This is a genomic window from Stenotrophomonas sp. DR822 (assembly GCF_019793815.1).
GTDB lineage: Bacteria > Pseudomonadota > Gammaproteobacteria > Xanthomonadales > Xanthomonadaceae > Stenotrophomonas > Stenotrophomonas indicatrix.
Map to the genome: position 1 here is coordinate 4357356 of NZ_CP081826.1, position 57671 is coordinate 4415026.

At 66.0% G+C, this 57671-nt stretch carries 49 protein-coding genes (2 of these 49 cut by a window edge); 20 read left to right on the forward strand and 29 right to left on the reverse strand.

Annotated elements, in window-relative coordinates; genetic code table 11:
* The 4 genes from K5K93_RS19760 to purB all read right to left on the reverse strand — a co-directional run.
* Positions 1-124 carry the beginning of a 2-oxoglutarate dehydrogenase E1 component gene (locus K5K93_RS19760; protein ID WP_222388869.1) on the reverse strand. It extends 2708 nt beyond the left edge of the window, so the window shows 124 of its 2832 coding nt (coding positions 1-124); its start codon is at positions 122-124; its stop codon lies beyond the left edge, outside the window.
* 186 nt (positions 125-310) lie between these two features.
* Positions 311-1213: a GNAT family N-acetyltransferase gene (locus tag K5K93_RS19765; protein ID WP_222388872.1), complete on the reverse strand. Its 903-nt coding sequence runs from the start codon at positions 1211-1213 to the stop codon at positions 311-313.
* A gap of 3 nt (positions 1214-1216) precedes the next feature.
* Positions 1217-2614 (reverse strand): cupin domain-containing protein, encoded by a 1398-nt coding sequence (locus tag K5K93_RS19770; RefSeq protein ID WP_222388875.1) that lies wholly within the window; start codon positions 2612-2614, stop codon positions 1217-1219.
* Between the two features lie 664 nt (positions 2615-3278).
* A complete protein-coding gene (gene purB, locus K5K93_RS19775; RefSeq protein ID WP_222388878.1) occupies positions 3279-4646 on the reverse strand; it encodes an adenylosuccinate lyase in 1368 nt (455 codons plus the stop codon).
* 300 nt (positions 4647-4946) lie between these two features.
* On the opposite strand from purB, the gene K5K93_RS19780 reads away from it, so the two are divergent.
* The gene (locus K5K93_RS19780) at positions 4947-6386 is read left to right on the forward strand and encodes a class II fumarate hydratase (RefSeq protein ID WP_222388880.1); all 1440 of its coding nucleotides are present in this window, start codon (positions 4947-4949) and stop codon (positions 6384-6386) included.
* An 81-nt stretch (positions 6387-6467) separates the two neighbouring features.
* Here the strand turns inward: K5K93_RS19780 and K5K93_RS19785 are convergent, their stop codons facing one another.
* The 6 genes from K5K93_RS19785 to K5K93_RS19810 form a co-directional block, all read right to left on the reverse strand.
* The gene (locus K5K93_RS19785) at positions 6468-6893 is read right to left on the reverse strand and encodes a hypothetical protein (RefSeq protein WP_093819044.1); all 426 of its coding nucleotides are present in this window, start codon (positions 6891-6893) and stop codon (positions 6468-6470) included.
* A 107-nt stretch (positions 6894-7000) separates the two neighbouring features.
* Complete coding sequence (locus K5K93_RS19790; RefSeq protein WP_222388882.1) at positions 7001-7603, reverse strand: YggN family protein; 603 nt, start codon at positions 7601-7603, stop codon at positions 7001-7003.
* Positions 7604-7633: 30 nt separating this feature from the next.
* The gene (locus tag K5K93_RS19795) at positions 7634-8518 is read right to left on the reverse strand and encodes a DUF2807 domain-containing protein (RefSeq protein ID WP_222388884.1); all 885 of its coding nucleotides are present in this window, start codon (positions 8516-8518) and stop codon (positions 7634-7636) included.
* A gap of 23 nt (positions 8519-8541) precedes the next feature.
* Positions 8542-9567 (reverse strand): hypothetical protein, encoded by a 1026-nt coding sequence (locus tag K5K93_RS19800; protein ID WP_093819047.1) that lies wholly within the window; start codon positions 9565-9567, stop codon positions 8542-8544.
* Complete coding sequence (locus K5K93_RS19805) at positions 9564-10454, reverse strand: ABC transporter ATP-binding protein (RefSeq protein ID WP_222388885.1); 891 nt, start codon at positions 10452-10454, stop codon at positions 9564-9566. The genes K5K93_RS19800 and K5K93_RS19805 overlap by 4 nt, the downstream gene beginning before the upstream one ends.
* Positions 10454-10813, reverse strand: a complete 360-nt coding sequence (locus K5K93_RS19810; RefSeq protein ID WP_012511573.1) for a GntR family transcriptional regulator — start codon at positions 10811-10813, stop codon at positions 10454-10456. Before K5K93_RS19810 ends, K5K93_RS19805 begins: the two co-directional genes overlap by 1 nt.
* Positions 10814-11435: 622 nt before the next feature.
* Here K5K93_RS19810 and K5K93_RS19815 point away from each other — a divergent pair.
* From K5K93_RS19815 to K5K93_RS19840, 6 genes are all read left to right on the forward strand, one after another.
* Positions 11436-12023, forward strand: a complete 588-nt coding sequence (locus K5K93_RS19815; protein ID WP_025876823.1) for a glutathione peroxidase — start codon at positions 11436-11438, stop codon at positions 12021-12023.
* A gap of 96 nt (positions 12024-12119) precedes the next feature.
* Positions 12120-13097: an FKBP-type peptidyl-prolyl cis-trans isomerase gene (locus K5K93_RS19820; RefSeq protein ID WP_049464138.1), complete on the forward strand. Its 978-nt coding sequence runs from the start codon at positions 12120-12122 to the stop codon at positions 13095-13097.
* Between the two features lie 23 nt (positions 13098-13120).
* Positions 13121-14470, forward strand: coding sequence for a UDP-glucose/GDP-mannose dehydrogenase family protein (locus tag K5K93_RS19825; protein WP_093819050.1), 1350 nt, complete (start codon positions 13121-13123; stop codon positions 14468-14470).
* Complete coding sequence (locus tag K5K93_RS19830; RefSeq protein WP_025876828.1) at positions 14463-14702, forward strand: SlyX family protein; 240 nt, start codon at positions 14463-14465, stop codon at positions 14700-14702. Before K5K93_RS19825 ends, K5K93_RS19830 begins: the two co-directional genes overlap by 8 nt.
* Before the next feature lie 10 nt (positions 14703-14712).
* Positions 14713-15396, forward strand: coding sequence for a DUF2058 family protein (locus K5K93_RS19835; RefSeq protein ID WP_093819051.1), 684 nt, complete (start codon positions 14713-14715; stop codon positions 15394-15396).
* A gap of 68 nt (positions 15397-15464) precedes the next feature.
* Positions 15465-17549: an acyltransferase family protein gene (locus tag K5K93_RS19840; RefSeq protein WP_222388886.1), complete on the forward strand. Its 2085-nt coding sequence runs from the start codon at positions 15465-15467 to the stop codon at positions 17547-17549.
* 110 nt (positions 17550-17659) lie between these two features.
* Here the strand turns inward: K5K93_RS19840 and metH are convergent, their stop codons facing one another.
* Genes metH through K5K93_RS19855 form a run of 3 tightly spaced genes read right to left on the reverse strand, consistent with a single transcriptional unit; the run spans position 17660 to position 22430 of the window.
* Positions 17660-20344, reverse strand: a complete 2685-nt coding sequence (gene metH, locus K5K93_RS19845; RefSeq protein ID WP_222388887.1) for a methionine synthase — start codon at positions 20342-20344, stop codon at positions 17660-17662.
* A 54-nt stretch (positions 20345-20398) separates the two neighbouring features.
* Positions 20399-21493, reverse strand: a complete 1095-nt coding sequence (locus K5K93_RS19850; RefSeq protein ID WP_222388889.1) for a homocysteine S-methyltransferase family protein — start codon at positions 21491-21493, stop codon at positions 20399-20401.
* A gap of 7 nt (positions 21494-21500) precedes the next feature.
* Entirely contained in the window at positions 21501-22430 is a 930-nt protein-coding gene (locus tag K5K93_RS19855) for a metalloregulator ArsR/SmtB family transcription factor (protein WP_025876836.1), read from the reverse strand.
* A gap of 134 nt (positions 22431-22564) precedes the next feature.
* Here K5K93_RS19855 and K5K93_RS19860 point away from each other — a divergent pair, with 134 nt between their 5' ends.
* Together K5K93_RS19860 and K5K93_RS19865 are read left to right on the forward strand one after the other, a co-directional pair.
* Positions 22565-23713 (forward strand): acyl-CoA dehydrogenase family protein, encoded by a 1149-nt coding sequence (locus K5K93_RS19860; protein WP_032976311.1) that lies wholly within the window; start codon positions 22565-22567, stop codon positions 23711-23713.
* Positions 23714-23859: 146 nt separating this feature from the next.
* Entirely contained in the window at positions 23860-24147 is a 288-nt protein-coding gene (locus K5K93_RS19865) for a hypothetical protein (RefSeq protein ID WP_093819056.1), read from the forward strand.
* A 99-nt stretch (positions 24148-24246) separates the two neighbouring features.
* Here the strand turns inward: K5K93_RS19865 and K5K93_RS19870 are convergent, their stop codons facing one another.
* From K5K93_RS19870 to K5K93_RS19885, 4 genes are all read right to left on the reverse strand, one after another.
* On the reverse strand, positions 24247-25131 hold the full coding sequence (locus K5K93_RS19870) for a hypothetical protein (protein ID WP_261311879.1): 885 nt from the start codon (positions 25129-25131) through the stop codon (positions 24247-24249).
* A 326-nt stretch (positions 25132-25457) separates the two neighbouring features.
* Positions 25458-28631: a multidrug efflux RND transporter permease subunit gene (locus K5K93_RS19875; protein WP_025876842.1), complete on the reverse strand. Its 3174-nt coding sequence runs from the start codon at positions 28629-28631 to the stop codon at positions 25458-25460.
* 14 nt (positions 28632-28645) lie between these two features.
* The gene (locus K5K93_RS19880; protein ID WP_093819058.1) at positions 28646-29911 is read right to left on the reverse strand and encodes an efflux RND transporter periplasmic adaptor subunit; all 1266 of its coding nucleotides are present in this window, start codon (positions 29909-29911) and stop codon (positions 28646-28648) included.
* The gene (locus tag K5K93_RS19885) at positions 29911-30567 is read right to left on the reverse strand and encodes a TetR/AcrR family transcriptional regulator (RefSeq protein ID WP_093819059.1); all 657 of its coding nucleotides are present in this window, start codon (positions 30565-30567) and stop codon (positions 29911-29913) included. The genes K5K93_RS19880 and K5K93_RS19885 overlap by 1 nt, the downstream gene beginning before the upstream one ends.
* Positions 30568-30817: 250 nt before the next feature.
* Here K5K93_RS19885 and K5K93_RS19890 point away from each other — a divergent pair, with 250 nt between their 5' ends.
* The 3 genes from K5K93_RS19890 (at position 30818) to K5K93_RS19900 (ending at position 37758) form a co-directional block, all read left to right on the forward strand.
* Positions 30818-35794, forward strand: a complete 4977-nt coding sequence (locus K5K93_RS19890) for an NAD-glutamate dehydrogenase domain-containing protein (RefSeq protein WP_222388891.1) — start codon at positions 30818-30820, stop codon at positions 35792-35794.
* Positions 35795-35993: 199 nt separating this feature from the next.
* Complete coding sequence (locus K5K93_RS19895; RefSeq protein ID WP_025876850.1) at positions 35994-36767, forward strand: NAD kinase; 774 nt, start codon at positions 35994-35996, stop codon at positions 36765-36767.
* A gap of 46 nt (positions 36768-36813) precedes the next feature.
* Positions 36814-37758: a 5'-nucleotidase gene (locus K5K93_RS19900; RefSeq protein ID WP_033831508.1), complete on the forward strand. Its 945-nt coding sequence runs from the start codon at positions 36814-36816 to the stop codon at positions 37756-37758.
* A gap of 30 nt (positions 37759-37788) precedes the next feature.
* Here K5K93_RS19900 and K5K93_RS19905 read toward each other — a convergent pair whose 3' ends face one another.
* The 11 genes from K5K93_RS19905 to asnS all read right to left on the reverse strand — a co-directional run bounded on the left by K5K93_RS19905 (position 37789) and on the right by asnS (position 47319).
* Positions 37789-38340: a DUF2939 domain-containing protein gene (locus K5K93_RS19905; protein WP_093819061.1), complete on the reverse strand. Its 552-nt coding sequence runs from the start codon at positions 38338-38340 to the stop codon at positions 37789-37791.
* Between the two features lie 73 nt (positions 38341-38413).
* Entirely contained in the window at positions 38414-39100 is a 687-nt protein-coding gene (locus tag K5K93_RS19910; protein ID WP_025876858.1) for a DUF2461 domain-containing protein, read from the reverse strand.
* A complete protein-coding gene (gene sbcB, locus K5K93_RS19915; RefSeq protein ID WP_222388893.1) occupies positions 39097-40536 on the reverse strand; it encodes an exodeoxyribonuclease I in 1440 nt (479 codons plus the stop codon). The genes K5K93_RS19910 and sbcB overlap by 4 nt, the downstream gene beginning before the upstream one ends.
* Positions 40536-41903 (reverse strand): NAD(P)/FAD-dependent oxidoreductase, encoded by a 1368-nt coding sequence (locus K5K93_RS19920; RefSeq protein WP_222388896.1) that lies wholly within the window; start codon positions 41901-41903, stop codon positions 40536-40538. Before K5K93_RS19920 ends, sbcB begins: the two co-directional genes overlap by 1 nt.
* A 29-nt stretch (positions 41904-41932) precedes the next feature.
* Entirely contained in the window at positions 41933-43207 is a 1275-nt protein-coding gene (gene kynU, locus K5K93_RS19925; RefSeq protein WP_222388898.1) for a kynureninase, read from the reverse strand.
* 141 nt (positions 43208-43348) lie between these two features.
* Complete coding sequence (locus tag K5K93_RS19930) at positions 43349-43867, reverse strand: 3-hydroxyanthranilate 3,4-dioxygenase (protein WP_093819066.1); 519 nt, start codon at positions 43865-43867, stop codon at positions 43349-43351.
* A gap of 18 nt (positions 43868-43885) precedes the next feature.
* The gene (can, locus tag K5K93_RS19935; RefSeq protein WP_093819067.1) at positions 43886-44548 is read right to left on the reverse strand and encodes a carbonate dehydratase; all 663 of its coding nucleotides are present in this window, start codon (positions 44546-44548) and stop codon (positions 43886-43888) included.
* Positions 44549-44621: 73 nt separating this feature from the next.
* Entirely contained in the window at positions 44622-45260 is a 639-nt protein-coding gene (locus tag K5K93_RS19940; RefSeq protein ID WP_222388900.1) for an FMN-binding negative transcriptional regulator, read from the reverse strand.
* Positions 45261-45269: 9 nt separating this feature from the next.
* Positions 45270-45584, reverse strand: a complete 315-nt coding sequence (locus K5K93_RS19945) for a hypothetical protein (RefSeq protein ID WP_006376526.1) — start codon at positions 45582-45584, stop codon at positions 45270-45272.
* Between the two features lie 7 nt (positions 45585-45591).
* Positions 45592-45891: a hypothetical protein gene (locus K5K93_RS19950; protein WP_006376524.1), complete on the reverse strand. Its 300-nt coding sequence runs from the start codon at positions 45889-45891 to the stop codon at positions 45592-45594.
* A 33-nt stretch (positions 45892-45924) separates the two neighbouring features.
* Positions 45925-47319, reverse strand: a complete 1395-nt coding sequence (gene asnS / locus K5K93_RS19955; protein ID WP_132824745.1) for an asparagine--tRNA ligase — start codon at positions 47317-47319, stop codon at positions 45925-45927.
* 129 nt (positions 47320-47448) lie between these two features.
* On the opposite strand from asnS, the gene K5K93_RS19960 reads away from it, so the two are divergent.
* From K5K93_RS19960 to zipA, 7 genes are all read left to right on the forward strand, one after another.
* Entirely contained in the window at positions 47449-47787 is a 339-nt protein-coding gene (locus K5K93_RS19960; RefSeq protein ID WP_033831500.1) for an iron-sulfur cluster assembly accessory protein, read from the forward strand.
* Positions 47788-47880: 93 nt separating this feature from the next.
* Positions 47881-48423, forward strand: coding sequence for a CbrC family protein (locus K5K93_RS19965; protein ID WP_099784732.1), 543 nt, complete (start codon positions 47881-47883; stop codon positions 48421-48423).
* Between the two features lie 201 nt (positions 48424-48624).
* Complete coding sequence (rpsF, locus tag K5K93_RS19970; protein WP_025876882.1) at positions 48625-49062, forward strand: 30S ribosomal protein S6; 438 nt, start codon at positions 48625-48627, stop codon at positions 49060-49062.
* A gap of 11 nt (positions 49063-49073) precedes the next feature.
* The gene (rpsR, locus tag K5K93_RS19975; protein WP_002804494.1) at positions 49074-49304 is read left to right on the forward strand and encodes a 30S ribosomal protein S18; all 231 of its coding nucleotides are present in this window, start codon (positions 49074-49076) and stop codon (positions 49302-49304) included.
* 105 nt (positions 49305-49409) lie between these two features.
* The gene (gene rplI / locus K5K93_RS19980) at positions 49410-49862 is read left to right on the forward strand and encodes a 50S ribosomal protein L9 (protein WP_049469063.1); all 453 of its coding nucleotides are present in this window, start codon (positions 49410-49412) and stop codon (positions 49860-49862) included.
* 400 nt (positions 49863-50262) lie between these two features.
* The gene (gene smc, locus K5K93_RS19985) at positions 50263-53766 is read left to right on the forward strand and encodes a chromosome segregation protein SMC (RefSeq protein ID WP_222388902.1); all 3504 of its coding nucleotides are present in this window, start codon (positions 50263-50265) and stop codon (positions 53764-53766) included.
* Positions 53767-53812: 46 nt separating this feature from the next.
* Positions 53813-54550: a cell division protein ZipA gene (gene zipA, locus K5K93_RS19990; protein WP_093819073.1), complete on the forward strand. Its 738-nt coding sequence runs from the start codon at positions 53813-53815 to the stop codon at positions 54548-54550.
* Positions 54551-54623: 73 nt separating this feature from the next.
* Here zipA and K5K93_RS19995 read toward each other — a convergent pair whose 3' ends face one another.
* Positions 54624-55748: a pyridoxal phosphate-dependent aminotransferase gene (locus K5K93_RS19995; RefSeq protein ID WP_222388904.1), complete on the reverse strand. Its 1125-nt coding sequence runs from the start codon at positions 55746-55748 to the stop codon at positions 54624-54626.
* 180 nt (positions 55749-55928) lie between these two features.
* Here K5K93_RS19995 and ligA point away from each other — a divergent pair, with 180 nt between their 5' ends.
* Positions 55929-57671: the 5' portion of an NAD-dependent DNA ligase LigA gene (gene ligA / locus K5K93_RS20000; RefSeq protein WP_222391138.1), read on the forward strand. 729 nt of this gene lie beyond the right edge of the window; only the first 1743 of its 2472 coding nucleotides appear in the window; its start codon is at positions 55929-55931; its stop codon lies beyond the right edge, outside the window.

The window sequence follows — 57671 nt, forward strand, 5'->3', positions numbered from 1 at the left end:
TTTTCCATTTGGGATCGACACTATCCGGGGAGACCAGGTACTGCTCGTACAGGTCCTCGACATAGGAGGCGTTGCCGCCGGCGAGTTGCGAAGATTGCGCAAACTGCTTCAGTTGATTGTCCACGATGGAGGGTGCTGATTCGCTTTGTGGGGTATGGCTTCAGAAGGACCCGGCACGAAGATGAATAGCCATGCACGGGCGCGTTCAAACGGCCAAATTGTACCCCCATCCGGACACGAAGGGGCAGCGACGAGGGCATCGGGCGTCCCCCGGTGTCGGTCCCAGACAGGTTGAGCGCACCGGTCGCAGTCAGATGCCGAGTGCGCGCAGTTCGCTGCATTCGCGCGAACGGTCCCAGACACGCTGCAATTGCTGCTCGAACGGCTGCGAACGTGCCGGCAGCGCGATTGCCGATTCGCCGTCGAGGCGATGGCCGATGAGACGAAAGTAGAAGTCGCCTGCATCGTTGAGCAGGCAGGCCGAGGCCAGGGCGCGATCGATCGGATCGGCGACCTCGCGGAACTGGATCACACTGGGAAGGCGCTGGAACAGCGCCAGCAGCGGCGCACCGGCGCTGGCGATGGCTGCGGCGTCATGCACGATCACCCGCAGCTGCTTGTCGTGACGGGCGGTGACGAAGCGGCGCAGGGCTGCCTGTACCGGTGGCGCGTCCAGCAGGCCGGGGTCCAGCTGCCGGCTGTGCAGCCACAACCGGCGGCGGGCGCGATGGATGATCGCCGTGGTGATCGCCACCGCTTCGGCGCGGCTGTCGATGGCGGAAACGGCCTGCAGCCGGCGCCGCATCTGCTGGTGGCCGATGCCGGCTTCTTCGAATTCGGGGCCATCAGGAAGGAACCCCTGGCGGGCGTAGAAGTCGCGTGCCGGCAGCTGCGCATGCAGGTGCAGCTCGGCCAGGCCGAGCTCGCGCCCGGCCTGCACCAGTGCCTCAAGCAGGGCCTCGCCAATGCCGTGGCCGCGATACGCCGCCAGCACCGCCATGCGGCCGATGCGGCCATCCGGCGCCAGCCGCCCGGTGCCGACCGGCTGCCCGTCGGCATCCAGTGCCAGCACGTGGGCACAGACCGGGTCCAGGGCATCGCGTTCGAGGGCGGCGTCGATGCCCTGTTCCTGCACGAACACCCGCTGGCGCACGTCGTGGATGGCGACGTGGGCCTCGGCGTGACGGACCTGCTGGACCCGCAGCGGGCTCATGGCTCAGCCGCGGTCAGCGTCGCTGTCGTCCTCGTCGTGGTCATCGAAGTTGACGATCACTTCAATGCCGTCGTCGTGCACGGTCACCAGATGGACGTCATCGGACATCGAGTCAGCCTCGATCACCTCGACCTGCTCGTGGCCCTCGATCACTTCACCCAGCACCTCTTCCTCCTCGTCGGCGTACACCTCGTTCGGATCGATCAGCTGGAACACGCCGCCGACCAGCAACTGCTGGACCACCGCACGGCCCTTGTCGGACAGGCCGCGGTAGGCGGCGGCGTCGAGCTGCTCGGCACCTGCCAGGCGCTGCGCGTCCTTGACCGGCAGGGCGAAGTCCTGGCCACTGACATACAGGCTGGCACCGCGCTTGGCCCGGCGCCAGGCCAGGCGCGCCCACGGGTGGCGCTGCAGCAGCAGGCCCGACTGCAGGGCCTCCAGCACTTCTTCCTGCGGCGGCGCGGCCTGGTGGGCCATCACCTCGCCGGCGGCGCGGTAGGTGGTGATGAAGCGGCCGAACCAGTCACCCAGCTTGTCCGGATCGTTCATGCGGATGGCGTTGAGCGCGGTGATCACCCGCGCCATCGCCACGGTGTCGATTTCGTTCGGGTCGGCCGGCGCCTTCAGGTCGGCGTCCTGGTAGCGGATGTTCTCGTCGGCGTCGGCGATCAACGTGTCCAGGTAGTCACTGATCAGCTCGGCCGAAGACGGTGCGCGCATGCCGAACGAGAACGTCAGGCACGGGTCTTCGGCAACGCCGTGATGCGGCACGTTCGGCGGCAGGTACAGCATGTCGCCCGGCGCCAGCACCCAGTCATGGGTCGGCTTGAACACTTCCAGCAGCTTCAGTTCCACGTCGGGGCGGAAGCCCAGCGGCGGGCGCTTGCCCTTGATCGATTCACTGGCATCGATCTGCCAGCGGCGGTGGCCGTGGGCCTGCAGCAGGAACACGTCGTACTGGTCGACATGGGCACCGACCGAGCCCCCGGTAGCGGCGAAGCTGATCATCACATCGTCCATGCGCCAGCGCGGCAGGAAGCTGAAGTGTTCGATCAGGGCGCGCACATCCTTGTCCCATTTGTCCACGTCCTGCACCAGCAGGGTCCAGTCGTGGTCGGGCAGGGCGGGGAAGATCTCTTCCTGGAACGGGCCGCTGCGCACGCGCCAGCTGTCCTGGGCCTTGTCGTGCTCGATCAGGCGGGCCAGCACGCCCTCTTCGCAGGCCAGGCCGGCCAGGTCTTCCGGCTGTACCGGGGTCTGGAAATCCGGGAAGGCATTGCGGATCAGCAGCGGGCGTTTCTGCCAGAAGTCACGCAGGAAGGTGGCCGGTGCCATGCCCAGCGGCTGGCCGCGGCGGGCGGTGACTTCGATCAGGGGAGAGGAGGACTTGCGGGCGGCCATGGGGGAGTTCCTTGCAGCGGAAAGCGGGAGGGGCGGCGTGGCGGGCCGCCAAGGGCTCCATTGTCCGACGTTCGATGGGATTGCGCACGTGTGCTGGTTTGTCGCGGGGTGTCCGGCCAACGGCGGAGCCCCTCGTGGCGGTCAGGCTCACAAGCAAAAGCCGAGCTTGGCCGGGCGGGTGGGCCATGCAGGGGACGCTGCAAGTACGTCCCTGTAAGCTCGATGGCGCCATCCATGGCGCCAACGCCCCTGCATGGCCCACCCGCCCGGCCCCTGACAGTTTCCTGCGGGGTCCGCCACGGAATGGAAGAAGAAAATCAAAGGCAACAGCGGGTCGCGCGCTGCGCTTGCTTCGCCCTGCCTGCGCCATAAACAAAGAGGGACGCGGCGAAGCCGCGTCCCTCTCTCAATTCCGTCCCGACAACCCAACGCTCTTCGATCCGTCACCGGGAATCTGTCAGAGGTGGGGCGGGTTGGGTTCGCGGGACCGTTGGCGCCATGGATGGCGCCATCGAGCCCCCAGGGACGGGTTTACGGCGTGTCCCGCGAACCCAGCCCGCCCCGCCAAACACGGCAAAAACCCAGAGCCGCTTTTGACGTTGCTTTTGACGTTGCTGTTGCCTGCCGCAGGCAGCGCCCGCGGCCGCCGCCGCAAGGAAAACCCTTAAATCTTCTTCGCCAGCGACTCGGCCAGGCCGGTGTAGCTGCCCGGGGTCATCTCCAGCAGACGCTGCTTGGCATCGGCCGGCAGCTCCAGCCCCTGCACGAAGGTGCGCATCGACTCGGCCGTGATGCCCTGGCCACGGGTGAGCGCCTTCAGCTGCTCGTACGGGTTCGGCAGCCCATGGCGGCGCATCACCGTCTGCACGGCTTCGGCCAGCACTTCCCACGCCGCATCCAGATCGGCGTCCAGGCGCTGCGGGTTCACTTCCAGCTTGCCCAGGCCCTTGGCCAGCGAATCCAGCGCCACCTGGCTGTGACCGAACGCGGTGCCCAGCGCGCGCAGCACGGTCGAATCGGTCAGGTCACGCTGCCAGCGGCTGATCGGCAGCTTCGCGCTGAAATGCTCGAACAGCGCGTTGGCGATGCCGAAGTTGCCTTCGGCGTTCTCGAAATCGATCGGGTTGACCTTGTGTGGCATCGTCGACGAACCGACTTCGCCTTCCTTCAGGCGCTGCTTGAAATAGCCCAGTGAGACGTAGCCCCAGATGTCACGGGCCAGGTCGATCAGGATGATGTTGGCGCGGCGGGCGGCATCACCGATCTCGGCGATGTTGTCGTGCGGCTCGATCTGGGTGGTGTACGGGTTGAACACCAGGCCCAGCCCGGTCACGAAGCGCTCGGCGAAGGCCGGCCAGTCCACATCCGGGTAGCTGGCGATGTGCGCGTTGTAGTTGCCGACGGCGCCGTTGATCTTGCCGGTCAGTTCCACCGCGGCGATCTGCCGGCGCTGGCGCTCCAGGCGGGCGACCACGTTGGCCAGCTCCTTGCCCAGCGTGGTCGGCGAGGCGGTCTGGCCGTGGGTGCGCGACAGCATCGGCTGGCCGGCCTGGGCGTGGGCCAGCGTGCGCAGTGCAGTGGCGATGCCGTCCAGGGTCGGCAGCAGCACCTCGCGACGGGCCTGTTCCAGCATCAGGCCGTAGCTGAGGTTGTTGATGTCTTCGCTGGTGCAGGCGAAATGCACGAACTCCAGCGCCGGCGCCAGCTCGGCATCGTCCTTCAGCTGTTCCTTGATGAAGTACTCCACCGCCTTGACGTCATGGTTGGTGGTGCGCTCGATCTCCTTCACGCGCGCGGCCTGGGCTGGGCTGAAGCCGCTGGCCAGTGCACGCAGGCGGGCGATGGCAGCGTCGGAGAACGCGGTCAGCTCGACGATGCCCGGCTCGGCGGCCAGGGCCAGCAGCCACTCCACTTCGACCGTGACACGGGCCTTGATCAGGCCGTACTCGGAGAAGATCGGGCGCAGGGCGTCGACCTTGCCGGCATAGCGGCCATCGAGCGGGGACAGGGCGAGCAGGGGGGATTCGGACATGTCGGCAGGGCTGGGACGAGCGGCGGGGCCGATATTCTACGATGCGTGGCCTTCGCATGCTCGGTAGCGCCGGGCCATTCCCGGCGAAGGGGGGGCCGCGCTGCGCGCGCGCCGGGCGCGGCCCGGCGCTACCCGGCGCTACCCGTTCAATCGGTCCTGCGGATGAAACGATCTGGCCGGTCCTCGCCATCCCACGCTGCGGACAAGGGAGTATCGTTGTCGTAGCCGCCAGCCCGGGAAGCGACACCCTGCCAGCCGCCGCTTTCCTTTCCCCAACTGAAGTAGTGCGGAGTTGATGCAATGAGCAAAGCTGCAAGCAAGAGTGCCTCCAAGGGGTTCCGGATCGAGCACGACAGCATGGGCGAGCTGCAGGTGCCTGCCGACGCCCTGTGGGGCGCGCAGACCCAGCGCGCTGTACAGAATTTCCCGGTGTCGGGCCAGCGCATGCCGCGCGGTTTCATCCGTGCGCTGGGCCTGGTCAAGGGCGCTGCCGCCGGCGTCAATGCCGAGCTGGGTCATCTGCCGAAGACCGTGGCCAAGGCCATCCAGTCTGCCGCGGCTGAAGTGGCAGACGGCACGTGGGACGCGCAGTTCCCGATCGACGTCTACCAGACCGGCTCGGGTACGTCCTCGAACATGAATGCCAACGAGGTCATCGCCACCCTGGCCAATCGCGCCGGCAAGGCCGGCAAGACCACCGTGCACCCGAACGATCACGTCAACCAGGGGCAGAGCTCCAACGACGTGATTCCAACCGCGCTGCGCGTGTCGGCCGTGCTGGCCACCCATGAGCAGCTGCTGCCGGCACTGGTGCACCTGCGCAGGACGCTGGACAGGAAGGGCCGCAGCCTGCGCAAGGTGGTCAAGACCGGCCGCACCCATCTGATGGATGCGATGCCGCTGACCTTCGAGCAGGAATTCGGTGCATGGTCGGCGCAGCTGGCCTCGGCCCAGGAGCGCATCGAAGACAGCCTCAAGCGCGTGCGCCGCCTGCCGCTGGGTGGTACCGCCATCGGCACCGGCATCAATGCCGACCCGCGCTTTGGTGCGCAGGTTGCCAAGGCGCTGAAGCAGCAGACCGGCTTCAAGTTCGACAGCGCCGAGAACAAGTTCGAAGGCCTGGCCGCGCAGGACGATGCGGTGGAACTGTCGGGCCAGCTCAATGCGCTGGCGGTGGCCCTGATCAAGATCGCCAACGACCTGCGCTGGATGAACGCCGGCCCGCTGGCGGGCCTGGGCGAGATCGAACTGCCGGCACTGCAGCCGGGGTCCTCGATCATGCCGGGCAAGGTCAATCCGGTGATCCCGGAGGCGACGGTGATGGCCTGCGCGCAGGTGATCGGCCACCACACGGCGATCACCGTGGCCGGCCAGACCGGCAACTTCCAGCTCAACGTGACGCTGCCGCTGATCGCGGTGAACCTGCTCGATGGCATCGGCCTGCTGGCCAATGTGTCGACCCTGCTGGCCGACAGCGCCATTGCCGGCCTGAAGGTGCGCGAGGACCGTGTGGCCGAGGCGCTGGCGCGCAATCCGATCCTGGTGACCGCGCTGAACCCGATCATCGGTTACGAGAAGGCCGCAGCGATCGCCAAGCGCGCCTACAAGGAACAGCGCCCGGTGCTGGACGTGGCGCTGGAAGACAGCGGCCTGGCCGAAGCCGAGCTGCGCCGCCTGCTGGATCCGGCCGCGTTGACGGCCGGCGGCATCCAGGCCGGTGGCGGTGGTGCCGGCGGCTGATCGAGCGGTGTGCGGGCCGAGGTCCGCAGCCACCACAGGCGAGAAGGAAGAACGCCGCCCGGGAGGGCGGCGTTGTTCGTTTCAGCGACGGTCGGCGACGATGTTGCCGAAGGTCTCGGTGTAATCCTTGAACTCGGGAATGGTCTGCACCAGGTCCGGCGGAATCACCTGCATGCCCTCTGGCGGCACGATCTTCACCGGCTGCATGTCGGGGTCGGCCGGTGCGGCCACCAGCGTGTTCTGGCGCAGTACCTGCAGCTTGCCGAACATCGTCTGCAGCATCTGCTTCTGTTCGGCGTTGAGCGGGATCAGGATCTCGTCGATCTTCATCTGCCCGTCGGGCAGGATGATGATGTTCGGTGCCGGCTGGCGGCGAACGGTCACGATGCTCTCGCTGACGGAAATCTTGGGTTTGCCACGCTCGGCGCGGTGGTTGCGGTAGTCCTGGTCACAGCCGACCAGGCCCAGGCAGAGCAGGGCGGCCAGCAGCAGAAACAGCTTTTTCATGGCGGTTCGATGAAGTGCATCCGGGGCTGCCATTGTAAGCCCGCCGGGGCGCTGCGGCCGGCAACGCAGGTGCGCGGCCGGCCGGGTGCGCTGATCTGTCACAGGGGTCAGCGGTTGACGACGGTGTCCTTGCCGCAGTCGTCCACATCGCTCTGGTCCATCGTGGCATAGGGCTTGAACGCCGGCAGCGAGGCAGCCAGGGCCTGCTGGCTGGCCAGCATGGCCGGCATGCGGTCGCAGATGCGCTTGGCCTGCGCCTCGATCTTGGCGGCCTCGGCGTTGATCCGTTTCTCAATGCCTTCGCTGTCACCGCTGAAGATGCCCTTCAGTGCTTCACCGGCAGCGTTGGCGCCGAGCTTGGCACCTGCCAGGCCGACATCCATGCCGTCCATCGCCACCGCCACCACGTGGCCGCGGTAATCCAGCAGCTGGCGACGTTGGCCATCGTCCAGCGCCACCGGCTTGCCACCGATCAGCAGCTGTCCCTGCGGAGTGATCTCCGCGCGTGGCTGGTTGTCGGCCGAGATCTTGATGTTGCCGTCGGCGATTTCCCTGCGGGCGTCATCCATCGCCTCCTTGACGGTCTGGCCGACGCCACCGGCGGTGTCGGCCACCGCCTTGCCGGCGGTCTTGTCGGGGCTGGAGGTGTCGCCACAGGCGATCAGTGGCAGGCACAGCAGGGCAGCAGGCAGCAGGCGCAGCAGGTTCATGGCATTCCCCTCGGATGGGATGGTTGGACGTTACTTGCCGCGCGGCAGGGTGATGGTGCCGGACACGTTGCGATGCTGTACATCGCCGCTGCCACTGCGCTCGACGGTGAGGTTGCCGCGCACGCCGTCGACATCGATGTCGCCCGAGCCATGGCTGCGCACGCGGACATTGCCGCCGACCTGCTCGATATCGAGGTTGCCGGAGCCGACCACGCCGACCTCGACGTTGCCCTGCACCTGCTTGAAGCCGATGTCGCCCGAGCCGACGGTATCCAGCCGCGCGTTGCCACGCACGTCGGTCACCTTCAGGTCACCGGAACCGACCGTGCCGACGCTGGCATCACCGCCGATGTTGCGGGCGTTGACGTCGCCCGAGCCCAGCGAGAGCAGGTTGAACGATGCGGCGCCATCGACGTCCAGGTCGCCCGAACCCACGGCGGCATGCACGCTGCCGCGGGTGCCGCGGGCGATGCCATCACCGGAGCCGACGTCCATGCTCAGCGACTGCGCGTTCTCGATGCTGCCATCGCCCGAGCCGATCTTGAACTGCAGCGGCAGGTTGTCCGGCACGCTGCCACGGATGTCCAGCCAGGCGTAGCTGTTACCCATCGACAGCGTGTCGCGGCTGTCGCGGCGCAGGCTCACCACCAGCTTGTCGCCTACGCGGCGCTGGTCCAGCACCAGCTGGTCCAGCCAGTCCTTGTTGGACGCGCAGGCACGGCCTTCGAGCTGGCCGCCACCGGCGCTGGCGACCACTTTCAGGTCATGCTGGTTGATCTCGAACACCACCGCTTTAGCACCGGCCGCGTCGATCTTCAACGTGCGCGGCGCGGAGAACTTGCAGTTCGGCGCATCGGCGGCCAGCGCCGACAGCGGCAACAGCAACAGTGCAGTACAGGCAATCAAGGAACGCATGGGTGGTGCCTCCAGGTTGGAGATCAGATTTCGCCAGCGCGCTTGCGCAGGCGGATGGCGATGAAGATGAAGGCCGCGCCGAAGGCCGCGCCGATCCACAGGTCGGGCATTGCCAGCGACTTCAGCTGCTGGGCAGGGGCCATCAGCGAAACGATGGAATCCAGACTCTTGTGTTCGTTGCTGGCGCCCAGGCGGTACAGCAGGTCCACGCCGGGAACGGTGCCCAGCAGCAGGCGGCCGACGATGTGCTGCCAGAACCAGCCGGTGCTCAGGTCGAACAGGTGCATCAGCTTGGTGGTGCTGACGATGATGCCGGCGAACAGCGGCAGCATCACCGCCCACAGGAACGGCTTGCTCTTGGCCCAGGCCGAGCAGAGCAGCAGCCAGCCGGCGGTAGGCAGTGCCCACAGCGCGTAGACCGGGATGGCGGCGAGCAGGCCGGCGGCAAGGGTCAGCGGGCTGGCCGGGCCCCAGATCAGGGTGGTGGGGCTGCCGCCATGGGTCAGCGCGACCAGGCTGATGATCAGCAGGAAGCCGAACATGGTGACGATGGCGGCCAGGGTGGCAACCAGCGGGGCCACGATCAGCGCGCTGAGCACTTTGGACAGTACGGTCTGGGTATCGGACAGCGGCAGCGACTTCCAGAACAGGATGCTGCGGTCGCGGCGGTCGTCGTACAGCGCGCCCAGGCAGTAGAAGAACACCACGAACGCCAGTACCAGGAAGGGCCAGGTCGAGCTGAGGATGAGGGTCAGGTCCAGGCCATTGCCCAGGTCAGCCATGTCCTTGGCGCTGATCTGGCGGGTCAGCAGGCCCAGATCCAGGCCGTTGATGTTCACGTCCTCGCCATCAATGTGCAGGCCGCCGTCGCGCGCGGCACGGTGCAGGGCGAACAGGCCCAGGCCGATGCCGATGCTGCTCATCAGCAGCGAGACGATGCCTGCGATCACCGGGGCATACAGGAAGCCACCGCGGTTTTCCCAGTACTCGCGCTTGAGCAGCCAGCGAAGGGTGCCTGCAGGGCTGACAGGATGGTTGACGGCATTCATGCGTAGGTCCCCTTCATGACAGCGACGAACAGATCGGCAAGGCCGGCGTTGCGGGTTTCACCCAGGCTGGCCAGCTGGCTGCGTGGCACCCCATCGAACAGCAGGACGGTCTTGCCGAAGGCCTGGCTGCGCTCGTCGATGGGCTTCAGTGCGCGGGCGGTTTCAAGCTGGTCGGCACCGACCAGCAGTTCGGTATAGCGCTCGCCGACCTCGTCCATTTCCGCATTGAGGACGATGCGACCATCGCGGATGAACATCACGTCGGTGAGGATATGCTCGATCTCTTCCACCTGGTGGGTGGTGACGATGATCGTCTTCTGCTCGTCGAAGTAGTCTTCCAGCAGGCGCTGGTAGAACTCCTTGCGGTACAGGATGTCCAGGCCGAGCGTGGGTTCGTCCAGCACCAGCACCTTGGCGTCGATGGCCATCACCAGGGCCAGGTGCAGCTGCACGATCATGCCCTTGGACAGTTCACGCACGCGCTGCTTGGGCTGCAGCTTGGTGTTGGCCAGGAAGCGTTCGCAGCGGGCGCGATCGAAGCGGGGGTGCACCCCGGCGACGAAGTCGATCGCCTCACGCACCTTCAGCCAGCGGGGCAGCACGGCGACATCGGCGATGAAGCAGATGTCGTTCATCAGATCGTCGCGGTGCACGCGCGGGTCACGGCCGAGCACGCTCAGTTCGCCTTCCACCGAGGTCAGGCCGAGTACCGCCTTCAGCGCGGTGGTCTTGCCGGCACCATTGGGGCCGATCAGGCCGATGATGCGGCCTGCCGGAATGGAGAAGGTGGCGTTGTCGAGCGCGAGCGTGTTCTTGTAAGCCTTGCGAAGGCCACGGGCGGTAATGACAGCGTCGCTTGGCACAGCGGTAGTGGGACTGGCATTCATCAGAATTTCCCCTGGGGCAACAATTCGTCGAGACTCAGGCCCAGTCGCTGGATGCGTTCCAGTACGGCCGGCCATTCTTCATTGAGGAAGCGTTCGCGCTCGCTGCTGCGCAGCTGCGTGGCCGCCTGTTCGGTCATGAACATGCCCAGCCCGCGGCGCTTCTCGACCAGGCCTTCGTCGGCCAGCTCCTGGTAGGCGCGCGAAACGGTGATGGGGTTGAGCTGGTAATCGGCGGCCACCTGGCGCACCGAAGGAAGGGCATCGCCCGGCTTGAGGATTCCGTCAAGCATCATGGCGATCACGCGTTCCTTCAGCTGGCGGTAGATGGGAGCGCCGTCGCTCCACTGGATGTCGCTCATATTCAGCTCCGTGGGGTCAGCGGCTGTGCGAACGAGAAATACGGCATGGACAGGGAGCTGTGCAGCCGACGCGGGGGGGAGGGGGAGGGAGCGGCATTCCCTGCCGTGGGTGCTGCTGCGTCCTGCGTACTGTCTTCGGAGAGGACGGGGGAGGACGCGGCCGGCGGTGCCGGCATGGCCAGCCAGACCAGCACGAACAGGGTTGATACCGCGGTGACCGCGGGGGCGGCAAGGCTGCGACGCATCCGGCTGTTCATGGTTCCCCCTGTCTCAGGTGACTGGTGTTGTATGCAACTATAACACCGGCACGCCTGTGTGCAAGTCCTGCCCCCACCCAACTGATGGCAGGGGTGGTCACGGCACCGCAATATTCGTTCAACCGTTTGATATGCATCGAAAAAGAGAAACTGCGACGCGGGTTTTCAGTCGGCCTCCCATTCAGCCATGTCCATGCTATGTCATCAGCAGCGGGCTGGGACGCGCGGCAGACTGCTCCCGCCACGCCGCGCAAAGCGCGACAACGTATGCGCTCCGGAGACGTGCAGACCCCGGTGCTATAGTTCGGCCGATTCCCGGCCGGTCACGGCCGGACCCCTGGAATGGCTACCGCGGACCGTCTCCCATGCCTTTGTCGACTGCCTCCTCGCGCCGCCTTCGCGGCCTGTCCCTGTTGACCCTGCTGGCCGCAGGCCTGGCCACGTCGGCCGCCGCTTCGGCCGCCGATCTGCTGGATCTGTCGTACCGGCCGCTGGCGGGCAAGCAGCAGGTCAACCTGCAGCAGCGTTACCACGGGCAGGTGCTGCTGGTGGTCAATACGGCAAGCAAGTGCGGCTATACGCCGCAGTACGAGGGTCTGGAAGCGCTGCAGAAGCAGTACGCCGGCAAGGGGTTTGCCGTGCTCGGCTTCCCGTCCAACGATTTCAAGGGGCAGGAGCCGGGTGATGAAAAGCAGATCCAGGATTTCTGCACGCTTACCTATGGTGTGAAGTTCCCGATGTTCGAAAAGGTGCACGTGACCGGCGCACAGGCCACGCCGCTGTATCAGCGCTTGACCGCCGCCACCGGCGTGGCGCCGGCCTGGAATTTCCACAAGTATCTGGTCGGACGCGATGGCACGGTCATTGCCCAGTTCGCCAGCAAGGTCACCCCGGATGATCCGCAGCTGAAAGCGGCCATCGACAAGGCGCTGGCGGCACCGGCCGCACATTGAATGCCGGCACGGATGCCTCGACATCGACGGCATGCGTGCGACAATACGTGTTTTCGCGCCGACGTCGGCGTCCAGTCACTTCCAGGAATGCAGCGAATGAAAATGGGAATGCGCGGCGCCGCGGCGTCGGTTCTGATTCTGGCGATGGGCACCACGGGTGTCGCCCTGTCGCAACAACCGGCCGCTCCTTCGGCCGCCAAGGAGACCGCACCCTTGAATTCCCCCAAGCAGAAGCTCGGCTACGCCATTGGTCTGGACGTGGCCAAGTCGTTCGCGCCGATCGCCGATGAAATCGATGCAGCCGCGCTGCGCACTGCCGTGGAGCGTTCCTTCGAAGGCCTGCAGCCGCAGATCACCCAGGAACAGGCCAAAGCGACCGATGCCGCCCTGCGCCAGGTGGTGATGGCCCGCAGCGGCCAGCAGGTGCCGGGCGTCGCGCCGGGCTCGCAGCCGGCGAAGGTCGACCGGGTCAAGGTCGCGCAGATGATCGGCGCCTATTCGGTGGGTCCGTCGCTGGCACAGCTGAAGGACGATATCGATACCGCCTCGCTGTTTGACGCGATCAACACTGGCCTGAGCAAGGGCCAGCCGAAGATGACCGAAGCCGACGCGACCGCCACCATCCAGTCGTTCATGGGTGCCAAGCAGGCCGAGATGCAGGCCAAGGCCGCACAGGCAGCACAGACCAACCGTCAGGAAGGCAACGCGTTCCTGGCCAAGAACAAGACCCAGCCGGGCGTGGTGACCACCCCGTCGGGCCTGCAGTACCAGGTGATCCGTCCGGGCAGTGGCGAACGTCCGCTGCCGACCAGCAAGGTGCGCGTGAACTACGAGGGCAAGCTGCTCAACGGCACGGTGTTCGACAGTTCAGCAGGGCGTGGCCCGGCCGAATTCGGTCTGGACCAGGTCATCAAGGGCTGGACCGAGGGCGTGGCCCTGATGCCGGTCGGCTCGAAGTACCGCTTCTGGATCCCGGGTGAACTGGCATACGGCGAGAACGGCACCCCGGGTGGTCCGATCGGTCCGAATTCCACCCTGACCTTCGACGTCGAGCTTCTGGGCGTTCTGCCGTAAGCCAACACGGAGTCAGCACGGATATGCGCGTTGCGATTTTTGGTACCGGCTACGTAGGTCTGGTGACCGGCACCTGCCTGGCCGACGTTGGCCACCAGGTGGTCTGCGTCGATATCGACCAGGCCAAGGTGGATGGCCTCAACCAAGGCATCATCCCGATCTACGAGCCCGGCCTGGAGCCGATGGTGAAGGCCAACCACGCCGCGTCGCGGTTGGTGTTCACCACCGACGCGGCGACCGCCATCGGCCACGGCCAGGTGGTGTTCATCGCCGTGGGCACGCCGCCGGACGAGGATGGCAGCGCCGATCTGCAGTACGTGCTGGCCGTGGCCCGCACCATCGGTCGGTACATTTCGGTGCCGACCGTGGTGGTCAACAAGTCGACGGTGCCGGTAGGCACCGCCGACAAGGTGCGTGCGGCCATTGCCGGGGAGCTGGCGGCGCGTGGGGCGGATATCGCCTTCGACGTGGTGTCCAACCCCGAATTCCTGAAGGAAGGCGACGCCGTTGCCGACTGCATGCGGCCTGACCGCATCATCATCGGTGCGACCAGCGCCGAGTCGGTCGCCGTGATGCGTCGCCTGTACGCACCGTTCAATCGCAACCACGATCGCGTGGTGGAGATGGACGTGCGTTCGGCCGAGCTGACCAAGTACGCCGCCAATGCAATGCTGGCAACCAAGATTTCGTTCATGAATGAAATCGCCAACATCGCCGAGCGCGTGGGCGCCGACGTCGAGCAGGTCCGCCAGGGCATCGGTTCGGATCCGCGTATTGGCTGGCACTTCATCTATCCGGGTGCCGGTTACGGCGGTTCGTGTTTTCCCAAGGACGTGCAGGCACTGGCGCGCACCGCGCAGCAGGCCGGCCTGGAGCCGAAGCTGCTGAACGCGGTGGAGGCGGTCAATGAATCGCAGAAGGGGCACCTGTTTGCCCTGATCCAGCGCCACTACGACAAGGGCGAAGACGAAGGTGTGCGCGGCAGGACGTTCGCCGTGTGGGGCCTGGCGTTCAAGCCGAACACCGACGACATGCGCGAGGCATCCAGCCGCCGCCTGCTGGCCCAGTTGTGGGAAGGCGGTGCGACAGTGCGCGCCTACGATCCGGAGGCGATGCATGAATCGCGGCGGATCTTCGGCGAGCGCGATGATCTGGTGTTCTGTGACAGCGCCGACGATGCGCTGCAGGGCGCCGATGCACTGGTCGTGGTGACCGAGTGGAAGCAGTTCCGCAGCCCCGATTTCCAGATGCTGCGCGAGCGGCTGAAGGATGCGGTGGTGTTCGACGGCCGCAATCTGTACGAGCCGGCTGAAGTCGAGGCCGCCGGCCTCGCGTATTACGGCATTGGCCGGGGACGTTCGCTGCATGTCTGAAGTACCGACCGAACGCGAGCAGGCGCTGGAAGCGCGCCTGGTCGAGCTGGAGATGCGCGTGTCCTTCCAGGAACACGCGCTGGCCGAACTGAGCGATGCACTTGCAGACGCGCGCATGGAGGGCAGCCGCAATGCCGGCATCCTGCGCGTGCTGCTGGAAGACCTGGGCAAGGTCCGCAATGCATTGAATTCTTCTGATCCGGCGAGCGAACCGCCGCCGCCGCACTACTGATCCATATCCTATGAGCGATACCCTCCGCGACCAGCTGATGGGCCTGGGCTTCAAGCCCGCGCCCAAGCCCGAGCGCAAGAATGATGGCCCCCGCCGCGATGGCCGCCCGCAGGGCAAGGGTGGCGCTGGCAATGGAAAGCCGCAGCACGCTGGCAAGGGCGAACACAAACCCGGCGAGCGGCGGGCGCATGGCAATGGCGGGCCGGGCAAGCCTGGCCAGCAGCGTGGCCAGGGCCACGGGCAAGGGCCGCGCAAGCCGCGTACCGCCGAGGAAATGGATCTGGCCAAGGCTTACGCGATCCGTGCCCAGCGCGAAAAGGAAGAGCGCATCGAGACCGAGCGCCTGAAGCAGGAAGAAGCCCGCCAGCGCCGCGAGGCCAAGGTGAAGCTGGAAGAACTGCTGAAGGACAAGAGCCTGAATGCTGAAGCGGCCGATATCGCGCGCCACTTCCCGTACGGCGGCAAGATCAAGCGTATCTACGTCACCGCCGAGCAGCTCAAGGCACTTAATGCCGGTGAACTGGGCGTGGTCCAGCTCAACGGTCGCTACCTGCTGGTGACAGCTGAAGTCCTGGCCCAGTCTGAAGCGGTGTTCGCCGCTTCGGTGGCGTTGAAGGTCGACCCGAATGCACCGGCCGAGGAAGATCCTTACGCCGACCCGCAGTACCAGGTACCCGACGACCTGGTCTGGTAAGCCAGCGCCGCATCATGTTGAACGCATTGGGCGCCTTCGGGCGCTCGTTGCATGTCAGGAACAAGGCCATGCAGGAACGCAGTCCCGGGTATGTCCCGCATATTGATGGCCTGCGTGCGATCGCAGTGCTGGCGGTCATTCTCTATCACCTCAAGGCGAGCTGGCTGCCGGGCGGCTTTACCGGCGTGGACGTGTTCTTCGTCATCTCCGGTTTTGTGGTCAGCGCCTCGGTGGATCGCCTGCCGGCCATCGGGGGCTGGGCTGGGCTGGCGCGCTTCTATGCGCGCCGTATGCGACGCATCGCTCCGGCGCTGGTGGTATGCCTGCTGGTGACAGCGATGTTCAGCGCGTTGCTGATCCCTGAGTCCTGGCTCAGCGAGACCAGTGACAAGACGGGCCGACTGGCCTTCTTCGGGCTGAGCAACTGGGTATTGGCCAGTACCGGCAACGATTACTTCTCACCGCGCAGCGAGTTCAATCCATACACGCATACCTGGTCGCTGGGTGTCGAAGAGCAGTTCTACCTGCTGTTCCCCCTGCTGTTCCTGGCCTGGGCCAAAGGCCGGCGCGGACGCTGGCTGTCGGTGGGCCTGTTTGTCGCAGCGACAGCGGCATCGCTGGGATACGCGGTGTTCCGCGCGGGGCAGGGCGGCCATGAGGTGGATGCGTTCTACCTCACCACCACGCGGTTCTGGCAGCTTGGCGCTGGCGTGCTGCTGTTCCAGTTGTTGTCTTTGAGTGGCCGGTTCACGCCGCCAGCCGTCTCGCCGCGCGGGCTGAGCTGGCGCTCGCCTTTGTTGCTGCTGAGCGTGGGGGCGCTGGGCTACGGGTTATGGTTCGCGCGGCCGGGTCATTCGCCGTGGATCGACGGACTGTGGCCGGTGCTGGGCACGCTGGGCCTGCTGGGTCTGCTGCAGCGCTCGCCGCGGGGCTGGGTCGGGCGCGCGTTGTCGGCCACGCCGATGGTGACGGTCGGGCGCCTGTCCTATTCGCTGTACCTCTGGCACTGGCCGGTCTTCGTTCTGTTCCGCTGGACGGTAGGTCTGGAAACCATGGCTACCGGCGCTGCCGCACTGCTGTGCGTTGCGCTGCTGTCCTGGCTGTCGTGGCGCTGGGTCGAGCAACCGATGCGGCATGGTGCGCGCTGGCGAATCAGCAACGCGCGCTGGGTCGCGGCCGGGCTGGGGGGGCTGGTGCTGGGTGCAGGGTTGCAGTCGGCGCTGGTCAAGACCCAGCAGTACACCTCGCTCAGTGTGGTCAGCCGCGCACCGCTGGATTGGTATCCCTACGCAAAGGGGCTGAAGAAGGAGATGCCGGAGTGCCGCGTGCGGGTGAGCAACGTGCCGGTGCTGGGTGGGCAGGCTCGCCTCTATGAGCGTGGGGAGTGTCCCGGACGCGCCGGTTCCTCTCGTCAGCTGTTCGTTGCCGGTGACTCGCATGCGCTGGCCTACCACGAGATGCTGCAGCGTCTTGCCGTGCTCGATGGCGCGACCATTCGGCTGTACAGCAGTGGTGGCTGCGCGCTGGTCGGGCTGCGTGCCTGGCAGGGCCCCAATCCGGCCTGCCAAGCCTATGCGCGCAACGTGCTGGACGACATCCAGGCACGCGCCCGGCCGGGAGATGTGGTGCTGCTGGCAGGCCTGCGCCTGCCACGCCTGTCCGAGCAGTATGCGTTGTTCGATGTTGCGCAGGTGCGTGCCGAGCATCTGGGCGAGACGGCCAGCGCGGGCCGCAAGGCCGAGGTCGCGCACTGGATCGAGCAACTCACCCCGCTGGCCGAACGTGGCGTGCGCATTGTGCTCGAAGCGCCCAAGCCGGTGCTGGCGGCGCCACCGTACCGCTGCTCGGATGTGTTCAACCGGCACAATCCGATCTGCGCCAACGGCATGACGGTGGCGCGCAGCGAGATCGAGCAGTTGCGCGCGCCGGTAATGGCAGGCCTGCAGCAGGTGGCTGCAGGTCTGCCTGGGGCAACCATCTGGGATCCGATGCCGTTGCTGTGCCCGGGCGAGCGGTGCCTGCCGACCGACGGCGGCAAGCCCCTGTTCTTCGATGGCGACCATCTCAGCGGATACAGCAATCGCCTGCTGTTGCCTGATTTCCGGGCTCAGTTGCAGCGTCTGCAGGCGCCTGAACCGATCATCGCGCCCTGATCAAGCCTCGTGCGATCAGTTGCCGGTAGCGGGATCCGCGTTGGCGCCGGCTCCCGTGGTGCGTGTTGGTGCAGCATGGAAGTCGGTCGCTGGACCGTTGCCGCGCGGTGTCATTCCGGATCGTAATCCAGGTTGGAGGCCAGCCAGCGTTCGGCTTGGGCGCGATCGACGCCCTTGCGGCGTGCGTAGTCGGTGACCTGCTCGCGACCGAGGCGGCCGACCACGAAATACTGGCTCTGCGGGTGGCTGAAGTAGTAGCCCGATACCGCCGCGGTCGGCAGCATCGCGAAACTTTCGGTCAGCTGCATGCCGGCGTTGGTTTCAGCGCCCAGCAGGTCGAACAATCGGCGTTTTTCGCTGTGCTCGGGACAGGCAGGGTAACCGGGCGCGGGGCGGATGCCGCGGTACTTTTCGTCGATCAGCGCTTCGTTGTCGAGCGTTTCGGCGTGGTCGTAGCCCCAGAATCCGGTGCGTACGCGCTGGTGCAGGCGTTCGGCCAGGGCTTCGGCAAAGCGGTCGGCGAGGGCTTTCAGCAGGATCGCGTTGTAGTCGTCATGGTCGGCCTCGAAACGGGCCACGTGCGCGTCGATACCGATGCCTGCGGTGACTGCGAAGGCGCCGATCCAGTCCTGCTTGCAGCTGTCGGCCGGGGCGATGAAATCGGCGAGGCAGAAATCCGGGCGTTCGGCCGGCTTGTCCACCTGTTGCCGCAGGAAGTGCAGGGTGGCCTCGCCATCGGGATGCTGCACGCGTACGTCGTCGCCGATGCTGTTGGCAGGCCACAGGCCGAACACGGCCCTGGCCCGCAGCCACTTCCCGCTGACGATGCGGTCCAGCATCGCGCGCGCGTCCCGGTACAGCTCGCTGGCCTGGGTACCGACGATTTCATCGGTGAGGATGGCCGGATACTTGCCGGCCAGCTCCCAGGCCTGGAAGAAGGGTGTCCAGTCGATGTAGGGCACCAGTTCGGCCAGCGGGTAATCATCGAATACATGCAGGCCCGGCTGCTTCGGTGCCGGTGGTGTGTACGCCTGCCAGTCGCACTGGAACTTCTGGCCGCGTGCATGCTCCAGCGATACCAGGCGCTTGGCGTCACCGCGGTTGCGGTGGCGGGTGCGGATCTCGGCGTAGTCCGCCTCGTTGGCGGCGACGAACGCATCGCGCAGCTCGCGCGAGATCAGCGACTGCGCCACGCCCACGGCGCGCGAGGCGTCCTTCACCCAGACCGTCGGCGCTTTGTAGTGCGGGTCGATCTTCAACGCGGTGTGCGCACGCGAGGTGGTCGCGCCGCCGATCATCAGTGGCAGATCGAAGCCCTGCCGCTGCATTTCACGGGCGACATGGCTCATTTCTTCCAGCGACGGCGTGATCAGGCCGGACAGGCCGATGATGTCGGCCTGGTGCTCGCGGGCGGCATCGAGGATCTTCTGCGCCGGCACCATCACGCCCAGATCGATCACCTCGAAGTTGTTGCAGGCCAGCACCACGCCGACGATGTTCTTGCCGATGTCGTGCACATCGCCTTTCACCGTAGCCATGATGATCTTGCCGTTGCTCTTGGCGGTGTCGCCGCTGCGGGCCTTTTCGGCTTCGATGTAGGGCAGCAGGTAGGCCACCGCCTTCTTCATCACACGTGCCGATTTCACCACCTGCGGCAGGAACATCTTGCCGGCACCGAACAGGTCGCCGACCACGTTCATGCCGGCCATCAGCGGGCCTTCAATGACGTCCAGCGGGCGGCTGGAACGTTGCCGGGCTTCTTCGGTATCGGCGTCGACCCAGGCATCCAGACCATGCACCAGCGCATGCGCCAACCGTGCGTCCACCGGCTTCTCGCGCCAGGCCAGGTCTTCGGTCTTCGCCGCGCCCTTGCTGCCCTTGTAGCGCTCGGCGATTTCAAGCAGGCGCTCGGTGGCATCACGGCGGCGGTTGAGGATCACGTCCTCCACGCGCTCGCGCAGTTCCGGCTCCAGCTCGTCGTAGATCGGCATGGCGCCGGCGTTGACGATGCCCATGTCCATGCCGGCGGCGATCGCGTGGTACAGGAACACCGAGTGGATCGCCTGGCGCACGGTTTCGTTGCCGCGGAACGAGAACGAAACGTTGGACACGCCGCCGGACACATGGCAGTGCGGCAGCGTCTGCTTGATGATGCGGGTGGCTTCGATGAAGTCGACCGCGTAGTTGTCATGCTCTTCAATGCCGGTGGCGACGGCGAAGATGTTCGGGTCGAAGATGATGTCCTGTGGCGGGAAGCCGATTTCATCGACCAGCAGGCGATAGGCGCGGGTGCAGATTTCAACCTTGCGCGCGCAGGTGTCGGCCTGCCCGCTCTCATCGAAGGCCATCACCACTGCGGCCGCACCGTAGCGCAGCACTTTGCGCGCGTGCTCGCGGAACAGCTCCTCGCCTTCCTTCAGCGAGATCGAATTGACCACGCTCTTGCCCTGCAGGCACTTCAGGCCGGCTTCGATCACGCTCCACTTGGAGGAATCGACCATTACCGGGATGCGGGCGATGTCCGGCTCGGACATGATCAGGTTGAGGTAGCGGGTCATCGCCGCTTCCGAATCAATCAGGCCCTCGTCCATGTTGACGTCCAGGATCTGTGCGCCGCTGGCCACCTGCTGCCGGGCCACGTCCACCGCTTCTTCGTAACGACCTTCCTTGATCAGCTTGCGGAACTGCGCGCTGCCGGTGACGTTGGTGCGTTCGCCGACATTGACGAACAGCAGATCCGGGGTGATGACCAGTGGTTCCAGGCCGGACAGGCGGGTAGGGCGGACAGGCGTCATGATCGGCGGCAACTCAGCGGCAACAGGGGGACGTGCGGGAGGGGGCGGAGGTGTTCATGCCGCCCGCACCTGGGCGGCAGGCAGGGCGCGCGGCGGCAGCCCGGCCACCGCCAGTGCGATCGCGCGGATGTGGTCCGGGGTGGAGCCACAGCAGCCGCCGACCAGGTTGAGCAGGCCATCTTCGGCAAAGCCACGCAGGGTGGCGGCCATTTCCTCGGGTGTTTCGTCGTACTCGCCGAAGGCATTGGGCAGGCCGGCGTTGGGGTGGGCACTGACGTAGCAGTCCGACACCTGCGACAGGGTTTCCACGTGCGGACGCATGGCATCGGCGCCGAGTGCGCAGTTCAGGCCGATCGATAACGGTCGTGCATGCGCGAGTGACGCCTGGAACGCCTCGGCGGTCTGTCCGGACAGGGTGCGCCCGGAAGCATCGGTGATGGTGCCGGAAATCATGATCGGCAGCCGCGCGCCACGTGCATCGAAAGCCTCCTCGATGGCGTACAGCGCAGCCTTGGCGTTGAGCGTATCGAAGATGGTCTCGACCATGATCGTGTCGGCGCCACCATCGATCAGGCCATCGATGGCTTCGCGGTAGGTGCCGCGCAGCTCATCGAAACTGGTGTTGCGGAAGCCGGGATCGTTGACGTCCGGGCTGATCGAGGCGGTGCGGCTGGTCGGGCCGAGCACGCCGATGACGAAGCGCGGCTTGTCCGGTGTGGTGGCCGCCACCGCATCACAGCAGGCACGGGCGACGGCGGCCCCGGCCTTGTTCAGCTCGTACACCAGGTGTTCGAGGTGGTAGTCGGCCTGGCTGACCGAGGTGGCGTTGAAGGTGTTGGTTTCCACCAGGTCCGCGCCCGCTTCCAGGTAGGCGGTATGGATGCCGGCGATGACCTCCGGCCGGGTCAGCAGCAACAGGTCGTTGTTGCCTTTCAGGTCGTGGCCTTCCGGGGGGCCGCCGTGGTCGCAGCCGGGGCCATGGGCGTGGTCGTAACCGCCGGCGAAGCGCTCGCCCCGGTAGTCCTCTTCCTGCAGGCCGTGGCGCTGGATCATCGTGCCCATCGCGCCGTCGATGATCAGGATCCGATCACGCAGGGCAGCGAGCAGTGATTCCACGCGTTGCGGGTGCAACCAGGGCAAGGCGGGCATGTCGACCTCAGGGTTTGTTGGCGATCAGCGAGATCACTTCGAAATGCGGCGGGCGCTTTTCGCGGGTGACCGTTTCCAGGTTGGAGACCTGCAGGCCGGCCTTGTCGACGAACTTCTTCAGCTCCTTGTCGCTGAAGCCGAGATTGACGTGGCCATAGGCATCGACCGCGGCCTTGTGCTCGTGGCGGGCCAGGCTGCACAGCAGCAGGCGACCGCCCGGGCGCAACACGCGCGCGGCTTCGGTGACCGCCTGCGCCGGCTTGCTGGCGTAGGTCAGGGCGTGCATCAGCACCACAAGGTCGAAGCTGCGGTCCTTGAAAGGCAGGGCATGCATGTCGCCCTCGCGGACTTCCACGTTCGGCAGGCGGCGCAGGCGTTCGCTGGCGGCGGCCACCACGCGCGCGCTGGTGTCGATGCAGACATAACGCCGGGCGTGCGGGGCGACCAGTTCGGCCAGCACACCGTCGCCGGAGGCGATATCCAGCACGTCGCCGGTTTCCAGCAATGGCAGCGCGGTGCGCGCCAGCGCTTCCCAGGTGCGGCCCGGGGAGTAGTGGCGCTCCATGTCGCCGGCCACGCTGTCGGCCCAGTTCTGGTCGGCAGCGCGGTGGGCGAGCACCGCCGCTACGCGTTCAGCATCCTGGCGCAGCAACGGGTCGTCGCTTCCGTTGCTCAGGGCATGCCACAATGCACGCTGCGCCGGGTCCAGCTGGGCTTCGTCGAAGCGGTAGTAGGCCGACACGCCCGCACGGCGGTCGCGCACAAGGCCGGCTTCCTTCAGGCGCGCCAGATGAGTCGATACCCGCGGCTGCGCCAACCGGGTGATGGCCGAAAGCTCGGCCACGGTCAGCTCTTCCTGCTCCAGCAGCGCCAGCAGGCGCACACGGGTAGCATCGGCGAACACCTTCAGGCGGGTCGACCAGTCTTCCAGATCCATAAACATCTACCTATCGCGATATAGAGATATATTCGCTGACGGGGGCTGCCCGGTCAAGCCGCCGCCAGGGCCGAGTCAGCCGCCAATGCCCCGCCCCCGGTACAATCGGCGAACCATTTTCCCGGGAGGGTGTTGTGGATTTCAGCTTTACCGAAGAGCAGTTGATGCTGCAGGACGTTGCGCGCCGGATCGCGCAGGAAAAGATCGCCCCGAGTGCGGAGCACCATGACCGTACCGGCGAGTTCCCGCTGGACAACATCCGCCTGCTGGGCGAGAACGGCCTGATGGGCATCGAAGTGCCGACCGAATACGGTGGCGCGGGCATGGACCCGATCGCGTACGTGCTGGCGATGGTGGAGGTCGCCGCCGGTGATGCTGCGCATTCGACCATCATGTCGGTCAACAATTCGCTGTTCTGCAACGGCATCCTGACCCATGGCAGCGAAGCGCAGAAGCAGAAGTACGTGCGCGCCATCGCCGAAGGCGAGGCCATCGGTGCATTCGCGCTGACCGAGCCGCAGTCGGGCTCGGACGCCACAGCCATGCGTTGCCGCGCGGTCAAGCAGGCCGACGGCAGCTATGTCATCAATGGCAAGAAGAGCTGGATCACTTCCGGCCCGGTGGCCAAGTACATCGTGCTGTTCGCGATGAGCGAGCCGGACAAGGGCGCGCGTGGCATCACCGCGTTCATGATCGACACCGACAAGGCCGGTTTCGGCCGCGGCAAGACCGAACCGAAGCTGGGCATCCGTGCCTCGGCCACCTGCGAGATCGAGTTCAACGATTACGTGGCGCAGCCCGAAGACGTGCTGGGTCAGGAAGGCGAGGGCTTCAAGATCGCCATGGGCGTACTCGACGCCGGCCGCATCGGCATTGCCTCGCAGGCGATCGGCATCGCCCGTGCCGCCTATGAGGCGACCCTGGAGTACGTGAAGGACCGCAAGGCCTTCGGTGCGGCCATCGGTACCTTCCAGATGACCCAGGCGAAGATTGCCGACATGAAGTGCAAGCTGGATGCGGCGCTGCTGCTGACCCTGCGTGCAGCATGGGTGAAGGGCGAGGGCAAGCGCTTCAGCAACGAGGCGGCCATCGCCAAGCTGACCGCTTCGGAAGCGGCAATGTGGATCACCCACCAGGCCGTACAGATCCATGGCGGCATGGGCTACTCCAAGGAGATGCCGCTGGAGCGCTACTTCCGTGATGCCAAGATCACCGAGATCTACGAAGGCACCTCTGAAATCCAGCGCCTGGTGATTGCCCGCAACGAAACCGGACTGCGTTGATTGTCCCGTGCCGCGCCGCTGCAATGGCGGCGCGGCCAGTAGGTCCACGCCATGCGTGGATGGCGTTGTGTCCAGATGGCGTGCCCGCCTCTTGCCTGCCAGGATGCATGCTGCTCCAATGCGGATCGTTTTTCTGGAGATACCGCATGATCTACCGCGGCTGGGGCTTCATGACGCTGGTCACGCCGATCGCAGGCATCCTCTTGCTGGCGTACTTCTTCCCGCACGACGGCGCCAAGGGCAACATCCCGCTGCAGCAGGTGCTGCTGGGTGGTGGCATCGGTGCGGCAGTGAACGTGCTGCTGGGCCTGTGGCTCAACCGTGCGCCGCGGCTGAAGGGGGAGGCCGCACCCCATCACTTCTTCTTCGTGCCCATGCAATGGGTTGCATTGGTGATCGTTGCTGCCTGCTCCATGATCGCGCTGCTGCGCTGAGGCTCGGCAGATGCAAACCTTGGTTGGCACCAATCGGAGAGTGCCAACGAAGGTTGGCAGCGACCAGGCAGCAAAGAAAAAGGCCCCGGATCGACCCGATCACCTGCCTGCGCAGGTCAATGTCCGCCCGTCCCAGCGACAATCCAGTTGGCCTGCAATGCCGCTGCCTTCGATGACCGTCACACCGTAAAGGCGTGCGGTATCGATCCAGCGTTGCATCGCCTCCTTGTCGTTGAACTGATAGACACCAGCAAAGCCCTGTGCAGTATCCGGATTGCTGGCGGCGCCGTCGGGGATGCGGTTGCCCTGTGCATCCTTGCTTCCGCCTTGCACATATCTGGCTTCGTTAACGGAGTCGGCGCGGACGAGGAGAGTTGTCTTGGAACCGTCCCGCCACGTGATGACGTATATCGCTCCGTCGATGCCAAGCGCCTTACTGACGAAGCTCAGGCCAATGGAAGAGAGAAACGTCGCCATGCTGTTCCAGATGGTGGAGTTGGTGGTAGCACCGGTGAACGCTTCACCGATCTGTGATTCAAGTCGGAACCGAGCGGTCGCCATCTGGGCGATATCGTGTGCGTTATGGCCCTTGAATTCATCGGGAAAGACGATGCCATTGGCCGCGCCTGGGTCGTCAGGGTGGATTTCGAACTGCACTCCCCTCTGACCGGTGCGGATGCCACGCCGGTCAAGCATCCCCATGATGCGGTTGAACGACGCGACAATCGGATCCGGCACGGGTATCCGGACCGCCCGGTACCTGCGCAGCTCTCGGTCGTACTCAACCTCGTAGCCATGAAGCCTGCGCTGGCTGAAATCTGCGACGATGGTGGGACCGGTGCCGGATGTGAGCGCGAGCGCACGGGGATCCGTGCAGTTGTCACAGACCAGCACGCCTGCGGCATGTGCCAACGGTGAGAGAAACGCGCTCAGCCCCAGCAGCGCAAGGAGTTGTACAGCTCGTGGGACAAGCGAATTACGCATGGGAACCTCCCCTGATGTTCCTGTGGTAGAGACCTTTGGTTAAAGCGCTGTTCCGGTGGAGGTTGTGACGGATTGCGCGATATGGGAATTGCTGATTGATGGCGCCAGATGATGACGCGTATGGCCCAGAAGCCGAGGGCGATCACGATATCCATCGCCCAATCTGGAGATCCATCGGCACACATGGCTGTCAGAGGCGACACTCGCAGTTGACGAATCCCGCTCCGCCATGAACGGCCGGGCATGGGCTCGGCTCTACAGAAGAGCAGCAAAGAAAAAGGCCCCGGATCGCTCCGGGGCCTTTTGCGTTTCACCTCACCGTCGGATCAACGATCCGGGCGGTGGGCGCTTTCCGCATCACGCTGGCGGCCGAGGAATTCCTTGGACGGTTCATCCAGCTTGTCGCCGAGCATGCGGCGCACGACCACGAAGAACACCGGGATCATCAGCAGGCCGAGCAGGGTGGCGAACAGCATGCCGCCGATCACGCCGGTACCGATGGCGTGACGCGAGTTGGCGCCAGCACCGGTGGAGATCGCCATCGGGATGACGCCCATGATGAACGCGAAGGACGTCATCAGGATCGGGCGGAATCGCAGGCGCGCCGCTTCGATGGTGGCATCGCGCAGGGTCTTGCCCGCCGCACGCTGCTCCACCGCGAACTCCACGATCAGGATCGCGTTCTTCGCGGCCAGGCCGATCACCGTGATCAGGCCGATCTTGAAGAACAGATCGTTCGGCAGGCCACGCATCATCGACAGGGCGAGTGCGCCCAGCACGCCAAGTGGTACCACCAGCAGCACCGCCACCGGGATAGACCAGCTTTCATACAGCGCGGCCAGGCACAGGAACACCACCACGATGGACAGCACCAGCAGCAGCGTCGCGGCGTTGCCTGCCAGGATTTCCTGGTAGGACAGGCCGGACCAGTCGTAGCCGAAGCCGGCCGGCAGGTCGTCGTTGACGATGCCTTCCATGGTCTGCATCGCTTCACCCGAGCTGGTGCCTGGTGCCTGCGAGCCGACGATGTTGATCGCCGAGTAGCCGTTGTAGCGGCTCAGCGACGGCGGTGCCGAGACCCATTCGGACTTGACCACCGTGCTCAACGGAATCATCGCGTTGGTGCCATCGGCATTGGTGGTCAGGCTGGACGGGCTGTAGAAGCTCTTCAGCGATTCCTGGCCAGTGCGGTACGGACCATCAGCCTGCATGGTCACGCGCTTGATGCGGCCTTCGTAGAAGAAGTCGTTGACGTACACCGGGGCCAGCATCAGCTGGATGGTGCTGTACACGTCCGACACCGACATGCCCATCGACTGCGCCTGCACGCGGTCCACGTGCAGCTGCAGCTGTGGGGCGTTTTCCAGGCCGTTCGGGCGCACGCCCACCAAGTGGTCCGGCTTCTGCGCGGCCTGGCCGAGCAGGATGTTGCGGGCCTGGGTCAGCTGCTCGTAACCGGCACCGCTGCGGTCCTGCAGCCACATGTCGAAGCCACCGAACTGGCCAAGGCCCTGCACGGTCGGCAGGTTGACCACGAAGATCTGCGCTTCCTTGATGCCGTAGAACGCGCCGTTCATGTTCTGGATGAATTCCGGAGCAGTGAACTTGCGCTCTTCCCACGGCTTCAGGCGGATGAAGCCCATGCCCACGTTCTCGCCGGAGCCGACGAAGCTGAAGCCGGCCACCTGCAGCATGCCTTCGTAGCCATCCTGCTTTTCCAGGATGCCGCGCATCTGCGCGAACGCTTCGTTGGTCTGGCTCTTGGTCGAGCCCGGCGGCAACTGCACGATCGCCAGTGCATAGCCCTGGTCTTCCTCAGGCAGGAAGCTGCCCGGCATGCGGGTGAACAGGAAACCGCACAGCGCGGTCAGCACCACGAACAGGATCATCCAGCGTGGTGCATGGCGCACCGCCGAGGTGATGTGGCCCACGTAGGTGTGGCTGATCTTGTCGTAGTACTTGTTGAAGGTGCGGTAGACGATGTTCGGGTTGTCGTTGTGCGTCGGCTTGAGGAATGTGGCGCACAGCGCCGGGGTGAAGCCCAGCGCCAGGAACGCCGAGAACGCCATCGAGATGGCGATGGTCAGGGCGAACTGCTTGTAGATCTCACCGGCCGCACCGCCCTGCAGGGCCGAGGGGATGAACACCGCCGCCAGCACGACGGTGATGGCCACCACCGCGCCGGTGATCTGGGTCATCGCCTTCTGCGTGGCCGGCTTCGGCGCCAGGCCTTCCTCGGTCATGATGCGTTCGACGTTCTCGATCACCACGATCGCGTCATCGACCACGATGCCGATCGCCAGCACCATCGCAAACAGGGTCAGCTGGTTGATCGTGAAGCCGATCATCCACATGCCCAGGAACGTACCCAGCAGGGCCACCGGGATGACCAGGGTCGGGATCAGGGTGGCGCGGAAGTTCTGCAGGAAGATCAGCATCACCAGGAACACCAGCAACACCGCTTCGAACAGGGTCTTGACCACTTCCTGGATCGAGATCTTGACGAAGGTGGTGCTGTCGTACGGCGAGAACCAGGTGACGCCGGCGGGGAAGCTGGGCTGCAGCTCGTCCATCTTGCCGCGCACTGCCTCGGCCACGTTCAGGGCGTTGGCGCCCGGCAGCAGCTGGATGGCGAAGGCACCGGTGGGCTTGCCGTTGTACTGGGTATCAAAGCCGTAGTTGTTGGCACCGAAGGCGACGCGGGCGATGTCCTTCAACAGCACGCGCGAGCCATCGGCATTGGCGCGCAGGATGATGTTCTCGAACTCCTGCGGCGAGCTGAAGCGGCCTTCGGCCGACACCGTGGCGGTGAAGTGCTGGCCTTCCGGCGACGGGTCGGAGCCCAGTGCGCCGGCGGCGAACTGCACGTTCTGCGCGCGTACCGCCGCCAGCACCTGGCTGGCCGACAGGCCATAGCCCTGCATCTTTTCCGGGTTGAGCCAGATGTTCATGGCGTACTCGGAACCGAACTGCTGGGTGCTGCCGACGCCGGGGATGCGCGAGACCTGGTCGAGCACGCGCGAACCGACGATGTCGTTCAGTGCGTCACGGTTGATCGTCGGCGTATCGGACTGCAGCGCCACCACCATCAGGAAGCCGGCGTTGGCCTTGGCCACCACCACACCCTGCTGGGTGACTTCCGAAGGCAGTCGCGGCGTGGCCAGCGAGACCTTGTTCTGCACCTGCACCTGGGCGATGTCCGGATCGGTACCGGTCTCGAAGGTCAGGGTGATCGAGGCGCGGCCGTTGGAGGCCGATGAGGAGCTGAAGTAGAGCAGGTGATCGATGCCGGTCAGCTGCTGCTCGATCACCTGGGTGACCGATTTCTCGGTGGTATCCGCACTTGCACCCGGGTAGGTGGCCGAGACGGTCACCTGCGGCGGGGCGATGTTGGGGTAGGACTCCACGCCGAGGTTGAGGATCGCGATCACGCCGCTGAGCGAGATCAGGATCGCCACCACCCAGGCGAAGACTGGATGTTCGATGAAAAATTTAGGCATGACGGAAGGTCCCGTTACTGCTTGTTCGATTCGGTGGCGGCCGGCTCGGCCTTGTCGGCCTGGTCAGCCTTGGCCGGTGCCTTGGCGTCGGTCGGGGCTGCGGCCGGCGCGCCCGCAGCAGCACCGCCGGCGGCAGGCTTGCCGTTGGCGTCCTGGCCCGGGGTCCACGGCTTGGCCGTGGCCGGCGCGCCTTCCTTGACCTTCTGCACGCCGGCGACGACTACCTTGTCACCCGCGGCCAGGCCCTCGCTGACCAGCCAGTTGCCGTTCTGCGCGCCGTCGGTCTTTACGTTCTTGCGGACGACCTTGCCGTCGGCACCCACCACCATCACATAGCCGCCGTTGGTGTCACGCAGCAGGGCCTGCTGCGGCACCAGGTAGGCGTTGTTGCGCTCGCCCAGGTTGGCCTGGAAGCTGACGAAGGCGCCCGGCAGCAGGATCTTCTGCGGGTTCGGCAGCACCGCGCGCAGCGACACCGCGCCGGTGGCCGGGTCGACCGTGGTCGAGGAGAAGTCCAGCGTGCCCGGCTCGCTGTAGGTGCTGCCGTCGGCCAGTTTGACGTTGACCGTGGCCTTGCCGTCGCCGGACAGGGCCAGGTTGCCCTTGGCCTGCTGCGCACGCAGCTGGGTCAGTTCATCCACGCTCAGCGAGAAGTTCACGTACAGCGGGTCGAGCTGGTCCACGGTGGTCAGCAGGGTCACATCGCCCTGGCCCACCAGTGCGCCTTCGGTGACCTGCTGCTTGTTGGCCACGCCACTGATCGGCGCGGTGACTTCGGTGTAGCCCAGGCTGATGCGCGAGGACGTCACCGCAGCTTCGGCCTGCTTGACCGCGGCCAGCGCGGTGCGCTCGGCCGACTCGGCATTGTCCAGGTCTGCCTTGGACACGAACTTCTGCGGCGCCAGCGAACGGGCGCGGTCAGCGGCGACCTTGGCGTTGGCGTAGGTCGCGCGTGCCGAAGCCAGCTGGGCCTCGGAGGCGTTGAGCGAGGCGCGCAGGGGCGCCGGGTCGATCAGGAACAGGGTCTGGCCCTGCTTGACCTCGCTGCCTTCCTGATAGACGCGCTTGAGCAGCACGCCGGGCACGCGGGCGCGCACATCGGCGCTGCGGAACGGCGACAGGCGACCGACCAGCTCGCGCTGCAGCGGCAGGGTCTGCGGCTTGGCGTCGATCACGCCCACCTCCGGCGGTGGGGGCGTCGGCTGTTCCGGCTTCTTGCAGGCAGCTACGGCGACAGCGACGGCGCACGTCAAGGCAAGGGTGCGGAGTGGGGCGGTCATCAGGAGGAACTCCGGGGTTGGTTTGAAGACGGGGCCGGCGAGGGCTGCGGCGCGAATGCGCGCAGGAAGCCATCGACGGAGAACTCTGCCCAGCGCCGACGCAATGCAGCGTCATCACGATGGGGGGTATGGAAGCGCTGTTTGTCGAAATCCTGACCGGCAATCATGCTCAGCAGCAGTTCGGCCATGAAGTGCGGGTCGTCATGCCGCAGCAGCCCGCGACTGCAAACGGTTTCAATCCATTCAGCAAGATGAAGCGTCAACGCGCCGGCGCCATGCCGGTACAGCGTACGCGCCTCTTCGGGAAACTGTGCTGCATCGGCGGCGATCAGGCGGCAGGCCTGGCCGACATGGGGCTGGTTGAAGTGCTCCAGGAAGTCGGTGGCGAACTGCAGCAGGCTGCCACGCAGGTCGTCACCGCGGAGTGCACGCAGCATGGCCCCGGTGGCGTGGCCCACATGGCGCTGCATCACCCGCCGCAGCAGGGCCTGCTTGTTGCCGTAGCGCGAGTACAGGGTCTGTTTCGAGCAGCCTGCCTGCTGGGCGACCGCGTCCATGCTCATCTGCATGCCCTGTTGGGCAAGCAGTTCGCGCACGGCGTCGAACACGCGCTCATCACGCGCGTCGAGGGCGACAGGAAGGTAGGCCGGATTCACGCGGTGGACTATACCGTCCAGTTCAGGATTGTGGAATCGCGCCGATGTTGCCGCATGTGTCTTCCGGTAACACGTTTTGCCGATCCTGTCGGCAACGCTGTGCGACTGCGATGCCCATACCGGTGCGAACTGAATAGGGCGTCTAAACCGCAGCAAACCCGAATCTGGTTATTCCGTCCTGCAGCAAGGCCTTTTCGTGCGGTAGGGCTACAATTTCATTTTCCCAACTGAGCAAGCGCGCCGCTCTGCCATGAAACCGCAAAAAACCGCAGCCAAGACCGTGAAAAACAAAAGCAAACCAGTTGAGTCGGAGGTCGCAGTGACCGCTGGTTTCTCCCTGGAGCCGGTGTACACGGCCTTGCGCAAGCGTTACCCCGCGGCCGCCCAGGCCGAGGCAGTGGCATTCGCCGCCGATTTCTACAAGCGCATGGAGGCCGACGAGTTCCCCCATCACAGCGCTGAGGAGTGGGCCGCGCTCGCAGCCGAAACGCTGGAATTCGCCCGTGCCCGCAAGGCCGGCAAGGCCAATGTCCGCGTGTTCAATCCGACCGCGAAGGCCAACGGTTGGGAATCGCCGCACACCGTGCTGCAGATCATCAACGACGACATGCCGTTCCTGGTCGACACCGTGACCATGTCACTGGCCGAGCATGGCATCGGCGTACACGTGCTGGGCCACCCGGTTCTGCATTTCACCCGTGACAAGGCCGGCAAGCTGACCAAGGTCGGCGAGGGCCAGCTGGAATCGGTGATGCTGCTGGAGATCGACCGCCAGCCGGCCGAAGCCATGGCAGACATCGAGCAGGCCATCAACAAGGCGCTGGACGAAGTGCGCGCCATTGTGCGCGACTGGCAGCCGATGCAGGACAAGGCGCTGGCGCTGGCCGACGACCTGGGCAGCCGCCAGCTGCCGGTCGACGCCGCTTCGCGCAAGGAAGCACAGGAATTCCTGCGCTGGGCCGCCGACAACCACTTCACCTTCTTCGGCTACCGCGAGTACCGCGTCGAGAAGCAGGGCAAGGAAGACGTGCTGGCGCCGCTGAACGACACTGGCCTGGGCCTGATGCGCGGCAAGGACAAGTCCGCTGCACGTCCGGTCAAGACCCTGGCCGCGCAGGGCCTGAACACCACGTCCGGGCTGAAGGACGCGCTGATCCTGACCAAGACCAATGCCCGTTCGCGCGTGCACCGCGCCGGCTACATGGACTACATCGGCGTGCTGGAATTCGACGCCAAGGGCAGGATCATCGGCGAACAGCGCTTCCTCGGCCTGTTCACCTCCAGCGCCTACAACCGCCGCCCGTGGGAAATCCCGCTGGTGCGCCAGCGCTACGAGCACGTGATGAAGCAGTCCGGCCTGGCCGGCTCCAGCCACAGCGGCAAGGCCCTGCGCCACATCCTGGAAACCCTGCCGCGCGAAGAACTTTTCCAGTCCAGCGAGGACGAACTGTTCCGCACCGCGATGGGCGTGCTGGGCCTGCAGGAGCGTGTGCGCAGCCGCCTGTTCCTGCGTCGCGACAAGTACAGCCGTTTCATTTCCGCGCTGGTCTACCTGCCGCGCGAGCGTTTCAACACCGACGTGCGCCTGCGCATCGAAGCGATGCTCAAGGAAGCGCTGCACGGCGAGTACGTGGACAGCTCGGTGGTGCTGGGTGAATCGCCGTTGGCCCAGGTGCACCTGATCGTGCGTCCGAAGCCGGGCGAAATGCTCGACGTCGATACCGCCGAACTGGAGCAGAAGCTGGCCCAGGTGCTGCGCAACTGGCAGGACGACCTGCGCGAAGCGCTGGTCACCCGTCATGGTGAAGCCGAAGGCCTGCGCATTGCTGCACGTATCGGCAAGGCGCTGCCGGCCGGTTACATCGAAGACAACAGCACCGCCGTTGCCGCCAACGATGTCAGCCAGCTCGACGCGCTGACCGGTCCGGACGACCTGCGCCTGAGCCTGCAGGCCGTGCCGCGCGAATCCGGCGATGGCCTGCGCCTGAAGCTGTATCGCCAGCTGGATGACATCCCGCTGTCGGACGCGCTGCCGATGATGGAAAACATGGGCCTGCGCGTGATCGCCGAGCGTCCGTACCGCCTGTCGGTGGACAACGCGCCGGTGTACGTGCAGGACTTCGAGGTCGAGTCGACCGCTGGTGCGATCGATGCGGCCAGCGTCGATGAAGCCTTCGGTGAGACCTTTGCCCGCGTCTGGCACGGCGATGCCGAGAACGATGGCTTCAACCGCCTGGTGCTGGCTGCCGGCCTGCACTGGCGCCAGGTCGCCATGCTGCGTGGCTACTGCAAGTACCTGCTGCAGACCGGCGTGCCGTTCTCGCAGGCTTACGTCGAAGGCACCTTCACCCGCTACCCGTTGCTGGCACGCCTGCTGGTGGAACTGTTCGAAGCCCGCTTCGATCCGGCCACCGGCCATGAAAGCAAGGAAGACATCGCCGCTGGCCAGGCGCAGCTGAAGGCCCACCTCGAGGTGCTAGCTGCCGGCGACGAGGCCACCCTGAAGGTGCTCAAGACCGTGGTCGACGCCCGCAAGGGTGACCGCGATACGCAGATGCAGGCCGCGCGCGAAGCGCTGCTGAAGCTGATGGACCGCGTGTCGAGCCTGGACGAGGACCGCATCCTGCGTTCCTTCATGGGCGTGATCGATGCGACCCTGCGCACCAGCTACTACCAGACCGATGCCAATGGCCAGCACGGCCATGTCATCAGCTTCAAGTTCGATTCGGCCCTGGTGCCGGACCTGCCCAAGCCGCGCCCGTACCGCGAAATCTTCGTGTATGGCCCGCGCGTGGAAGGTACCCACCTGCGCTTCGGTGCCGTCGCCCGTGGCGGCCTGCGCTGGTCGGATCGCCGCGAAGACTTCCGTACCGAAGTGCTGGGCCTGGTCAAGGCGCAGATGGTCAAGAACACCGTCATCGTGCCGGTCGGTGCGAAGGGCGGCTTCTTCGCCAAGATGCCGCCGGTGAACGGTGATCGCGATGCGATCTTCGCCAACGGCGTGGCCTGCTACAAGCTGTTCATCCAGGGCCTGCTGGACATCACCGACAACATCGTCAACAACAAGATCGTGCCGCCGGTGGATGTCGTGCGCCATGACATGGACGATCCGTACCTGGTGGTGGCCGCCGACAAGGGCACCGCGACCTTCTCCGACATCGCCAACGGCCTGGCCATCGCGCACGGCTTCTGGATGGGCGATGCATTCGCCTCCGGCGGTTCGGTCGGTTACGACCACAAGGGCATGGGCATCACCGCGCGCGGCGCATGGGAGTCGGTCAAGCGCCACTTCCGTGCACTGGGCCGTGACAGCCAGACCCAGGACTTCACCGCGGTTGGCGTCGGCGACATGTCCGGCGACGTGTTCGGCAACGGCATGCTGCTGTCGCGCCACATCCGCCTGGTCGCTGCGTTCGACCACCGCCACATCTTCCTGGACCCGAACCCGGATGCAGCGACCACGTTCGTCGAACGTGAGCGTCTGTTCACCGTGCCGCGTTCGAGCTGGGCGGACTACGATGCCAAGCTGATCAGCAAGGGCGGCGGCGTGTATCCGCGCAGCCTGAAGTCGATCGAGATCACCCCGCAGGTGCGTGAAGTGCTGGGCCTGGACGAGAACGTCAAGGCGCTGTCGCCGAACGATCTGATGAGCGCGATCCTGAAGGCACCGGTCGACCTGCTGTGGAACGGCGGCATCGGTACCTACGTCAAGGCCGCCAGCGAGCAGCACAGCGATGTCGGCGACCGCGCCAACAACGCCCTGCGCGTGAATGGTGGCGAGCTGCGCTGCAAGGTGGTGGGCGAGGGCGGCAACCTGGGCATGACCCAGCTGGGCCGCATCGAAGCTGCCCAGGCCGGCGTGCTGCTCAACACCGACTTCATCGACAACTCGGCCGGTGTGGATACCTCCGACCACGAAGTCAACATCAAGATCCTGCTCAACGATGTGGTGCGGGCCAAGAAGCTGACCGTCGAGCAGCGCAACAAGCTGCTGGCGTCGATGACCGACGAAGTCGCCGCGCTGGTGCTCAACGACAACTACCGCCAGAACCAGGCCCTGAGCCTGATGGAGCGGATGGCGGTCAAGCGCCTGGGGTCCAAGCAGCACTTCATCCGTACCCTGGAACAGCAGGGCCTGCTGGATCGCCAGATCGAGTTCCTGCCGTCCGACGCCGAGCTGTCCCAGCGCAAGGCACGCGGCCAGGGCCTGACCCGTCCGGAACTGTCGGTGCTGCTGTCCTATTCCAAGCTGGTGGCGTTCGCGCAGCTGCTGGATTCGGACATCCCGGAAGATCCGTACCTGTCCAAGGAGCTGCAGCGTTACTTCCCGACCCCGTTGCAGAAGAAGTACGCCGACGCGATGGAGCGTCACCGCCTGAAGCGCGAAATCATCGCCACGGCCGTGACCAACCAGACCATCAACCGCATGGGCGCCACCTTCCTGATGCGCATGCAGGAAGACACCGGCCGTTCCATTGCCGAGGTCGCCAAGGCCTACACCATCAGCCGCGAAACGCTGGATGCACGCGCGCTGTGGGCGCAGATCGATGCCCTCGACGGCACGCTGCCGGAGTCGGTGCAGATCGACGCGCTGGAAGTGATCTGGAAGCTGCAGCGTTCGTTCGTGCGTTGGCTGCTGTCGCGCCCGGGCCCGATGCCGGGCATCACCGAGGCGGTCAACCGCTACCAGGGTCCGTTCAACGACATCCGTGTTGCTTCGGGTGTGCTGCCGGATTCGCAGCGTCCGACCTACGAAGCCCTGGTGGCCGAGTGGAAGGAAAAGGGCCTGCCGTCGGCGCTGGCACAGCAGCTGGCCGAACTGCACTTCCTGGAACCGGCGTTCGACATCATCGAACTGGCCCGTACCCGCAAGCTGAAGCCGGTGGATGTTTCCAAGATCCACTTCCGCCTGGGCGATGCCCTGCAGCTGCCGTGGCTGTTCGAGCAGATCGACGCGCTGGAGGTCAACGGCCGCTGGCACGCAGTGGCACGTGGCGTGCTGCGCGACGAACTGGCCGCACACCACCGCAGCCTGGCCGGCCAGGTGCTGGCGACCAAGGGCAGCACCGCTGAAGCCAAGGTGGCCGCGTGGATCGGTCGTGACGACAGCAGCCTGCGCTTCACGCTGGCGATGCTGGCCGAACTGGCCGAGCAGAAGACCCTCGACTACCCGACCGTTTCGGTCGCGGTGCAGCGCCTGGGTCAGCTCGCTGCCCACGGCGCGTAAGTGAGGTAGTGCCAGGCCACGCCTGGCATGCGTGAACCGGAACGGCCCCGCGAAAGCGGGGCCGTTTTTTCTTGCGGACGACCGCCGGGCGTGGCCCGGCGCTACCGATGTAAGGCGGAGCAGGTAGCGCCGGGCCATGCCCGGCGAGCGCAGCGGTGCTCGGTTATGCTCTCCACCAAGCCTTCCCCCGGATCCACCGATGAGCGACACCCCCCGCATCGCTTTCTTGGCCAGTACCACCGAACCTGCACAGATGGCCCGTGCGGCGATGGTCTCGCGCTATGGCGACCACGCCCCGGACCAGGCCGATGTGCTGTGCCCGCTCGGCGGCGATGGCTTCATGCTGCAGACCCTGCATCGTCACGGACACCTGGGCAGGCCGGTGTTCGGGATGAAGCTGGGCACGGTGGGTTTCCTGATGAACCAGTACCGCGGCGACGACGACGTGCATGCGCGTATCGCCCGTGCCGAGCCGGCCCACCTGCGCCCGCTGGAAATGATGGCATTGACCGAATCGGGTACCACCACCGGCTCGCTGGCCTACAACGATGTCTCGCTGCTGCGCCAGACCCGGCAGGCGGCGCATATCGGCATCGACCTCAATGGCCAGGAGCGGGTGGGCGAACTGATCGGCGATGGCGTGCTGGTGGCCACTCCGGCCGGAAGCACCGCCTACAACTACTCTGCACATGGGCCGGTGCTGCCGCTGGGCTCGCACACCATCGCCCTGACGCCGCTGGCCCCCTATCGCCCGCGGCGCTGGCGCGGCGCCATTCTGAAGGCCGACACCGAAGTGCGCTTCCGCGTGCTCGATCCCTACAAGCGTCCGGTCAGCGTCACCGCCGATTCGCACGAGACCCGCGATGTGGTCGAAGTGACGATCCGTGAGTCGCGCGAGCACCGGGTAACCCTGCTGTTCGACCCGGAGCACAACCTTGAAGACCGGATCCTGAGCGAACAGTTCGTTTTTTGACGACAATAGGCGGCCGGCACTGCCGACCGCTTGAAGGACCCCACCGATGGGCGACAACTCCCCCCGTTTGCTGACCGTCGCGGTGACCTCGCGTGCGCTGTTCGACCTGGAAGAAAGCCATGCGCTGTTCGAGAGCGATGGTGTGGCCGCCTATGCCGAGTACCAGCGCCAGCACGAGGACGACATCCTCGGGCCGGGCGTGGCCTTCCCGGTGGTGCGCAAGCTGCTGGCACTGAACCAGGGCGCCAGCCCCGAGAACCCGCGCGTGGAAGTGATCCTGCTTTCACGCAACTCGGCCGATACCGGCCTGCGCATCTTCAATTCCATCCAGCACTACGGGTTGGGCATCATCCGCGCGACCTTCACCGCCGGTGAGCCGACCTGGCCGTACGTGAAGCCGTTCGGCACCGACCTGTTCCTGTCGGCCAATCCGGAATCGGTGCGCAGCGCGCTTCGCCATGGCATCGCTGCGGCCACCATCCTGCCCAAGCCGCCGGGTGAGACCGCTGCCGCTGCCGCCGACCAGATCGACATCACCCGCCCGGCCGGGCAGCTGCGCATCGCTTTCGATGGTGATGCGGTGATCTTCGGGGACGAGAGCGAGCGCATTTCGCGCGAGCAGGGCGTGGAAGCCTTTGGCCGGCACGAACGCGAGCGTGCACGCGAGCCACTCAGTGGCGGTCCATTCCGCGGTTTCCTCTCCGCGCTGCACACGCTGCAGGAAGTGTTCCCGGCCGGCGACAGCGCGCCCATCCGTACGGCGCTGGTGACCGCGCGTTCTGCACCGGCGCATGAGCGGGTGATCCGTACCCTGCGCGAATGGGGCGTGCGCCTGGACGAGGCGCTGTTCCTTGGCGGGCGGCACAAGGGCCCGTTCCTGCAGGCGTTCGGTGCCGACATCTTCTTTGACGATTCGCAGCACAACATCGACAGTGCTCGTGAACACGTAGCCGCTGGCCACGTGCCGCATGGTGTCGCCAACGAAGGGTGATCGTCGCCGGGCATGGCCCGGCGCTACCGGTTACGGGCTGCCTGACATCCCCAACTGCAGGTCCACCACCTTCCAGCGCAGGCCTTGCGGTTCCAGCACTACCTTCAACGGAGGCTGGCCGGGGCCGCGATCGACGTCGACCACGAAGCGGTCCAGGGCTTCGAAGTGGTGTTCGGCGTTCTTCAGCGGTCGCGCCGGCTCGGTTGCAGCCAAGGCCTCGCCGCCCTGCAGTTCATTGCGGCCGCGCTTCCACAGGACGTGGCCCTGCAACATCGCGCCGATACCGGTGGGCGTGACCATCGTGTCCACCGCAGCGCCGCCCAGCTGGTCACCCAACCCGTACAGCAGGGCACCGAAGGGACTGGCAGCGACCTCGGGGCCGGCCTGGCGCACCAGGTAGTCATTGAGCTGGGCACGCAGGCTGGTACGCACGCGTGGGAAATCCACGTAGCGCTCCAGACGGGCGGTGTCCCGTTGTTCGATGGCCTTGGACAGGCCATGCACGGTCAGGTAGGGGCCGCCGAACCACCAGGCGGCCACCACAGCGATCAGCAGAACGAGGATGCCAATGAGCTTCTTCATGGTGCACAGCCTGCCGCAAGTACGGTTGCCGGTGGTGAACGGCGGGTGATCCCAGCGATGCCACCGGCGCCGTTCAGAACTCCAGATCCAGTGCAGCGCACAGGTAGTCCACGAACGGGCCGAGCGCCGCCAGGTCCTTGCCGAGCGTGGACAGAAGGCGCGGGCCGGTCATCGTGGCATCGTCCAGCGAACGCCACATCACCCAGTTGCGGTGCTTGAGGTCATCGATGAACTCGAAGTCAGCCGGGAAGCCGCGCGGTGGGCGAACCAGCTTCTCGGTTTCCTCGAAGTCGAAACGCCTGCGCAGCGCCGGTGCGTGCGCTGCCGCCTTCCAGCTTCCCGGGTTGTCGAGGATGAAGTGGCGGACGCGGCGCTGGGTTTCCGGTTCGGGATGCCACAGCCCGGCACCGACGAAGCTCTCGCCCGGTTGCAGGTGCACGTAGAACGAGGGTGCGGCCACTTCGCGGCGGCGCTCATGGAACAGGCGGGCACCCTGCCAGGTCTTGTACGGTGATTTGTCGTTGGAGAACCGCGCGTCGCGGTGGATGCGGAACAACGAGCCGCCCACGCCACGCGTGTCTGCGCGGAAGTGTCCGCTGACCTCGGCCAGCGCCGGCTGCAGGTCGCCCAGCAGGCGCAGGAATGGCTGCCGCACGTGGTCTTCGTACTGCTGGCGATGGTCGTTGAACCAGGTCTTGTCGTTGTGCAGCGCCAGGCTGCGCAGGAACTTGAAACTGGCATCGGAGAAATAGGTGCTCACAGGTCCTCCTGCAGGTGCTGGCCCCAGTCACGCAGCGATTGCAGCAGCGCGGCGCGGCGGGCATCGTCGGGTGCTTCGGCTGCCAGCGCGTCGAGCTGCTGCTGGAACTGGGCCAGGTTGAGTTCGCCCATGCCTTCCTCGCCGAACAGGCGCTGGCGGCGATAGGCATTCCAGCGCTCGCGTTCTTCCGGTGCAAGGCTGTCGGGATGATTGCGGGCGCGGTAGCGGAACAACAGCTCGGGCAAGCGCGGGTCGCGGAAGCGGCCTTCCAGTGCCGCCAACTGTTCCGGTGGCGTGGTCCGTGCCAGTGCCAGCAGCGGTTTGTCGCCGGCACCGAGGAAGCCGTCGTACAGCGAAGCATCCACGTCGGAGACGATCGCCACGCGCGGCTGGTTGTAGACCTGGCGCGCCTTCTCGGCCAGCTGCGGCGCGAACGCGCGCAGGCGTTCGGCCTTGGCTTCGATCGCCGCCACGTCCAGCCCGAGTCGTGCGTGGTCATCAGCGCGCAGGTGGTTCCAGGCCACCAGCGCCGGCACCTTGTTCAGGTGCACTTCCTTCAACGGCACCCGGGCCACGCCTTCGGGCAGTTCGCTGGCGCGCAGGTACAGGCGCTGGGCGATCACGTCGGCGGGCAGTTCCAGCAGGTCATCGATGTCGCCGTCGAGATCGAACACGATCACCCGGTTGTTGATGGTCGGATGTACCGCCAGCGGCAACACCGGTGCCGCGCAGAGGCGGCTGGCCGGGTAGCGCATCGAGATATGCAGCACCGGCTTCAGCGCGGTGACGTCGAGCAGGCTGCCGACGAAACGCTTGTCGCGCAGTTTCAGCGCGTAGTCCCACAGGCGCGGCTGCGACTGCTTGAACAGGCGCGCCATGCCGATCGTCGCGCGCACGTCCGACAGCGCTTCGTGGGCATCGCCCTCGCGCACGCCGTTGGCCTCGGCCAGATGCTCCAGCTTGAACGAGGTGGCGCCATCCTCGCGTTTGGGCCAGTGGATGCCGTCCGGGCGGATGGCATGCATCAGTCGCAGCATGTCCAGCAGGTCCCAGCGCGAGTTGCCGTTGCGCCACTCGCGTTCGTACGGGTCGTGGAAGTTGCGGAACAGGCCGTAGCGGATGAACTCGTCGTCGAAGCGCAGGGTGTTGTAGCCCAGTGCGCAGGTACCGGGGCGCGAGAGCTGCTCGTTGATGCGATCGAACGCCTCGGCTTCGCTGATGCCTTCGGTCAGCGCCTGCTGCGGCGTGATGCCGGTGACCATCGTTGCCATCGGCGAGGGCAGCAGATCATCGGCCGGGCGAACGAAGAAGCTGACCGGCGTGTCGATCTCATTGAGGTCGCTGTCGGTACGGATTGCCGCGTACTGGGAGATACGGGTGCGGCGCGGATCCTGGCCGAAGGTTTCCAGGTCGTAGAACAGGAAGCTGTCGGCCATCAGTGCGCGCCCTCCAGCACCGGCAGCTGCGCATGGATCTGCGCCTGCAGTGCGTTCCAGTCGATGTTGTCCAGCGTATCGTGGCCTGCAGTGGCGGCGATCAGCATCGCGCGCTGGATGTCGGTGCGGCGCAGTGCCTCGGCGTAGGGCGTGTGCAGGAACGTCACCATCGTGTAGTGCGGGACGAAACGCGTGGGCCAGCGCCGCTGCAGTTCCTGTTCCAGCTCACGTTGCAGCAGGAAGGCCGGATCGGCCACCCTGTCACGCATCTCCAGATAGTTTTCCAGCGCCATCTGCTGGATCGCACGCGCGTTCGGCTTGCGCTCGGCCTCGAATGCGGCGAACGCACTCTGCAGGTCGTCCGCCTCCATCAGATGGCGGGCCAGCGCCACGCAGTCCTCGAACGCGCAGTTCATGCCCTGGCCGTGGAACGGCACCATCGCATGCGCGGCGTCACCGATCAGCACGGCACGTGCCTGCTGGTGCCAGCGTTGCAGGGTGAGGGTGCCGAGCAGGCCGGGCGGATGCTGCTCCCAGTCTGCACGCAGGTTGGGAATCAGCGGCAGGGTATCGGCGAACTCACGCGCGAACAGCGCTTCGGCCTGGGCGCCGGTGGTGACCGTGGCAAAGCTCGGATCGCCATCGTTGGGCAGGAACAGGGTGACGGTGAAGGTGCCCTCGTGGTTGGGCAGGGCGATGCACATGTAGTGGCCACGCGGCCAGATATGCAGGGCATTGCGCTCGATGCGGAAGCCGCCATCGTCGCCCGGCGGAATTTCCAGTTCCTTGTAGGAATGGTCGAGGAAGGCAATGTCCTCGCCCAGCGGCTCGCGCCGGTTCATCGCCGCACGCAGCGCCGAGCCGGCGCCATCGGCACCCACCAGCGTATCGAAGCGGATATCGTGCGGGCTGTCGTCACGATCATCGATGAAGCGTGCGTAGCCCGCATCGAAATCGACGGTGTGCAGGCGGCGGTGGAAATGCACGGTGGCGCCGGCCTGCTCGGCCAGTTCCAGCAGCGTGGTGTTCAGGTCACTGCGATGGATCGACCAGATCACTTCGCTGTCGTCGCGACCATAACGCTGCAGCTGCGGCTCGCCCTCGCGCGGATGCACCATGCGCCCGCGCATCATCACCGCCCGCGCCATCACTTCGTCTTCCACGCCGGCCTGGCGCAACGCGTTGCGCCCGCGCTCGGCCAGGGCCAGGTTGATCGAACGGCCGCTTTCGTAATCGGCGATGCGCGGATCGCCACGGCGTTCGTACAGGGTGATGCGCCAGCCCTGCCGTGACAGCAGGATGGCCAGCAGGGATCCGGCCAGGCCGGCGCCGACAATGCTCAGCGAGCGGGATGCATGTGCGATCAACGAACTGTCCAGCAGTAGGGGAGGGCGGCTTACAGGCCAGCCCAGGCTTCCACTTCCTCGACGAAGTGGTGCACGTCGAGGTAGCGGTTGTAGAGCGGGGTGGGCGAAATGCGGATGACGTCCGGTTCGCGCCAGTCACCCAGCACGCCGATGGCGCGCAGGTGTTCGAACAGGGCGCGTCCACGCTCGCGGCCACCGATCACCCGCAGCGACAGCTGGCAGCCGCGGCGCTCCGGCTCGGCCGGGGTGACGATTTCCAGCACCTGCGGCAGGCGCGCGCGTACCAGTGCGTCGAGCATGCCGGTCAGTGCCAGCGACTTGCTGCGCAGCGATTCCATGCCAGCGCGTTCGAACAGGTCCAGCGATGCCCGCAGTGGCGCCAGGCCGAGGATCGGCGGGTTGCTCAGCTGCCAGCCCTCGGCACCGACCGCCGGCGTGAACTGCGGTGCCATCTGGAAGCGGGTGGCTTCGTCGTGGCCCCACCAACCGGCGAAGCGCGGCAGGGTGGTGTCGCGATGATGGCGCTCGTGCACGAAGGCACCGGCCACGGCGCCCGGGCCGCTGTTGAGGTACTTGTAGTGGCACCACACGGCGAAATCCGGGGCGACGTCATGCAGGCGCAGCGGCAGGTTGCCGACCGAGTGCGCCAGGTCGAAGCCGATGCGCGCGCCCTGCAGGCGTGCGGCGCGGGTGATCGCATCCAGGTCGAAGGCCTGGCCGCTGCGGTACTGCACGCCGGGCCACAACACCAGCGCCAGGCGCGGACCGTGCGCGGCGATCGCACGCTCGATGGCAGCCATCGAGATCGTGCCGCTGGCTTCATCCGGCTGCACTTCCACCAGGCAGTCGGCCGGGTCGAAGCCATGGAAGCGGATCTGCGCCTCCACCGCATGGCGGTCGGTCGGGAACGCGCCGGCTTCCATCAGGATCACCGGGCGTTCGGCCGTGGGCCGGTAGAAGCTGACCATCATCAGGTGCAGGTTCACGCTCAGCGTGTTCATTGCCACCACTTCGCTGGGCAGTGCACCGACCACGCGCGCCAGCTGTGCGCTGACCAGGCGGTGGTACGACAGCCATTGGGTCGGCCCGGTGAAGTGGCCTTCCACTGCCAGTTCGCCCCACTGCTTCATCACTTCCTGCACCGCAGCCTGCGCACCGCGCGGCTGCAGGCCCAGCGAGTTGCCGACGAAGTAGGTCTGCTCGCCGCCACCGTGGCGCGGAATCAGGAATTCCTGCCGCAGCGGCCGCAGCGGATCGGCGGCATCAAGGGCAATGGCGTGGGTGCGGCTGAGCAGGTCGGACATGGTCGGGCAACAGGCTGCAACGGGGTTGCCAGTGTAGCGCCTGGGGCATGCATGATGCCTCGCGGTGCGCTCGCCGGGCGTGGCCCGGCGCTACCCGGAGGTCGCGTGCTTGGGTAGCGCCGGGCCATGCCCGGCGAACGTTCAATCCGCTGGCGCCGGCAACGGATCCACGTGGCCGCACGCGCTGCAGGTGCGCAGTTCCAGGCTGGCCTGGTAGTGCGCGAACACCTTCGGCAGGTCGGTCTCGATGTTCTGCAGCGTGAAGTACTCTTCGTACAGCTTGTGGTTGCAGCGCTCGCAATGCCAGATCACGCCATCGCGTTCATGCGGCAGGCGCTTGCGTTCCACCACCAGGCCGACGCCACCGGGCGGGCGCCGCGGTGAGTGCGGCACCTTGCCCGGCAGCAGGAAGATCTCGCCGGCCCGGATCGGGATATCGCGCACCGCGCCATCCTCCTGCACCTTCAGCACCATCTCCCCTTCCAGCTGGTAGAACCACTCCGGGCCTTCGTCGTAGTGGAAATCGGTGCGGCTGTTCGGCCCGCCGACCACCATCACGATGAAATCGCCGTTGTCGATCATCTTGTTGCCGACCGGCGGCTTCAACAGATGCCGGTTTTCCTCGATCCAGGCGTGCAGGTTTATCGGCGAAGCGAGCATGGTGTCTTCCCCAGGGGATCAGTCGCGCTTGCCCTTGCGCGGAACATAGGACAGCGCCTTTTCATAGGCCGGCTGCAGGTCTTCCTGGGAGCCGACGTCGATGCCCATCTCGCGCACGCGGCCGTCCTTCAGGCTGTACACCCAGCCGTGCACCATCAGCTTCTGGCCGCGGGCCCAGGCGTCCTGCACGATCGTGGAGCGGCACAGGTTGGCGACCTGCTCGATCACATTCAGTTCGCACAGGCGTGCGTGCTTGAGTTCATCGGTATCGATCGCATCGAGGATGGCGGTGTGCTTCTGCATGACATCACCGACGTGGCGCAGCCAGTTGTCAGCCAGGCCGACCCGGGTGTTGTGCAGGCATGCGTGTACGCCACCACAGCCGTAGTGGCCGACGATCAGGATGTGCTTCACCTTCAGCTGGTCCACCGCGTACTGCACCACGCTCAGGCAGTTCAGGTCGGTATGGGCGACCACGTTGGCCACGTTGCGATGCACGAACACCTCACCCGGGGCCATGCCGATGATCTGGTTGGCCGGCACGCGCGAGTCGGAACAGCCGATCCACAGGTATTCCGGATGCTGCTGCTTGGCCAGCTGATGGAAGAAATCCGGATCTTCCTTCTCGATCCGGTCAGCCCAGTCGCGGTTGTTCTGCAGCAGCTTGTGGATGTCTTTCATGTTCGGGGTCCCTGGCGTCGGGTGGGGGCAAGGCGCGGCCGTTCTGGTCGCGTCGTCGCGGGAAACAGGGCGCTCAGCTGCCTGCGGCGGCTTCGTCGCGATACCGGCGCATCCACTGCGCCAGTTCGGTGGAATGGGGATTGTCCAGGCGTTGCAGTTCGGCCATCACCGCCTGCTGGTTGGCCTCGGGGTGGTTCTGGCTCAGCTTCAGCGTCAGCTGCACCTGCTCGACGGTGAAGCGGAAGCCGACGATGCCGCGCAGCTGGCGGCGGTGGTCGTCACGCTCGGGTTCGAACCGCCAGTTCTGGCCGACGCTGGCTTCGAAGTGGTCGCCGGTATCGCTGACCAGCTGGGCCAGGGCATCGGTATCGTCGAAGGGATGCAACTGGCCGCGCAGCTCGGCGGCTGCGTAGTTCCAGGTGGGCACCCGTGCCATCGGTTCCTTGTCCGGGTACCAGCTGGCCGATACATAGCCATGCGGCCCCTCCACCAGCACCTTGGCCGCACCGCTGTGGCGTGCCTGCGGGTTGGCACGGGCCCAGTGGCCGCGCAGCTCGATGTGGTCGCCGTCGCGCTGGTACAGCACCGGCAGCCGGGTCAGTTCCGGCAGGCCATCGCCACCGGCGGTCAGCACGGTGACGAACGGATCACGCGCCAGCAGGCGATCCAGCCACAGCAGGTCGGTCTCGGCGAAAGCGCGCGGGGTGAACATCGGTTGGCCTCAGGCGCGGCTGCCGAGCGACTGCACCATGCGCCCGCGCAGGCCTTCGTCGCTGCCTGCCTGCGGTGGCTGCACTTCATGCAGCGAGAAACCGCGCACCAGGGCATCTTCTTCATCCAGGCCGTCGTACTCGACGAACTCGGCATCGAACAGCTGCGAGCGGGCGGTGTCTTCGCTGTCGTAGCTCAGCGTATTGCCATCGCTGTCCAGCACTTCGGCGGTGCCGGCCTCGCGGATGCGCAGGCGTGCCCAGATCAGGGTGTTGCCGAGGCTGGCCAGCCACCAGCTGTCGCGCACGTGGGAAAGTTCGTTCATGTGTGTCTTACCAGAGCGAGGCCAGCCAGAGCAGGGCAGCCATGCCCAGTCCGGCCAGCAGGGTCAGCAGCGATACCCAGGCGGGCGTCGCCAGCCCGGACAGCGAGCGGTCCGGCTGGGTGCGGTATTCGCGCCGCAGCAGCCAGCCCAGCGCATCGGGCTTGAGGAAGGCGCCACTGCCGAAGCGCTGCGCCAGCGCCGGATGGCGATCGCGCACATGCACCAGGGTCAGCGGCCAGAAAATCACGAAGGCACTGAACCCGGCCACTGCAACGCCGACGAAACACAGGGCGAAGAACAGGGTCATGGGGGCAGTACCTCCGTGGTCGTGCGTGTGGGCTTAGAAGTCCGCGCTGCCCGGGGCGCGCGGGTAGGGGATCGCATCGCGGATGTTGGACAGGCCGCAGACGTACACCACCAGGCGCTCGAAGCCCAGGCCGAAGCCGGCGTGCGGTACCGAGCCGTAGCGGCGGAAATCGCGGTACCAGCTGTAGTGCTCGCGATCCAGGCCGAACTGCGCCATGCGTGCATCCAGCACGTCCAGGCGCTCTTCGCGCTGGCTGCCACCGATGATCTCGCCGATGCCCGGGGCCAGCACGTCCATCGCCGCGACGGTCTTGCCGTCATCGTTCAGGCGCATGTAGAAGGCCTTGATGTGCTCGGGGTAGTTGGTCACCACCACCGGGCGACCGACGTGTTCCTCGGTCAGCCAGCGCTCGTGCTCGGTCTGCAGGTCCAGGCCCCATTCGACCGGGAAGTCGAACTTCTTTCCGGACTTCTGCAGCAGGCTGACCGCATCGGTGTAGTCGATGCGTTCGAACGGCGCGTTGATGAAGTCTTCCAGCTTGGTGATCGCGTTCTTGTCCACGCGCTCGGCGATGAAGGCCAGGTCGTCGCCGCGCTCGTTGAGCACCGCGCGGAACAGGTACTTCAGGAATTCCTCGGCCAGGCGTGCGTCTTCGGCCAGGTCGGCGAAGGCGATTTCCGGCTCGATCATCCAGAATTCCGCCAGGTGGCGGGTGGTGTGGCTGTTCTCGGCGCGGAAGGTCGGGCCGAAGGTGTACACCTTGCTCAGCGCCAGGCAGTAGGCCTCGACGTTCAGCTGGCCGGACACGGTCAGGAAGGTTTCCTTGCCGAAGAAGTCGCGGCTGAAGTCGATCCCGCCCTGGGCGTCACGCGGCAGGTTCACCATGTCCAGGGTGGACACGCGGAACATCTGGCCGGCGCCTTCGGCGTCGGAGGTGGTGATGATCGGGGTGCTGATCCAGTTGAAGCCGTTCTCGTGGAAGAAGCGGTGCACGGCCTGGGCCAGGCAGTTGCGGATGCGGGTGACCGCGCCGAACAGGTTGGTGCGCGGGCGCAGGTGCGCCACTTCACGCAGGAACTCCGGCGTCATCGGCTTGGGCTGGATCGGGTAGGTGAGCGGGTCTTCGACCCAGCCGACCACCTCGACCGCGCTGGCCTGGATCTCGAACGACTGGCCCTTGCCCTGCGACTTCACCAGCGTGCCGGTGGCCACCAGCGAGCAGCCGGTGGTCAGGCGCTTGATCTCGTCGAAGTTGACCAGGGCATCACCAGCCACGACCTGGATGGGCGCGAAGCAGGAGCCGTCGGTCACGTTCACGAAGGCCAGATTTGCTGAACCGCGCACCGTGCGCACCCATCCGCGTACCGTGACTTCGCCGCCTTCCGGGATTTTCCCGGCAAGCGCATGTTCAACGCTGACCACCGTCATGACTTGAATCCTCTGCTGATCGACTCGATCTGTGAACACGGGAGTTTACCGGTTGCAGCGTTCTGCTTGCGAGGCATTTCTGCGCTCCTCCGGTCCCTATAATGTCCCGGTACCTCTGGAGTGATCCCCATGGCCGTCAGCCTGACCCCAATTGCCTTCGAGCGCGTACAGCGCTTCGTCGCCCAGACCCCCGGCGCGCTGGGCCTGCGTTTTGGCGTGACCAAGACCGGCTGCTCCGGCTGGGGCCACATCACCGACCTGGCCCGCGACGAGCGCGCGGACGACACCGTGTTCGACCAGGACGGGGTGAAGATCTATGTCGACGCCAAAAGCCTGGCCCTGGTGGACGGCACCGTGATCGACTTCGGCAAGCACGGCCTGAGCGAGACCTTCACGTTCAGCAACCCGAATGCCACCGCCGAGTGTGGCTGCGGCGAAAGCTTCACCACCGACGCCGACAAGGCCTGACGGCCGATTCTGGCGCCCGCCGGACGTGGTCCGGCGCTATCGGAACCTGCTCTGGTAGATGCCGACCTTGGTCGGCAGGGAAGGGATCCACGGATGGAACGACCGCTTTTCATTTATCACCCCAACGCCTACGCCCTCTCCTTCGAAGAGGTCGACGGGATCTGTGACTGCTGCGGTCAGTCGCGGACGCTTCGTTACCGGGGGCCGTTCTACACACCTCTGCGTCCCGATTACCTGTGCCCCTGGTGTATCGCTGATGGCAGGGCAGCGGCCAGTTACGAGGGTGAATTCACCGGCTGGAGCGATATCGAGGGGGTATCCCCGGATCCAGCCGACCCGCCGCCAACCATCGCCCGTGAGCTGCTGCTGGAGATCTGCGAGCGCACCCCGGGCTACTCGTCCTGGCAGCAATCGGTCTGGCTGAGCCATTGTGAACGGCCCTGCGCCTTCCTCGGCTTTGCCGGCAGCGAGGACCTCCTGCCCATCCTCGATCAGGTGCGGCCGGACGTGGCCGAGGTCAACCCGCGCGACGCCGACTGGCTGCTGGAACACCTGAGCCGGGACGGGGAGATGGTCGGCTGCCTGTTCCAGTGCCTGCAATGCGGCCAGCACCGCCTGCATGTGGATCTGGGGTAGCCCGGGGCGGTTTCCGCGTTCGCCGGGCATGGCCCGGCGCTACCAGATTCAGGTCGCTCTGCGGCTCGCCGGTTGCCCGGCAGCCCCATCTGCGCCATAATGCGCGGCTTCCTGCCTCCCTGGCAGGATCCCTTGCCCCACCGCGGTATCAACGGCGGGGGGCTGTCCGGCCGCAAGGCCACATCCGAAAGGTAGAAAAACATGAGTCGTCATTACGAAATCGTGTTCATGGTCCACCCGGACCAGAGCGAGCAGGTCCCGGCCATGATCGAGCGCTACAAGTCGCTGGTCGAGAACGGCAACGGCACCATCCACCGTCTGGAAGACTGGGGCCGCCGCCAGCTGGCGTACCCGATCCAGAACCTGGTGAAGGCGCACTACGTGCTGCTGAACATCGAAGTCGACCAGGCCGTGCTGACCGAACTGACCGAGAGCTTCCGCTTCAACGACGCCGTGCTGCGCAACCTGGTCATCAAGCGTGACGAGGCTGACACCGAGCAGTCGCTGATCATGAAGAGCAAGGACGAGAAGGGCGACAAGCCCGAGCGTGGTGAGCGTCGTCGTCGTGATGACGAAGAAGGCGAAACCACCCCCGCCGCTGACAACGATGCCGGCGACGACGCCGCTTCGGCCGCCTAAGGAGCACTGACATGTCCAAGTTCTTCCGTCGCCGCAAGTTCTGCAAGTTCACGGCCGAAGGTGTCAAGGAGATCGACTACAAGGATCTCAACACCCTGCGCCAGTACCTGACCGAGAACGGCAAGATCGTGCCGAGCCGCGTCACCGGTACCAAGTCGAAGTACCAGCGTCAGCTGGCGACCGCCGTCAAGCGCGCTCGCTTCCTGGCCCTGATTCCGTACACCGACAACCACGACGTCTGATGCCGGCGGGGCAGCTTCGCGCTGCCCCCGCTGTGCCAGCTATTCGGACAGCCTTTGTTGCGGGGCCCGCGCCTCGCTAACGAATAACTTATCTGGAGCAATACCATGCAGCTGATCCTCCTGCAGAAAGTCACCAACCTCGGCAACCTGGGCGACCTGGTCGACGTGAAGCCGGGCTACGGCCGTAACTTCCTCGTGCCGCAGGGCAAGGCCGTTCCGGCCACCGAGAGCAACAAGGCCGAGTTCGAAGCCAAGCGCGCCGAATACGAAGCCAAGGCCCAGTCCATCCACGCTGAAGCCGAAGCCCGCAAGGCCAAGCTGGAAGGCGCGAGCGTGACCGTCGCCGCCAACGCTTCGACCGAAGGCAAGCTGTACGGCTCGGTCGGCGCCCGCGAAATCGCCGATGCCTTCACCGCTGCCGGCCTGGCGCTGAGCAAGAGCGAAGTCATCCTGGGCGAAGGCGCCTTCCGCAACATTGGCGAGTACGAAGTCCTGGTGCACCTGCACGCGGACGTCGAGACCACCGTCAAGGTCGTGGTTGAAGCCGAAAAGGCCTGATCCCACGCCGCAAGGCCTGGTATCACCAGAACGGGCGCCCGCAAGGGTGCCCGTTTTGTTTTGGGGCGGCCCGTCCGGCCGGGCCGGTGCTTGGCCTGCTGCGCCTGCGCCGACAGAGCCTGGATGAATCCATGAAGATCAATGCGTTGGTCTCATTTTCCGGACCCGGGTTGGTGTCCGTGGCGGCCCCCGGCGGAGCCGGGAAGCGCGAGCGGGCGTGAGCGCTGAGCCTCCTGCCACGGCCATCCCGCCCGTGGAACATTGGCCCCGCTATACTCATTCCATTGCGTCACCCTTGGCCTTGTTGAATTCTTTTGAAATCAAGGGCTTGAGGTGCTGGCTGACCTGACATCCACTATGGTGGCGGCCGTAAGGCCCTTGCCCGGAACCCAATCACGCCATGCGTCTTTCCACGATCAAGCTGTCCGGCTTCAAGTCCTTCGTCGATCCGACCACCCTGCACCTGCCGACCAACATGACCGGCGTGGTGGGCCCCAATGGCTGCGGCAAGTCGAACATCATCGACGCGGTGCGTTGGGTCATGGGCGAAAGTTCCGCCAGCCGCCTGCGTGGTGACTCGCTCACCGACGTGATCTTCTCCGGTTCCAATGCCCGCAAGCCGGTCTCGCAGGCCACCGTCGAGCTGATCTTCGACAACTCCGACCACACGATCTCCGGCGAGTACGCCTCGTTCAACGAGATCTCGGTCAAGCGTACCGTCAGCCGTGACGGCAGCAGCAATTATTACCTCAACGGCACCAAGTGCCGCCGTCGCGACATCACCGACCTGTTCCTCGGCACCGGCCTGGGCCCGCGCAGCTACTCGATCATCGAGCAGGGCATGATCAGCCAGATCATCGAAGCGCGCCCGGAAGACCTGCGCGTGTACCTGGAAGAGGCCGCCGGCATCTCCAAGTACAAGGAACGCCGCAAGGAGACCGAGACCCGCATCCGCCACACCCGCGAGAACCTGGACCGCCTTGGCGACCTGCGCGAGGAAATCACCAAGCAGCTCGAGCACCTCAAGCGGCAAGCCAGGCAGGCCGAGCAGTACCAGGCGTTGCAGGAAGAGCGCCGGGTCAAGGACGCGGAGTGGAAGGCGCTGGAATACCGTGGCCTGGATGGTCGCCTGTCCAAGCTGCGCGAAGGGCTGTCGCAGGAAGAAACCAAGCTGCAGCAGCTGATTGCCGACCAGCGCGACGCCGAGGCGCGGATCGAGACTTCCCGCGTGCGCCGCGAGGAGGCTGCCGACGCGCTCAATGCCGCGCAGGCCGAGGTCTACCAGGTGGGCAGCACGCTGGCCCGCCTCGAACAGCAGATCCAGCACCAGCGCGAACTGTCGCAGCGCCTGCACAAGGCGCGCGATGAAACCCGCCAGGCACTGGCCGAACTGGGGCAGCACATCAGCGGCGACGAGGCCAAGCTGATGGTGCTGCGCGAAGCGGTCGATGCGGCCACCCCGCAGCTGGAAGCGCTGCAGGAAGAAAACGAGATCAAGCAGGAAGGCCTGCGTGAGGCCGAAGCGCGGTTGTCCGATTGGCAGCAGCGTTGGGAGCAGCACAGCTCGCAGAGCTCGGAAGCCTCGCGCGCCGGCGAGGTCGAGCGCACCCGCGTGGACTACCTGGACAAGCAGATCCTTGATGCCGATCGTCGCCGCGAAGCGCTGGCGGCCGAACGTGCCGGGCTGGACGTGGATGCACTGGAGGAAGTCTTCGAGCAGCTGCACCTGCAGCACGATACGCAGAAGACCGCGCTGGATGAGCTGACCGAGCAGGTCGAGGAGCGCAAGCACGGTGTCGCCGCCGTGCAGGAGCAGCAGCGCAACGGGCAGAACGAGCTGGCCGAGCTGCGCAAGCAGGTCAATGGCCTGCGCGGGCGCCTGTCTTCGCTGGAAACCCTGCAGCAGGCTGCACTCGGCCAGGAGCAGGGCGCGGCGGTGGCGTGGCTGAAGTCGCGTGGGCTGGATTCGGCCGCGCGCGTGGGTGAGCGCCTGGATGTTGATGCGGGTTGGGAAAACGCAGTGGAAAGCGCGCTCGGTCAATTGATCGAAGGCGTGCTGGTCGACGACCCGGCCAGCCTGGTCGATGCGTTGGGTGAGCTGGGCGAAGGCCGCATCGCGCTGGTTGCCAATGACGGTGCGGACCTGAAGGTTGCGCCGACCTCGCTGGCTGCACGCGTGCGTGGCCCGGCGCCGATCCGGCGCCTGCTTGCACGCCTGCACGGCGCGCGTGACCTTGCCGAAGCCAATGCACTGCAGGCCAGCCTGCCCGAGGGCGATTCCATCATCACCCAGGGCGGTGAACGCCTGGGCGAGGGCTGGGTGCGCGTGTCGCGCTCCGGCGCCGCCAAGCAGGGCGCGCTGCTGCGCGAACGCGAAATCAACGAACTGCGCGAGCAGATCGAGCAGCTGCAATCGCGCGAAGCCGAACTGGAAGAACAGCTGGCCGGTTTCCGCGAGCACCTGTTGGCCGCCGAACAGCAGCGCGAGGATGCGCAGCGTGCGCTGTACCTGGCGCACCGCGCGGTGTCCGAACTGGCCGGCCAGCTGCAGGGCCAGCAGGGCAAGGTGGAGGCGGCACGTACGCGCATCGACCGTATCGAAGGCGAGCTCAGCCAGTTGCTGGAGACCCTGGACATCAATCGCGAGCAGGCGCGTGAAGCGCGTGCGCGGTTGGAGAATGCGGTCAACAGCATGGGTGACCTGGAGTCGAACCGGCAGGGCCTGGAGGGCGAACGCCGTCAGTTGACCGAGGCGCGTGATCTGGCCCGCGACGCCGCCCGTGCGGTGCGCGAGCGGTCGCACGCGTTGGCCCTGACCCTGGAATCACAGCGCGCCCAGGTGGCGTCGTTGAGCCAGGCGCTGGAACGCATGAGCACCCAGCGCGGCCAGCTTGATGCACGCCTGGGCGAACTGCATTCGCAGCTGGACGAAGGCGATACCCCGGTCGAATCGCTGCAGGCCGAGCACCAGAACGCGCTGGAAGAGCGTGTCCGTGCCGATCGCGTGCTGACCGAAGCGCGCACGTTGCTGGATGGCATCGATGCCGAACTGCGCAACTACGAGCAGACCCGCCACCAGCGCGACGAGCAGGCGTTGTCCCAGCGCGAGCGCATCTCGCAGCGCAAGCTGGACCAGCAGGCGCTGGTACTCAGTGCTGAAACCCTGCAGGGCGCAGTGGAGAAGGCCGGTTTCGTGCTGCAGGATGTGATCAGCGCGCTGCCCGAAGAGGCCCGCCTGGGCGACTGGGAGCAGGCCGTGCACCAGATCGACGGTCGCATGCGCCGGCTGGAGCCGGTCAACCTGGCCGCGATCCACGAGTATGGCGAAGCCTCGCAGCGCTCGGAGTATCTGGATGCCCAGCACGTGGACCTGACCACCGCGCTGGAGACCCTGGAAGATGCGATCCGCAAGATCGACCGCGAGACCCGGGGCCGTTTCAAGGACACCTTCGACCGTGTCAACGCCGGTGTGCAGTCGCTGTATCCGCGCCTGTTCGGTGGCGGCCACGCCTACCTGGAGCTGACCGGCGAAGACCTTCTCGATACCGGCGTGACCATCATGGCCCGTCCCCCGGGCAAGCGCGTGTCGAGCATCTCGCTGCTGTCCGGCGGCGAAAAGGCGATGACCGCCGTGGCGCTGGTGTTTGCGATCTTCCAGCTCAACCCGGCACCGTTCTGCCTGCTGGACGAGGTGGACGCGCCGCTGGATGAAGCCAACGTCGGCCGCCTGGCCAACATGGTCAAGGAAATGAGCGAGAAGGTGCAGTTCCTGTTCGTCAGCCACAACAAGGCCACGATGGAAGCGGCGCACCAGTTGTCGGGTGTGACGATGCGCGAGCCGGGTGTCAGCCGACTGGTCAGCGTGGACCTGGAAGAAGCCGCGCGATTGGCGGGCGCGGCCTGACGTGCCATCCTAGTTACCTGAATGAACTAGCCGGAGAACCTAACGAATGTCCGACACGGCACTGTTGCGCATCGGCATCCTGGCCGCCGGCCTGCTGTTGGTCGCTGCGATCTTCCTGTTTGGCCGCCCGAAAAAGAAGCCCCAGGGTCGTCGCCTCGATAGCGCTGAACCGAGCAGCGGCGAGCGTCGCGAGCCGGTGCTGGGCGAGGATGGCGTGCCTGTGGCCGGCGACCGCGTCGAGCCTGGCATGGGCGAGACGGTCGAGCAGGCCGAACTGGGGCTGCCCGATGTCGATGGCGCGGCCAGCGACCTGGGCAAGCGTGCGACGCAGGATTTCGACAAGATCGTTTCGCTGTTCGTGGCCGCCCGCGCCGGTGAGCAGCTGCGCGGCGAAGACATCGTCGTGGCAGCGGAGAAGACCGGCCTGGTGTTTGGCCACATGAATGTCTTCCACCGGCTGGTGGAGGGGCATCCCGAGCGGGGCCCGATCTTCTCGATGGCCAGCATCATGAAGCCGGGCAGCTTCGACATGGGCAACATCCGCGCCATGGAAACCCCGGCCATTGCCTTCTTCCTGACGCTGCCGGCACCGCTGACCGCGCTGGACGCCTGGGAGAAGATGCTGCCGACCGTGCAGCGCATGGCTGAACTGCTCGATGGCGTGGTGCTGGATGACAGCCGCAACGCGCTCGGCCGCCAGCGCATCGCCCACATCCGTGATGAGCTGCGCGCCTATGACCGCCAGCACCAAGCGCCGCCGCTGACCAAGACCCCGCGCTGGTAAGCGCGGCAGGTCCTGGCGTGCCGACCAACGGTCGGCACCCACGGCAGTAGATCCACGCCATGCGTGGATAGGGTCAGACCGGTACGCCGGCCACCTTCGCGAACGCGCTGCGGAAGCGCGCCATCTCTTCCTCGGTGCCCACGGTCACGCGCACGCGCTGCGGCCAGATCGGCCAGCTGCGGCCGATCACCACGCCGTTGTCCGCCATCGCCCTGGCAAAGGCGGCACCGTCGCGCTGCACATCCACCACGAAGCAGTTCGCTTCGGTCGGCAGGCAGTCGAAACCACGCTTGCCCAGCCAGGCGATGGTGGCCTGCCGGACCTTGGCGTTCTGCAGACGTCGCTGCGGGATCAACTGCGGGTCGCGCAGGCTGGCCAGTGCCGCTGCAAGGGCGGGCACCGGCAGCGGGTTCTCGCCCAGGCTCGCCAGCTCGCGCAGGCGCTCCGGATGCGCTGCAGCCAGGCCAAGGCGCAGGCCGGCCATGCCGTACAGCTTGGAGAAGGTGCGCAGCACGATCAGGTCATCGCGCTGGGCCACCTGTGCAATCAGGCTGGGCTGTTGGCTGTACTGCAGATAGGCCTCGTCCAGCAGCACCCGGGTACCTGCGGGCTTGTTGGCCAGCAGCCAGGCCAGCTCGTTGGCCGGACTGATCGAGCCGGTGGGGTTGTTGGGATTGCACACGTACAGCAGGCCGGTCGGCCGCGCGTGCGCGGCGGCCACCATCGCGCGCAGGTCGTGCGCGCCATCGCCGGCCAGCGGCACCTTCTGCACGTGGGCGCCACGCGCAGCTGCCATCTCGCCCAGCGTCTCGAAGGTCGGGTCGGCCACCACCAGGCCCGCCTGCGGGCCGGTCCACAGTGTCGCCGCACGGTTCAGCGGTTCGCTGGAGCCCGGATACAGGCGCACGTGGTCGGCGGGAATGCCGGCCTGGGCGATGAATGCGTCGCGCACCTCACCGGCCAGGGCGAAGCGGTAACGGCCGCAGCTGGCGATACTGTCGCGCGCCGCCTGCTGGGCGGCCGGCGAGGGGCCATAGGGGCATTCGTTGAAGTTCAGCAGCACCGCGCCCGCATCGGCGGGTGGCGGCGCAACGGTCGCCGGCTGTGCCTGGGCCGACCGGGGCAGGCCGCTGCTGGCGAGGGCGAGACCGGCACCGGCCAGCTGCAGGAAGTGGCGACGGGAGGCAGGCAAGGTCACAGGGGACGGTTCCGGAAGGGCGACCGACGCACGCTAGCGCTGGTGGTCAGCGTGGGCAAGGGGGTATGCAGCGTCTCCAATCATGCGCGACCGTTGCTCGCCGCCAGTCCCGCATGTCCCAGTTCTACAAGGTGCTGCGCGCAGGCGCGGTAGAATTCCCGGCCATCCCAGAACCCGCGGATTCCGATGAGCCCCAGCCCCGCCGAACGTGCCGAAGACCTGCGCCGGCAGATCGCCCAGGCCAATCGCGCCTATCACGAGCTGGATGCGCCGGAGATCCCCGACGTCGACTACGACCGCCTGGTGCGCGAACTGGAGGCGCTGGAGCGCGAGCATCCTGATCTCGCCCGTGCCGACAGCCCGACCCAGCAGGTCGGCGCACGTCCGTCGGGACGTTTCGCCGAAGTCACCCATGCGGTACCGATGCTGTCGCTGTCCAATGCCTTCAGCGATGAGGAAGTGGCCGACTTCGTGCGCCGCATCGATGAGCGCCTGCGCCGCGGCACGCTGCGTTTTTCCGCCGAACCGAAGATGGACGGCCTGGCGATCAGCCTGCGTTATGAGGACGGTCATTTCGTGCTGGGCGCCACCCGGGGCGATGGCAGCACCGGTGAGGACGTGACCGCCAACCTGCGCGAGATCGGCGACATTCCCAAGCGCCTGAAAGGCAGGGACTGGCCGGATGTGCTGGAAGTGCGCGGTGAGGTCTACATGGCCCGCGCCGACTTCGAGGCCTACAACGAGCGCGCGCGCCTGCACGGTGGCAAGGTGCTGGCCAATCCGCGCAATGCCGCGGCCGGTTCGCTGCGCCAGCTTGACCCGAAGATCAGCGCGCAGCGCAGGCTCAGTTTCTTCACCTACGGTACCGGTGAAGTGCAGGGCGGTGAGTTGCCCGATACGCACTCGGGCACGCTGGCGCAGCTGCGCGACTGGGGTTTCCCGGTCAGCGACCTGTGCAAGGTGGTGGAAGGCAGCGACGGCCTGCTGGCGTACTACCGTGACATCGGCGAGCGTCGCGACGGCCTGGCATTCGACATTGATGGCGTGGTCTACAAGCTCGATGACCGCGCCGGCCAGCAGGCCATGGGCTTCGTGTCGCGCGCACCACGCTGGGCCATCGCGCACAAGTTCCCGGCGCAGGAACAGAGCACGACGCTGGAGGCCATCGAAATCCAGATCGGCCGCACCGGTGCCGCCACTCCGGTGGCGCGCCTGGCGCCGGTCGCGGTGGCCGGTGTGATCGTCTCCAATGCCACCCTGCACAACGCCGACCAGATCGCGCGCCTGGATGTGCGCGTGGGGGACAGCGTGATCGTGCGCCGGGCCGGCGATGTGATTCCGGAAGTGGTCAGCGTCATTCTCGACCGCCGTCCCGCCGGCACCACGCCCTGGCAGATGCCGACCAGCTGCCCGGTGTGCGGCTCGGAGATCGTGCGCGAGGAAGGGGCTGCTGCCTGGCGTTGTTCGGGCGAGCTGTCCTGCCCGGCGCAGCGCAAGGAGGCCATCGCCCACTTCGCCTCGCGACGGGCGATGGATATCGACGGTCTCGGCGACAAGTACATCGAAACCCTGGTGGACGCCGGCATCGTCAGGAGCGTGGCTGATCTGTACCGCCTCACCCGCGACCAGCTGCTGCACCTGAAGCTGGTGCTGGATGCTGAAGATCCTTCCGCGCTCGCGGCCAGCCTGAAACTGCACCTGCCGGCCGAAGGCAGCGGCGCGGTGCTCAACGCTGTGTTGAAGCTGGATGGCAACGACGCAGGGTGGCGCGCGCAGGCACTGGCGCAGCCGGCAGCCTTTGAATGGAACACAAAGAAGATCGCGACCAAATGGGCTGACAACCTGATCGCTGCGATCGATGCCAGCCGTGATGCCACGCTGGAGCGCCTGCTGTTCGCACTGGGCATCGAGCACGTCGGCGAG

Bases quoted from the DNA above. Each gene is read 5' to 3' on its own strand.
- K5K93_RS19880 (WP_093819058.1), bottom strand. From the start codon at position 29,911: ATGACCGCCCCACTCCGCACCCTTGCCTTGACGTGCGCCGTCGCTGTC.
- K5K93_RS19800 (WP_093819047.1), bottom strand. From the start codon at position 9,567: ATGAATGCCGTCAACCATCCTGTCAGCCCTGCAGGCACCCTTCGCTGG.
- K5K93_RS19945 (WP_006376526.1), bottom strand. From the start codon at position 45,584: ATGAACGAACTTTCCCACGTGCGCGACAGCTGGTGGCTGGCCAGCCTC.
- K5K93_RS19785 (WP_093819044.1), bottom strand. From the start codon at position 6,893: ATGAAAAAGCTGTTTCTGCTGCTGGCCGCCCTGCTCTGCCTGGGCCTG.
- sbcB (WP_222388893.1), bottom strand. From the start codon at position 40,536: ATGGCCGACAGCTTCCTGTTCTACGACCTGGAAACCTTCGGCCAGGAT.
- zipA (WP_093819073.1), top strand. From the start codon at position 53,813: ATGTCCGACACGGCACTGTTGCGCATCGGCATCCTGGCCGCCGGCCTG.
- asnS (WP_132824745.1), bottom strand. From the start codon at position 47,319: ATGACGGTGGTCAGCGTTGAACATGCGCTTGCCGGGAAAATCCCGGAA.
- K5K93_RS19805 (WP_222388885.1), bottom strand. From the start codon at position 10,454: ATGAATGCCAGTCCCACTACCGCTGTGCCAAGCGACGCTGTCATTACC.
- K5K93_RS19900 (WP_033831508.1), top strand. From the start codon at position 36,814: ATGGGCGACAACTCCCCCCGTTTGCTGACCGTCGCGGTGACCTCGCGT.
- rpsF (WP_025876882.1), top strand. From the start codon at position 48,625: ATGAGTCGTCATTACGAAATCGTGTTCATGGTCCACCCGGACCAGAGC.
- K5K93_RS19940 (WP_222388900.1), bottom strand. From the start codon at position 45,260: ATGTTCACCCCGCGCGCTTTCGCCGAGACCGACCTGCTGTGGCTGGAT.
- K5K93_RS19875 (WP_025876842.1), bottom strand. From the start codon at position 28,631: ATGCCTAAATTTTTCATCGAACATCCAGTCTTCGCCTGGGTGGTGGCG.
- K5K93_RS19960 (WP_033831500.1), top strand. From the start codon at position 47,449: ATGGCCGTCAGCCTGACCCCAATTGCCTTCGAGCGCGTACAGCGCTTC.
- rplI (WP_049469063.1), top strand. From the start codon at position 49,410: ATGCAGCTGATCCTCCTGCAGAAAGTCACCAACCTCGGCAACCTGGGC.
- K5K93_RS19830 (WP_025876828.1), top strand. From the start codon at position 14,463: ATGTCTGAAGTACCGACCGAACGCGAGCAGGCGCTGGAAGCGCGCCTG.
- K5K93_RS19865 (WP_093819056.1), top strand. From the start codon at position 23,860: ATGATCTACCGCGGCTGGGGCTTCATGACGCTGGTCACGCCGATCGCA.
- metH (WP_222388887.1), bottom strand. From the start codon at position 20,344: ATGACGCCTGTCCGCCCTACCCGCCTGTCCGGCCTGGAACCACTGGTC.
- K5K93_RS19855 (WP_025876836.1), bottom strand. From the start codon at position 22,430: ATGGATCTGGAAGACTGGTCGACCCGCCTGAAGGTGTTCGCCGATGCT.
- smc (WP_222388902.1), top strand. From the start codon at position 50,263: ATGCGTCTTTCCACGATCAAGCTGTCCGGCTTCAAGTCCTTCGTCGAT.
- K5K93_RS19770 (WP_222388875.1), bottom strand. From the start codon at position 2,614: ATGGCCGCCCGCAAGTCCTCCTCTCCCCTGATCGAAGTCACCGCCCGC.
- K5K93_RS19890 (WP_222388891.1), top strand. From the start codon at position 30,818: ATGAAACCGCAAAAAACCGCAGCCAAGACCGTGAAAAACAAAAGCAAA.
- K5K93_RS19905 (WP_093819061.1), bottom strand. From the start codon at position 38,340: ATGAAGAAGCTCATTGGCATCCTCGTTCTGCTGATCGCTGTGGTGGCC.
- K5K93_RS19815 (WP_025876823.1), top strand. From the start codon at position 11,436: ATGCCTTTGTCGACTGCCTCCTCGCGCCGCCTTCGCGGCCTGTCCCTG.
- K5K93_RS19795 (WP_222388884.1), bottom strand. From the start codon at position 8,518: ATGCGTTCCTTGATTGCCTGTACTGCACTGTTGCTGTTGCCGCTGTCG.
- K5K93_RS19820 (WP_049464138.1), top strand. From the start codon at position 12,120: ATGAAAATGGGAATGCGCGGCGCCGCGGCGTCGGTTCTGATTCTGGCG.
- K5K93_RS19870 (WP_261311879.1), bottom strand. From the start codon at position 25,131: ATGCGTAATTCGCTTGTCCCACGAGCTGTACAACTCCTTGCGCTGCTG.
- kynU (WP_222388898.1), bottom strand. From the start codon at position 43,207: ATGTCCGACCTGCTCAGCCGCACCCACGCCATTGCCCTTGATGCCGCC.
- K5K93_RS19765 (WP_222388872.1), bottom strand. From the start codon at position 1,213: ATGAGCCCGCTGCGGGTCCAGCAGGTCCGTCACGCCGAGGCCCACGTC.
- K5K93_RS19835 (WP_093819051.1), top strand. From the start codon at position 14,713: ATGAGCGATACCCTCCGCGACCAGCTGATGGGCCTGGGCTTCAAGCCC.
- K5K93_RS19810 (WP_012511573.1), bottom strand. From the start codon at position 10,813: ATGAGCGACATCCAGTGGAGCGACGGCGCTCCCATCTACCGCCAGCTG.
- can (WP_093819067.1), bottom strand. From the start codon at position 44,548: ATGAAAGACATCCACAAGCTGCTGCAGAACAACCGCGACTGGGCTGAC.
- K5K93_RS19790 (WP_222388882.1), bottom strand. From the start codon at position 7,603: ATGAACCTGCTGCGCCTGCTGCCTGCTGCCCTGCTGTGCCTGCCACTG.
- K5K93_RS19895 (WP_025876850.1), top strand. From the start codon at position 35,994: ATGAGCGACACCCCCCGCATCGCTTTCTTGGCCAGTACCACCGAACCT.
- K5K93_RS19930 (WP_093819066.1), bottom strand. From the start codon at position 43,867: ATGCTCGCTTCGCCGATAAACCTGCACGCCTGGATCGAGGAAAACCGG.
- purB (WP_222388878.1), bottom strand. From the start codon at position 4,646: ATGTCCGAATCCCCCCTGCTCGCCCTGTCCCCGCTCGATGGCCGCTAT.
- K5K93_RS19950 (WP_006376524.1), bottom strand. From the start codon at position 45,891: ATGACCCTGTTCTTCGCCCTGTGTTTCGTCGGCGTTGCAGTGGCCGGG.
- K5K93_RS19840 (WP_222388886.1), top strand. From the start codon at position 15,465: ATGCAGGAACGCAGTCCCGGGTATGTCCCGCATATTGATGGCCTGCGT.
- rpsR (WP_002804494.1), top strand. From the start codon at position 49,074: ATGTCCAAGTTCTTCCGTCGCCGCAAGTTCTGCAAGTTCACGGCCGAA.
- K5K93_RS19965 (WP_099784732.1), top strand. From the start codon at position 47,881: ATGGAACGACCGCTTTTCATTTATCACCCCAACGCCTACGCCCTCTCC.
- K5K93_RS19850 (WP_222388889.1), bottom strand. From the start codon at position 21,493: ATGCCCGCCTTGCCCTGGTTGCACCCGCAACGCGTGGAATCACTGCTC.
- K5K93_RS19825 (WP_093819050.1), top strand. From the start codon at position 13,121: ATGCGCGTTGCGATTTTTGGTACCGGCTACGTAGGTCTGGTGACCGGC.
- K5K93_RS19780 (WP_222388880.1), top strand. From the start codon at position 4,947: ATGAGCAAAGCTGCAAGCAAGAGTGCCTCCAAGGGGTTCCGGATCGAG.